The following is a 57,671-nucleotide window of genomic DNA, read 5'->3' as shown; positions in this document are numbered from 1 at the left end:
TACTAATTAGTTGTCCATAAAGGTGACATTCTAACCGCTCTTGTTTAATAGATTTACAACGATGAATTTGAAACCAAGATTTCCATATTTTAAATAACAGCTCAATTTGCCAACGCAGTGAATATAAATCATAGATTTTCTCTTTTGGTACCCATTCCGTAGGAATGTTTGTCATATATACCGTAATTCCTTGTAAAAGTTTCGTACGCTCTGTATATGTAATTCCTTTTTTCTTTTCGCGAATAGCTCGATCACGTAAGCGTTTTTGTTTTTGCTCCTCCGTACATCTGTAAACCACAATACGAGTAGGCAGTTTGTCTTTACTCCCTACATAGACATCATGTAACTCATACACTTGGCCAGGTTGTAATTGTTTCATGATGTCTTCCAAATGAATTTGTATATATACCGGCCTCGATTGAGAGGCTTTTGTTTTAAATACCACTGTTTCGAATTCTTTTCTATATATTTTAGTTGGTAATTTAAGACGTGATAAATAATATCCTTGTTTCTCTTGGATAGACTTAAAGTCTTGTAAACGAAAATATCCTAAGTCACGAATATATAGTTCATTCTTTTGTGTCAGGCTTGTTCGAGTCGCACCATACGCCTGATCACTTCGTTTTCCTGGTTCAATTTTCACATCAGAAAATTCTCCACTCAACAAGTCATACTCTAGTTGGATTTTACACCAGCTTTATGACTACATCCTCCGGCACCAGGATAAGTAGATGCGAATCGATCTGGAACTTGAAAGGTTGTAGAATCAAGGATGAGAATGCGCTCAAAGTAAGCAGAAAGAGAATGAGAAATCTTAGATAACCCTCCAATTTTAGTTTGTAGAAGTGTAGTAAATACAGTTCGAAAGAAAGCTACAGAGGCAGAGTTAAATCGTCGATTAAGTCCTTCAGTACTTAATAAAATTCCTGTTGAAGCTTCTAATTGACTACAAAGTTGAGTAAGAGAGGTAGTAGCGATTTGTTGATTTAGCCATACACATAAAGATAAAAAATGGTGCCCATGGCACTTACGTTTTCGTTTCATTCCGCCAGCTTCTATAGCTAATTGATTAAGTGTAGCAGGAGACATATATTGATATAACTCTTCGGCAAATAAAGATAACTCTTGTGTTGGATTCATATTCATAAAAAGCACGTCACCCTTTCTTATTAATATAAGAGAATAGTAACGCGCTTTTAATTAATAGTCTAAATATTCAAGTTGGGGGATGTGTGACGGGACGCCATTCAGCATTAAACGGATTGACCCCTTACCAATACTCAAAATCGATTGTGTAATCTAATTTGTGTTCTAGTTTTTCTTGACCAGGTCAAAATATGAAAACGATAGAGAGAGGAAATAAAATGAATATAGTGAACTTACGTCCTAAACAGCGTTCTAAGTATCGTATTATGCTAGGAACATGGTATTACTCTACAAAGAGGTACATCCAGTGGTTAGCAGACGGAAAAACATACGCAAAAACTTTACAACAAGAAAAGTTACCCTGTACAGCGATTCAGCACCGAACGATACTACTTCGTAAGCTCAAGGATGTAGATATGTGGTATCAACAGAATAAAGTTGTTAATTTAAAGATTGCCATTAAACAGCTAGATGGTATCGTCATTAGACCGGGAGAAACATTCTCTTACTGGCGTTTAATAGGTAAGCCTACTAGGAGAAAAGGGTATGTAGAAGGTATGATACTACACTATGGATCTTTTCAAGCAGGCATTGGAGGAGGGCTTTGTCAGCTTTCAAATTTAATATATTGGATGACCTTACATACACCACTGACAGTAACAGAGCGATATCGTCATAGCTTTGATGTCTTTCCTGATTCCAAGCGGACCCAGCCGTTTGGAAGCGGAGCGACTTGTTCCTATAACTATTTGGACTTACAAATTAAAAATGAAACGGACCAATCGTATCAACTTCACCTCTATATCACAGATAAACATTTAATTGGTGAATGGAGAACAGCCTATCCGCAGCTTTATCAATATGAAGTTTATGAAAAAGAACACTCAATCCAATCTGCATACTGGGGTGGTTATATACGACATAATGTTATTCAACGTAGAGTATATAGCCAACAGAAACAGTTTGTAGAAGATCAATATGTAACGGAGAATCACGCTATAATGATGTACGAACCATTATTAGCTTGTAATAACGAGGAAAGTGGAGATTAATATAGCACACCAGTAGTTTATCCGGTTCTGGTGCAAAAAATAATGTCATTGTGTACACTGAAATTATGCATAAAAAGTACGTCACTCTTTCTCGTTAATATAAAAAAATAGTAACGTACTTTTAACTTTAAAAATAGCCTAAATGCTTAAGTTGATGGCGATGGGGTCACCATATCAAAAAAGAAAATTGTGCTATAGACATATTTTTCGACCACTTCCTGTTCGTTAAGGGACTCGTTATTTTTTTACAGTTTTTTATTATGAAATTCTAAATAACTAATTATAATAGGTGAAAAAAACGATCAATAGCTGGGGTACGGAAAGGATTCGAATTTACATTCTTTCTCAATACATATTATGGATAAATAAAGTAAAATATGGGTTGGGGTTATGTCTCCTGTTGTGTTAATCCTAATAATAACTACGGGTACATAATATGCTTTCATACCTTTGACTAATTTTGTTATAGAAGGGATGGAGATTTAAATGGCTCAAATTGTTGGTATTGATAGATACCTTTGTACTGGGGCTTTAATCTATATGCGTGAGGGCCTTTCCCTAAGTCTTGTCAGGAAGTAAGGAACAGTAAGCAAACACTTATACAATATGAATAGAGGAGAGGAATGCCTTATGAAAATACGTAGTCAAATTACTTGTGCAAGTCTGGCCCTTTTAATAGCTGGAAGTTCCCTGTTATATACAACACCAACCTCAATTGTAAAAGCAGAGCCCACTCAAAATGTATCTAGTTCGTTACAAACAAATACTCAACGAGATCGTACTTCCGTCAAGCAAGCAATGCGGGATACATTGCAACTTGGATACCCGGGAATACTTGCTAAAACTTCTGAGGGTGGAAGAACGTGGGGTTATGCCGCTGGGATAGCGGATCTGAGAACCAAGAAACCAATGAAAACAGATTTTCGCTTTCGCATTGGCAGTGTGACGAAGACGTTCACCGCAACAGTTGTACTTCAATTAGCTGGAGAGAACCGCCTGCATCTAAACGACTCCATCGAAAAATGGTTGCCTGGTGTCATTCAAGGAAATGGATATGATGGTAACCAGATTACTATCCGGCAGATATTGAACCATACAAGTGGTATCGCTGAATACTCAAGGTCAAAAGACGCTGATTTTACGGATACAAAAAAATCGTATACGGCTGAAGAGTTAGTGAAGATGGGGATTTCTTTGCCCCCAGACTTTGACCCAGGAAAGGGCTGGTCTTATTCAAACACAGGATACGTATTACTGGGTATTCTTATTGAAAAAGTAACCAGAAACAGCTATGCGGAAGAGATTGAAAATCGTATTATTGAACCACTTGAATTGTCGAATACATTCCTACCTGGCAATTCAAGCGTTATTCCAGGCACCAACCATGCCCGTGGATATGACCAACCAGACGGAGCAAGTGAGCTAAAAGACGTTACTTATTATAACCCAAGTGCAGGTAGCTCTGCTGGAGATATGATTTCTACTGCTGACGACTTAAACAAATTCTTCTCTTACTTGCTCGGTGGCAAATTACTGAAAGAACAGCAACTAAAACAAATGCTTACTACAGTTCCTACAGGAAAAGAAGGAATCGATGGATATGGTCTTGGAATCTATGAAACTAAGCTTCCAAGCGGTGTCTCGATATGGGGACACACAGGTGGCATTCTAGGGTTTACTACTCTTGTTGGAGGTAAACTTGGAGGCAAGCATACGTTGGTCGTCAATTGGAATAGTTTGGGTAGAACTGACAGTCCTAATCCTTTTAAAAATATTTTACTTGCTGAATTTAGCAAGTAGGAAAAAAGGAAAAATTCATCGTAGTTTTCATAGTTAAAAACATACTTTTCTGGTTCAAAAGCCCCAACTTATTTTTAAGAAAAATTTGGGGCTTTTTTTGTTTTGGTGGCGTTTATTCTTCTTAAGTTGATAGCGATGGGGACGGCCCCTCTAACCCTTTAACTGAAAGAAAACTTGTTTAATATTGCCTCAGTACCAAGTATGACCGTGTTAAGCTCATTCCCTCGGCTATCTTGTCCCCTTCTGAAATAGAGACTGCGTAAAAAATTCTTGCTGTTCACGCGAGCAATCACCTGACTGCGACTTCTCGGCAAATTGCAGCATTGCGCTAAGCCGCTAATCCAATTAGCGATTTCTTGATGTGGAAGTAACTCTTTGTCAATCATCGTATCCACGATGTTTACCAACCGCTCATCATCCTCATCGCTAAAAATGTGTCTACCATTATGAAGCATGCCAGAAATAGCGACAAGAACCTCACGCAGCATTGCGACGCTGCTCTCCTCGCACTGCACCAGCTCAACAAAAACATCCGCACCATGAGACGCGCTGTGAGCCCAGCCTCCTACTGAAAGGTAACCTCGCAGATCCTTCTCCTCTTTATAATAACGGAGCATCACATGCATTAATTGCTCAATTTCCGCTTGATTAAAAAATGGATTCTGTCTGTGGCGTTGCACAATCAAAGCGATAGGTAAGGCAGAGAACGTCCTTGTAAAAACTGACTGATCATCCTCGCTACCAATACCATAGAACAAATGGTTCTCATCAGTCAGAACAGTTAAGAGGCTTCGTAACTCCTCTTCACTGAATCTATTCTCTTCCTTAATCCACATATAAAACATCGAATAAATCAGGTTATCCCGTAATTCTGGCTGAGGATCTCCAATATATTGAAGTAACAAAGGTAAGAAATCTTGATGCTGCTCACCTTCGTGTAACTGATACTCATCCTTCTCAATTCTTTGTAAATCCAGCATCAATTTAATCCTTGTATCGCTCATTTCCCCATCTCCTTCAACATTAACATAATCTCCTCTATAACAACTTCGGGCTCATCATGATGAATATAATGTCCACTTCGACTAGCAATCCGGTACTTGCTTGACGTTGATAGCCATTGGAATTCTGCTTGGAGTTTTTGCTCAATTTTCAATATTTCTTGAGATGGCCATCCCTCTTCAACATTGTCAGGTAAACCTCTTGTAATAATTGCAAGAGGGAGGTTACTTTGATTTGAATGATCAACGATTTGCTTATAACTTTGTATTTTATCAATCTTCTCACTATTCAACATAGGATTCTCGTAATATTCCCTATTTCTTGCAAGCAGATTTTCGGGTAGAACCTTTTCATAGGCAAGTTCTTTATATTCCGGTGCAGCGTCAACCAAAACCATACCACAGATGTTCAGTGGATAAAGGCTGGCAGAGTCCCTATACTTTCATGGTTTCCAAATTTAGATGGTGCCGAACCACAAAATTAGCACTATTCTTTAATAAAAAATCCTACTCATTTTTTAATGAGTAGGATTTTTTATTAAAGAGCTATTTCGTATTAATTTGTGCCATCATTTAATATGCTATTTTTAAATGATTTCCAAATTTGATAACTTATTATATAAATTTCTAAATTCTATACAGCACTATCAATTAAACAATTATTAAATATATCTTCTATCTAAAACATCGTATTATCATTAGCTGCTTCACTTGGAATCTCTTGAATTACATCCCAGTGTTCGACAATCTTTCCATCCTTGATACGAAATATATCCACTATAGCAACTCCCTTATCTTGAGAATTAGTACGAGAATGTACATGAAGAGCAACTGTATCCCCTTCAGCTACTACACGTTTAATCTCTGCAGAGGAATTAGGATTTTTAACAAAATCCTCCTTAAAGAAATCCATGAAGGCTTTTCGTCCATCAGCAACAAAAGGATTATGTTGCTTATAATCTTCGCTAACATATTTAGGGATAATATCGATATTATGTTTGTTAAAAACTTCATTATAGAAATCAACTACCATCTTTTTATTCTTGTCATTTTCTTTTACTTCTTTTGATACAGAAGCGACATTCTCGCTCTTGATTGATTTACCTTTGTTATTACCGGTGGAAGCTTGATATACCAAAGTCGAAACTACTCCTAAAATAAATATAGAAATAATTATTATGATTAAACTTTTCTCTAATTTCATATATACCTACCTCTTCTACTTAAATAAGTTCTCTTCTATAAAAAGCTTGAAGAAGGAGAAACCTTCCCCAAAATGTAATGTCAGGGGTAATGTTAGGAATTTCATTTATCCTAACATTACCCTATACAACGCATATTAGAAACGATTAACTCTAACTTAATACCTCATTAACAGTTGCACTGTCCACAATTTGAATAAACTTCTTAACTTTATCGTTCTCATCAAACTCATAAAGGTGACAAAAATCTGCTATGAACGATTTCCCTGTAGCTTTATATGTTCCACTATATTTTCCATACACGATAACAGTATTGTTATTAAAAGCATAAATTTCATCTTTAGCGCTATAGTCATCCCATTCCGTGCCAAGACGTTCATGTACGTTTTTCACTACTTCATCTGGACCTATATAAGTACCTGCATATGGAAACCCAGCAGCTTCTGTCCAAGATACATTTTCACTTAAATACGTTTTGAACGCATCCAATTTCCCTTCGCCAGTTAACACATACGTTTCATGTAATAGTTTTTGATATTTATTCATATCATTAACCCCAAGGCATTTCTTTTGTTACAACTTTTGCACTTAATTCTAATACACCTTTATTTGCATAGCCTGGATATGCTGCTTCAAGTTTTGCCACAAAATCTTTTGAAGTTCCACTTTCCTCAGAAGCTTGAACCGCAGTTCTTAGATAATCTATTGTCGCAGTAAGTGATTGATTATTTAAGGATTTTTCAATTGATCCATGGCTAGGTACAATTATGTCAGCATGTAATGCTTGTAACACTTTCAAGTTCTCAATCCATGCCTCCATAGCCGCTTTTGAGCTAGTATCCGCTAAGAATACATGTATTTCGTTAAAGACATCAATACCACCAATTAATACTTTTAGTTCTTTATTAAATAGGCTAGTTCTGTAATGATCTAAGCCTACTAGTTCAAATGTTAACCCCTGAAAATCAATTGTTTTTTCTTTAAACACTTGAGGTAATACTACGTTACTTGGTGCATTTTCTCCAAGGGCGTCTTTCCAAACTTTTAATTTCCCTAAGACAGAATGAACGATATGTTCAACAGTAGGCTCTGTTGCATACGCTATAGCTTCTGGGTAAACGGCTTTAATGCTCTCTAATCCAAAGTAGTAGTCTGGATCCCCATGAATAATAAAGATTTTATCTAAAGATAAGTTGTTTTTTTTCAGATACTCAACAATTTCTTTCGAATCAGATTGAGTAAATTTTGAGTTTATTAAAAATGCATGTCCTGCTTTCTCAACTAATGTTGCTGTGACCATAAAGCTTTTTTCGTCCGAACTAAACACCGTTAATTTCACATCTTTTTGATTTGTATCAATTGTTTTAAACATAGTATGTTATTCTCCTTTTGTTAAAGTTATTAACTAATTATCATATTTTTTATCTTGTTCCGATAAAATCTCCCACTCCCATTCATCTGAAAGTGTAATAGTACCGGCGAATATTCCGGAGATGAATGTCAGGTGCCCTAAGATAACATGTTTGCTACTATATCCTAAATTTTCTTAATATAAATTTTTAAAACGCGCTTCAATTTTATCCGGCGTCATTACGCCACCACCAATAGGAATAATTTGATTATCCTTTTGTAAAAGTAATGAAGGATAGCTATTAACACCAAGCTGTCGAACTTTATTGAAATCATTTTGGACATCTATTATTGTTTCTTGAGCGTTTAAACGTTCTAATACTTGTTCAGGGTTCAAACCATGCTCGATTGCAATTTTGCGATATGTTTCAGGATCACTCAGACTTTGGCCCTCATAATAAAACGCTTTTTGCATAGCCGAAGTGAATTCTAATAAACGGTCTGGCGCTAATGAGCGTAAAGCTGAAAAGCCAATTGCAGCATCTTTCGAATTCATTTTAAAAGTCCCTTCCTCCACCAATTTTTGATATGAAGGACCAAATTCAGCACCTGTAAGTTGATTAATTCTTTTATTTCCTTCTTCTATATATGAGAAGTTTTTCATTGGTAAATTATCTAAAAATAACCCTCCACATAAAACCGTTAATGGCACTTCAGTGTGGTTTTTGTAAAATCCTTTAATACTTTCTGAAAAACCATAGCACCATCCACAATATGCATCCCATACGTAAATAAGGTTATCTTGTTTCGTCTCCATTTAAATCTCCTACCTTTTTTTATTATCCAGCTCAACTAAATTTTTGGTTTATATAAGTACATCTTTTTATACCTTGTTCTTTTTTAGATACCTTACTATATTTCCCCAAAACTAATATTTCCAAAGAAAGATCCACCAAGGTTTTTAACAAAAGATAACGTTGCACCTTATTGCCCCGTAACAGAAAATACTAAAGCTTGGAATATGCATTGATTTAAATGTGTTAGTAACTTTCTACACCGGGTGGCAACGTATGGACCACCATCCTTAATTAAATATACAAATCATATTTTTAGCAGATATTAGTTGTAACTAAATCGATTACATCTTTATGTAACTATTTTAGTTACAACAGATATAGAAGTCAATTCTTTTTTTCGAAAACATTAAATTTCTACATTAATCTACAACCAATCCCACTCTTTAAAAAAATATATCAACGATTATTCGATTATATCGATCGTAACTCCGAATATATCAACGTTTCGACACAACATATCGATTTACCGACAAATTTCGTGAAAACTATCACCAAAACCACCAACCAATCCCACAACGGCATCCACGCTCCCTACAAAAGAAAGAAACACCTTCAATTTGTCGTTTACATCTACATACGACAAACTGGGCGTTCTATCCTTGTCTCACTTTATTGGGTCACTCCAAAGTATGCAAATTCAATCGGTGCATTCTTACTCATGATGATCGGTGCTACACTTCCATTAACGCAATTGTAAAAGCCGAACTCTTCCCAACTGAAATTCGCGCACTAGGCGTAGGTTTACCATATGCACTAACCGTTGCGATATTCGGCGGAACAGCTGAGTTCATCGCATTATGGCTAAAGAGTATCGGAATGGAATCACTATTCTACTTCTACGTAGCTGGATGTATCGCGATCAGCTTTATTACGTATTGGCGTATGGATGAGTCATCGAAGACTTCGCAGATTGAGGCGGAGCTTGGTGGTGGGGATACACTAGCTAATAATAAGTCTAGTTAAAATTATGTATTCTATGTTCTTCGTTTATCTGAACTCGATTTGCTTTATCTAAGGAGGCATAATTCATTAATATATAATTTAAAAACCTCTACTTATATGTAGAGGTTTTTTGAATTGTACAACGGAAAAAATAATCAAATTCACTTCTCTTCTATTCGATTATGACATGTATTATTTAGTTCATTAATCATCCGCGAAAGCGCATACACAAAGTTTAACATGTTTAATATATTAAAAAAAGTCTATATTTTTGTAAATAAAACAAATAATATAAGAATATACAGAAAAATACATTATTTACAATAGGATGGGGGAATCGTTATGAAACTAAAAAAGGCGTTTATTGGGGTAACATCTACACTTTGTACATTTTCTATGTTAGCAGTAGCACCTGCTAATTCTTATGCGGAAGAGTTAGAAAATGAATTAATTGAACAAGAGGTACAAATAATATCACCTAATATAACTCAATATACATGTTATCCTGCTATACAGTGTGGAAAACCAGGCACGACTTATACTAGACAAATAGCAGATATGACAAATGTATACTTAATGAATGGAGCATTAATTGGGCTTTCTGGATTTTTAGGAGGTAATCTTGTCGCGGCGGGTAGTTTTATTGCAGGAACATATTATTCAGTTGCTTCTGCATATTGGAAACCAATGTCTATGATAATTACATATAGCTCTGGGACTCCTGGTGGCGTCTCTAAAGTGGTAATGTATTCCCAAAAGAACTTTAAAGGCAAATCACAAACAAAATATCGTTAATCTCTAGTAAGGAGATGATCATCTATGAAAAACTTAATTTTAGGGGTTTCGTACTTTCTTTTACATTGTTTCATTGTTTTCCCAATTTATTATGCATACCCAAGCTATTTTAATACACCAAACAAACTCATATACTACTATATCCCTTTATCATTATTATGTTTTTTATTAACATTAGGTATAGGAAAATTATATGATAAGAAATTCAAATAAGATGACACCTCAAAGGTGTCATCTTATTTTTTACCCCTTTATTTTATTTTGATATACGAATAAAGATTACTTTACGCTATAATTCTAAATAAAATTTATTAGTATAAAAACGCCCCACCCCTTACTAACAAAACAAAAAAGCACCAGGTCCCCCCAATGCTTTCCCCCACTCTAAAACAAATGACAAGCCACCTGATGCCCTTTCGCAATCTCTACCATCTTCGGTACTTCCTGCGCGCATTTTTCAGTGGCGAATTTGCAGCGCGTTCTGAATTTGCAGCCGGACGGTGAGTTTAGTGGGCTCGGTACTTCTCCCTCTAGGATGATCCGTTCTTTGCCAGTGTTTGTTGGATCTGGTTCTGGCATAGATGAGAGTAGTGCTTGTGTGTATGGATGTGCCGGTTTTGTGTATAGGTCTTCACTGTCGGCAATTTCTACTATGTTTCCTAAGTACATGACTCCGATTCGGTCTGATATGTGTCTTACCATGGATAAGTCATGTGCGATGAATAAGTATGTGACTCCTGTTTCTTCTTGGATGTCTTGCAGCATGTTTACGACTTGCGCTTGGACGGAGACATCTAGTGCTGAGATTGGTTCGTCACATAGGATGAAATCTGGTTTTACAGATAGTGCGCGCGCGATGCTGATGCGCTGTCTTTGTCCTCCGCTAAATTCGTGCGGATAGCGATATAAGTGTTCTTCTTTTAAACCTACCTTTTTTAGAAGATCTAATATGATTTCTTTTTGTTCTTCTTTTTCGTAAGAGCCGTGAATGTTCATTGGTTCGCTAATAATTTGGAATACATTCATTGCCGGGTTTAATGATGCGTATGGATCTTGGAAAATGATTTGCATTCGTTTTCTATATTCTTTTAGTTCACTTTCCTTTAAACTTGCGATGTCTGTTCCGTCGAATAAAACGTTACCTGAAGTGACATCGTGTAAACGAATGATGCTTCTTCCTGTCGTTGATTTTCCGCAGCCCGATTCTCCTACTAACCCGAATGTTTCACCCTTTTTAATAGTAAAGCTTAAGTCATCGACTGCTTTTAATTGTTCCGTTTTTCTGCCGAATAGTCCCTTTTTAATAGGAAAGTATTTTTTTAAGTTCCGAACTTCAATTAAGTTGTCTTCATGCATGTGATTCACCTACTGTCTTATCGTTTAACCAGCACATGGAACGTCTTTCGTTTCCGATTTCAAAATATGGTGGACGTTCTTTTTCACAAATGTCCATCGCATGCGGGCAACGCTCTGCGAATGGGCAACCTTGTGGTGGGTTTAATAAGTTTGGTGTTACACCTTGAATAGGAGCGAGTCTTTCTTTTACGCCGTTCGCTATTTTTGGCAGAGAGTTTAATAGGCCTTTCGTATATGGATGATTCGGCGATTGGAAAATATCAAGTACAGGTCCTTCTTCCATAATAAGCCCGCCGTACATAACGATGACACGCGTACAGTTTTGCGCGACAATTCCTAAGTCATGCGTAATAAGAAGTAACGCCATATTCGTTTCGTTCTTTAAGTTTTTCATTAAATCTAGTATTTGTGCTTGTATCGTTACATCAAGCGCTGTCGTCGGTTCATCCGCAATGAGAAGGTCTGGGTTACAAGACATCGCCATTGCGATCATAACTCGCTGCTTCATACCGCCGCTTAGTTCATGCGGATATTGTTTTACCCTTTCTTCTGGTGAAGAAAGACCGACTTGTTTTAACAAGTTGACTGCGATTTTCTCTGCTTCTTTCTTTTTCACTTTTTGATGCCGTATAATTACTTCCGTCATTTGCTTTCCAATTTTCACGACCGGATTTAGCGCAGACATTGGATCTTGGGAGATAAGTGAAATTTGATTTCCTCTAATAGAGCGTAATTCTTTCTCGGATTTAGAAAGGATATTTTCATTATGAAAAAGGATCTCCCCTTCCTTCACTTTCCCTGGTGATGTAACGAGAGACATAACAGACTTCGCCATCACACTCTTTCCGCTTCCAGACTCCCCAACGATACCAACTACTTCTCCTTTATTTAAACGAAATGTAACGCCGCGAACTGCTTCTACTTCTCCGCTTTCTATGAAAAAAGAAGTCTTTAAATTATTCACTTCTAATAGTTTTTCAGACACGCTTCTCACTCCTTTCACTTAACATTTTAGTTTTCATTTCCAGCTCCTTTTGGCGCGAAAGCTTTCTTCAATACTTCACCAATTACGTTAAAACTAAGTACCGTTAAAAGGATAAGGAATCCTGGGAAGAGCGTTAAATACCAAGCTTCACCAATATATCCTTGCGCATTGTTTAGCATACTGCCCCAAGAAGAATCTGGTTCTCTAATACCTAAACCTAAAAAACTAAGTGATGATTCCATTAAAATCGATGTCGCAATTGTTAATGTCGCGGCGATAATAATGGTTGATAAAATGTTAGGAATGATATGTCTTACAATAATCATAAGTGATTTTTGTCCTGATACTTTTGCATATAAAACGTACTCACGCTCTTTTACGGATAACGTTTCTGCCCTTACAATACGAGCGGTGTCCATCCATGTTAGTAATCCAATAATAAGAACTAATGTCGTAATTCCTGGTTTTAAATAAGCATTTAATAGTAACATTAAGAAGAATGATGGAATTGACATAAGTACTTCCACAATTCGCATTAAGAAGTTGTCTAACTTTCCGCCAAAATATCCACTAATTGTTCCGACTGCGGTTCCGATTGTAATAGATACAACCATTGCAAGAAAACCGACCGCAAGCGAAACGCGTCCGCCATATAATGCCCTCGTTAAGTAATCCCTTCCGTAATCATCCGTGCCGAAAGGATGACTCATACTCGGTTCTTGTAAACGATCTGGAATCGACATTTTGCTAGGATCGTATGGCGATACGAATGCAAAAATGGATGCGATCGTTAAAACCGCAAGTATAATAACTCCCATTAGTACAAACTTATTTTTCGTAAAACTACTTTTTATCGTTTGAAATCTCCTATTATTCATTCCAAATCACCCCCTCATTCGAATGCGCGGATCTACTACGCCATATAAAATATCAGCAATTAAGTTACCGAGAATTAACATGAATGATGATAATAATGTAATTGCCATGATAATCGGATAATCAAATCTAAAAATAGCATTTACCCCGAGCGAACCAAGACCTGGCCATGAGAATACTGTTTCCGTAATAAACGCTCCGCCTACTAAACTTGGAATAGATAATCCGAAAATTGTAATGATCGGTATTAATACGTTTCGAAGTACGTGATTAAATAAAACGGTCTTCTTTGAAGCACCGTACGCATATTGAATTTGTACGTAATCTTCTTCTAATTGCTGGATTGTACTGGAGCGAATATATCTCATATAAACAGAGACGTTTTGGAACGCAAGCACCATACAAGGTAAAATGCCGTGCTGCACAATATCCAAGAAGGAATCTTGACCGACTGTACGCATACCCATACTCGGAAGAAGATTCAACTTTAAAGAGAATAAGTAGATTAATAATAACGCGAACCAAAAGACTGGCATTGAGATTCCCACATAAGAGATAAAGTTCACAATGCGATCAAAGATAGAATTCTTTTTCACACCTGTAAGTAGTCCAAGCGGGATTGCGATTACAAATGAGACGAGTAAAGACGATCCCATTAAGCCGATTGTCGCAGGTAACCTTTCTACAATAAGATCTAGAACAGGACGATGGTTTTGAAGTGAATAACCAAAGTTCCCTGTTAAAATATTTTTTAACCATAAAATATACTGCATATAAATTGGTTGATCTAGCCCTAAACTTGTGCGAATACGCTCAACATCAATTGGACTCATATTCGGCGTGACAAAGTTTCGAACAGGATCGCCCGGTGCTAGTTTTATTAATAGAAAAGAAATAATAGAAATAACAAATAAAAGCGGAATTGCATTTAAAAGCCTCTTCCCAATTACTTTATACACAAACTTCCCCCCTCAAGGTAAAGTGAAACTTTCATTAGCCTACATCAATTAGGCTTTAACTTGATAAAGAAGCTGATTTCCACCAGCTTCTTTACAGTTTCTTATTTCACTTCATAAATCTTAGATAAATCTTCAAACATTGTAACTGGAATTGCTTTTGCTTCTTTCAATCCATCAAACTTTTTATCTACTGCAATAACTGCTTTCGGATATGCGATTGGTAGATAAGGTAAGTCTTCTCTAGCTGTCTCTTGAATTTTATGGTATAGTTCTGCTCGTTTCGTTTTATCTGTTTCAACTGCAGCTTCTTCCCATAACTTATCGAAATCAGCGTTTTTATAACGTGCATAATTGTATTCAGCATTACTTAAGAATAAGCTCTTATATGAATCTGGCTCAGGCCCCATTATGTAACCACCGAATGTAATATCATATTCTTTATTCTCTTTATCTAAGCTTTTATCACTTGCTGCACTAGCATCTAATGCATTTAGTTCAACTTCTAAGCCAACTTCTTGTAATTTTTGTTGCGTATAAAGCGCTAAGCTTTCCATAATTTTATTATTCGTTACATACATAACGCGTACTTTTTCTTTATCTTTCACGCCAGCTTTCGCTAATAAATCTTTCGCTTCTTTTTTATCATACTTATACTCTTTAATGTCTTTTGCATAATACATAGCGTCTGGCGTTAAGATTGAATTTGCTGGTTCTGCAAATTGACTCGAAACGAATGCAGAGTTAATCATTTCTTTCTTATCTAACGCATACGCGATTGCTTGGCGCACTTCTTTTTTCTTCATTAGATCTGTATTTTGGTTATAAGATAAGTAGAATAATCTACCTTCAGGGAATGTCACCATTGAGAAGTTCCCAGTGCTATCTAATTTCTTAAAGTCTTGCGGCTCAATCATCTTCATGTTGATTTGACCATTTTGCAGTGAAACATTTGCTGTATTACGGTCTTTTACAACGCGGTATACGATAGAGTCTAATTTCGCTTTACCGCCGACATAATCATCGAATCGATCTAATGCAACGTACTCATCTGATTTATACTCTTTAAACTTAAATGGACCTGATCCTACAGGCTGTAAGTTTTTCTTACTCTTCGCTAAATCTGCTTCCCCTTCAAATACATGTTTCGGAATTGGGAAGAAATCATTCATCACACCTTCAAAAGATGCACTTACTTGTGGTAATACGAATTGAGTCGTTAGCTCATCCACTTTTTTCACCTCAAGCGGCTTTCCTTTAAAAATAAAGTTTTCACGGCTTGAACTATTTTGCTTCTCATCTAAAATAGATTGGAATGTAAATGCAATATCGTCTGATGTAATCTTCTTACCGTCATGCCATTTCAAATTATCCTTTAGTTTTAAAGTCCATGTTAATTGATCCTCTGAAGGCGTAAAGCTCTCAGCAAGAACAAATTTTTTCTTACCGTCTTCCATATGATACAGCGGTGCATATAAAGCTTGCTGCACAGTTAACGACACACGATCATTCGCATAAAGCGGATTCATCGTATCCGGGTTATCGCTAACACCAATCGTTAACGCTCCTCCATCTTTCGGAGTCCCTGATTTACTAGTTCCTGCTTGCTTCGAATCTTTTTCCCCTGAACAAGCAGCTAATGCAATAAATAATAGTAGGACAAATGGTAATACAAACAACTTCTTCTTCATATTTCGACCCCTCTCGACTATTTACACCTATAAGAAAACTCGGAATTAATACCGAGTTTTCTTATAGGTTTTAAATTACCACTACCCGTATGTATTGTCAAACTTTTTCGCAAATGTAGAAAGTTTGAAATCTATTCATGCATTCTTGCCATAAAATATATGTATAAGGATAATAAAATAAAAAAACCACGAATAGATTACCTCACAAAATGAGTTAAAAAACTATCAACTTACAGAAAATCCCTCTAAAATGATTGTTATATATGATCGAAAATGTAGAATGAAATTAAAGAAAAAAAACATATTTAGGAGGTTATCATGACATTTGATGAATTGAAAAAAAACAAACCAACAACCGCATGGGTTGAGTATGATGAAGACGGGGAATTTTTCACTGAAGAAAATATAAGTGCAACAAATACGGCTCTTGACACTTACATTAACAATTTACAGCAATTAGGTGAGAATCCAACCGAAGCTGAAGTCATGCAAGTTGTTAAAGAGGTAGTTATGAAATTAAATGAACTAAATATCGAACATGACCATTTTATCGAAACAATGGAAAGAGAAGATCTCTATGAATTTATCGATGCAGCTGCACGAATAGCTGGCTTAGAATCTGAGGAAGATATAACAGAAGAATGGCGGGAATGGTAAAAAGCTTCATTTACTCCTCCATAAAAATTTGTCCCTTATTCTCCAATTGGAAAATAAGGGACAAACAAAGACAATCTACTCAGCTCCCTTAAGGTTTTAATAGTTTAATATTTGATTTTCAAGTTTGCCTTCACAAATTCCTGTTAACACTGATAATAAGAAAAACAGGCCGTAAAACGGGCGATCAATTTGATCATATAGGTCATACGCTTCGCCAAGTGGAACATCCGAATCATGTGGTTGTTCACCCTGTAACAATTACTAACAGCGCGTAGAAAACCTTTGGGTAAATAATAAGCAAATCAATGATTAAAAGATTGTAACCCCTACTATAAGAAATACTATTATTACTAAAGGAAGAATGATAATCATAAAGGATATTATTATTGTTAATAATGCTTTCCATGCTGAAAATTGGTGTGCTTCTCCTAAACATTTTAAAGAAATAATGATTGTCCAAATTCCAATAACTATATCAATTATGGCAAAAATAAGAAACAAAATCGTTAAAGTTATGCTACTCTCCATTTTCGGTGTCTCACTCGTAAAGTTTTCTATCCCAAACAAGAAAAATGAAGGCAGCCAAACTAATATAAGAGAGTAAACGTAAGGGATATAAGAATAGGCAACTGCGTAACGTGTTTTTTCAAATGTACCTTGTCCACCAAGTTTTTTTGCCACCCAATTAAATAACGCTGGTAGCAAAAAATAATAAATTAAGAAAGCAACGAAGGTACCGAATATAACCATTGAGATTATTGAAACTGGACTACTTATTGAATCCCCCACATTTTTAGAAGATGCTCGATCTAAAGTCTGTACGAATGAGCCTAATAAAATGAGTAAAAACACATTCTTAGGTTTGGATATAAAAATTTCTTTCATTGTATCACGTGGTTTTGTCCAAATGGAGAACCAAGGATTAAGTGCACGTTTAAATTGATTTTCTGGAGTTTCCATATAAAAAACATTCCCCTTTCTTAAAACATATCAAATATAAATCCCTAATTATCCCAGTTATGTACATATAAATATTAAAGCATAAATAGTCGATTATTTAAATGTAAATATTCAATCATTTAATTTCATCTGAAACTTAGGGGGAGTGCTCCTTAACAATTCCCTCCATATTGCCTTGCATTTTTAACTATGGGCTGAGTAGTTACTTTCATTTTTGAGTACCTCGCATTCTTTAATACACGGGATAAACAGTTATAATCTTATCATTAATAAGAACAAACCTAATTTCCATTCCTTCAGATGTTTTACTAGAATATAATCTTCCACTTATACATCTTTTATTGCTATAAGTCTCGTGAATGGCTTCCATAAGAAGAATGCGATTATATACTTGAAATGCAACAAATCCTCTTTAAAAGCCTATACGTACTTTCCCTCCATCTTCTATATGCTTCCGTAAATAATAATACTTATGGAGTTCTATAATCATATAAAACAAACCAAACGAAAACACTGTGCATGCACACATAAATACAATTGCCCCCATCTGTTGTGTTGCGATGCTAAGAATTATATTAGCGATTAACTGCCCCAATCCCGCTGCAATAGCTGCTACTTTTACACCACCAGTTCCTTTCGATGATTTTGATTTTTTTCTTGGTTCCTGAAGTTTTTCAATATGATTTTTATAAAAATAATACAAAGCAAAACCATACAAACCAAATGAAAGAATAAAATAGATGGGAGTTTGTAATTGCAACACTTCATAGGCAAATTTTTGCGTTATAACCAATAATCCGACTGAACATATGGTGCCATATACTCCTCGAAATAGAGTGTATTGTAATTGTCGTTTCCGAGGATTGATAGCAATCCATATCGCCCACAAATTTAAAAAAATAACTGGAGGAGTTACTATATATACATAAAGTAATCGAAAAGGATTCGCAAAAGCAGGCAAAAGAACGAACACGTCTGCCCCCAAAAGGACAAGACCAATTACGTGGACCCTTATTTCATTTACAGGATAAAGAGCCATATAATGTGCAAAAGCTTTCTTATTAAAATCTATACTTTTTTTCATGTTAATTAGACCACCCTGCTATTGTTCCAATCGTTAAAAGTTTCATAGCTATTTATTCTCCTTTTTTCTAAATTTATCCATAATATTATGAGCAACTATATTCCATAGTAAAGAAAGTACGGTAACAAAAAATACAGCTAAAGAAAAATAAATCTTATCCTTCCATGTATCATGTACAATCATGCCCAGTATAATCATTATTAACGCACCAACACATATAACTATTTTTGAAAATTTTTGCATTCTATTATCTCGCTTCCTTCTCAAACTTAAATGAAACTCCTGCGGAATCTATAACCATACCCACCTATTATAATCTCACCTTTGACACTTCTATCATAATCACCTAATACAGGTATATAATCAGGTATCTTAATTTTAGTAATTTCCGCTTCATATGTTTGCAATACTATCAACGTTTCAGATGTCCTTTATACATTCCTTATCTAATTTTTAAAAACAAATCCAAACTATATATTTAAAAAAATAAAAGCGGACTCATAAATGCCAACTTTTACTTTTTATTTTTTAATATACATTATGAAAGATTTAAAACTAATTCTGCTAAACTATCACAAATAACTTCGAAGCTTCCGCTTTCATAATCTTCTAATTTCACTTGTCCATTTCCATTATCTACAACTACCAGGAGACCATTAAATTCCATACCAATAGGAATATTATTCAGTTGATTATCATGTGCGCCTTGGTATCCTTGTAAAGATACATAAAAATCATGCAGTTCAATTCCTGGTATAACGGGATTTAATTCAAAATCATAACCTAAATAATTACCTCCTAAGTCTAAAAACCAATAAGAATTATAATATTCTTTAATTGAATTATGTAATTGTATCCCCAAATCTTTTTCTATATCAGAAAAATCATGAATTATATTTTTCTCTAAAGGTTTCCAAAATACGTACCCCTCTGTATCTGGTTCTCCTTCATAGATAAAAGCCTCTGCTTCTTCTATCCATAAAGATTTTGGCAATGAATTATTACAGTCTTGCCACTCTCTAATTATTTTATCAAAACAATTTTCCATTTCATTTTTCATTTTTTTATTTACCTCCTAATGTATGATGTTCAATACATTTCTGAAGCATTTCTACATATTCTGCATCTTTTCCCCATGCTCCAATCGCTTTTTCTGCGTTATGAATCCCTCCAAAACCAGGATGTAGTCGCAGCGGAACACCAACAGCTTGACCACCACCAATATAGTGATAAACTAATTTAGTTCCACGTAATCCGGTAAAATCATATTATGGAAATTCCCCTCTAAAACCTTAATGATTTAGAGGGGAATTTCCATATCACATAAGTAATATCATTTCTTATCAAATTTACTGTGTATCAGTTCAAAGAATTTATTTGCACCAAGTGAAATTGCGCCAATAATAAGAACACCAATAATAAAATAAATCTTTTTAAATAAGTTGTAAGGAGATAAAATAGCAACTACAAGAAGTATTATAATTGCAACGAATGTGACTAATTTCCCAACTTTAAATGCTTGCATATCAGCTTTCCTCCTTCTAGATAAAAACAGCCAATATAGTCATACATCACAGGTTCTTTAACCATAAGTTTTTGTTTCCTTCCATAAATCACAATACTTAAAATTCAATAAACCTCTTTAAAAGGTTTCATGTGTTCTACCCCCATCTTCTATATGCTTCCTTAAATAATAATACCTATGGAGTTCCATAATGAAATGAAACAACATAAACGAAAGCATGGAATATACACACATTAATACAATTGCTACCATCTTTTGCGTTGCAAAACCAAGACTGATATTAGCAACGAGTTGACCCAATCCTATAAAAGCCACTACTCCGAAACCAGAGTTTTTTTTCGATGATTTTGATTTTTTGATTGGTTTCTGAAGTTTTTTAATATGATTTTTATAATAATAATTCAAAGCAAAAATATACAAACCAACTGAAAAAACAAAATAGATTGGAGTTTGTAATCCTAACATTCCATATGCAAACTTTTGGGTTATAACTAATAATCCTACTGAACATACGATGCCAAATACCCCACGAAATAGAGTGTATTGTAATTGCCGCTTCCTAGGATTTATAACAATCCATATTGCCCATACATTTAAAAAAGCAATTGGTGGAACTATTATGTACATATATATCGGTTGAACAGGATTCGCAAAAGCAGGCAAAAGCACAAATATATCTGCTATCCCAATCACAAGAGTAATTATAGTCGATCTTATATCATTTACAGCATAAAGAGCCATGTAATATTCAAAAACTTTTTTATTAAAATCTGTATTTCTTTTCATGTTAATTAAACCACCCTGCTATTGTTCCAATCATTAAAAGTTTCATAGCTATTCATTCTCCTTTTTTCTAAATTTATCCATAACATTATGAGCAACTATATTCCATAGTAAAGAAAGTACGGTAACAAAAAGTACAGCTAAAGAAAAATAAATCCTATCCTTCCATGTATCATGTACAATCATGCCCAGTATAATCATTATTAACGCACCAACACATATAACTATTTTTGAAAATTTTTGCATTCTATTATCTCGCTTCCTTCTCAAACTTAAATGAAACTCCTGCGGAATCTATAACCATACCCACCTATTATAATCTCACCTTTGACACTTCTATCATAATCACCTAATACAGGTATATAATCAGGTATCTTAATTTTAGTAATTTCCGCTTCATATGTTTGCAATACTATCAACGTTTCAAATGTCCTTTATACATTCCTTATTTAACCCCAAAATATTAAAATATGAATATTATAAAAATTAACTATCTACTTCCCATCAAAATTATGGTAATCCTATTAAACCTGGGGTTACCCCTTCTACCTTTGCCCATTCAAACGAGCACTCAACTAACATTTGATTCTTACACTTAATTTTTAATAAACCTTCTTCTTCTATCGTATTTATTTCAAAATAATCAATTATATTTTCTGTCCCTAAACCTTTTATTGTTAAATTATGAATAGTAAAGAAAGATATCTCTACATAAATTACATCCCACTTATTCCATCGCTTTGGCTTGTTTTCAACATTTTCCTTTGTCATCAATTGAATAACTAAAGTCGGACCATCTCTTTTAAGACGCACATCTAATAACTCTGATTCTTCCAACTTTGGTATTTTCCCAAAAATACTAATTAACGCTTGTGGATTTAAAAATTTAAATTGATCAATCATTTTTATACTCCCTATTTATTATTTCTCTTCTCAAAATAATAATGATCCTCCATACCATCTACCTGTCCTGTTCGTGTATTGTATTCAGGTCTTACATTATGATGCGGTGGATGATCTCCAACTCCACCTTCTCCAAACTTATGACCCTCTGAATGATCTTGATTGACCTTTTACTTCATATGTAAATTCTCGAGTCATAATAGGCTGTTTATTATCATTTAATATCCTTTTACCATTACTATCTGTTAATGGTACCATTTTTTGACTAATCGGGTGTTGAAATCTAGGTATATTTAATTGTCTTTTAATTTCTTTTAAACTAGCCCCCCTAGATTCATGAAAATTTTCCCCCTCAATCTTCTTAACTTGGGGATAATATTAAAAAGACTTATGCGTAATTCACATAAGTCTTACTTTTGTTACTCATAATTAATTATTCGTCCTCGTCTTCATAATCACGTAAGCTATTAAGCAATTCAGTCAAAGATGAACAAACAGGATAAATTGCTTTTTCTATCTCTTCTTCCTCATGTTCCCAAAATACAATAGTTGGTGATTGAGAATTATTCCGATAATTAAAGCATAAGTGATTTCCAAACGAATCTTTGCCAAAAGGATATACCTTATCTACTAATCTATCTTTTATATCTTCATATACTTGAATAATGGAATTTCTACTTTCTAAATCAAAAGTTAAAAGTTTACTAAACACATTTTCATCTTGATTAGGTATATCAAATATTTTAGGGCGTGGATAACCACCATCATATTTTTTCACACATTCAATAAAATCAATAGGAAATTTAACACCCAAATATTGTTCTACTTGTTGAATATGTTCATCTGTAATTTCTTTTTTATTTACCCCAATCCAAGTAACATTATTCATTTTAATACCCCCTATTAAAGAAGGAGAGTGCCTAGTATGTATGTCCATTATTCTATTGTTCTTTATAGGAACTCTCCTGAGAAAATATTGCAGATATAATTATAACAATAAATGGTTAAAGTATCCTCAAAAAAATGTATTTTACAACATATGTGTTTGTTATAGTTCTAAATAGGTAATGTAGTATAACGTAGAGGTAAAATACTAATGGGAAAGTAATAAATTGATGCTAATGATTTATATTATGCTGTATTGGCTGAAAAGGATGGTTGGTTAAATCTTAGTGGAGAACAATGGATTAAGAACGATCCATCTTATGTGCAGTTTAACAAGAAAAGTACAGTAGATTTCTCTATTGTAGGGAAGCGAGTTGTTTCGAAAGTTAACAATCTACGTTTTTATGATGCTCCTTCTTGGCAGGATAAAGATGTTGCTGGTACAGTTGACGCGTAGGATTTGGATTTACAATCGACGCAAAGGTAAATGTCAATGGGTATCCACAGTATCGTGTTTATAATTCGAAGGGGCATAAGTACTATATTACGGCTAGTGATTTTTATGTAAGTTGGCTTAGATAATGAAGAAAGCCGCCCATTTTTAGGGGGGCAGCTTGTCCGTTAATATTTTATTTCTCTTCTTTTTCTTTGTAGTTCAAAGCAATCTCTACTATTTCTTCTGGAGTTAAGTCTCTAAAATCCCAAAAAATCAAGTCACTCGGAGCTGGGTGAGGCACATTCGCCTTTAAGATATCAATATACTTACTACCCAACTCATCTGGTAATTTAGGATCACATATTTGTTCTACAAGTTTAATAAGCTCATCTTTAGTCATTTTACTGTTCATGTTATCTACCCCTTATAAATTTATAACCCTTTTTTTCCAAAATGATAAGCAGGGTCTAAGATGGTTTGGTGAGTCTTAGGAGATACAATAATTAAGTTATCAAGGTTATAGACATCGCCCCCTTGATGAATAGGTTGCTTGTGGTGTAAGACATACACTTTATGTGCTCCATACTGCTCTGATCCGGGAGTATAAGGTGCTTTACCTTCCAGCATCCTCATCCTGTTCATGCGATTAAATTCGTTTGCGTAGCTCGAATCAGCAACTGTTTTCCAAAACTCAGCTCTAAATTCATCGAATGATTTGAATTCCTTTCCAACCAACTTATTTCGAATTTCTTGCGGTCATCCGAATATGTAGGCTTTTTACTTTTACCATTTTTCCATCCTCTAAAGTTTGTCCCTAACAAATAATATGATTATAAATTTAAAAAAATAAATGTTATAGTCACCCAAAATAAAAAGCGTGAGCTATCTAGCCCACGCTTAAGAAGAGTCTTAATTTAAATGTTTTTATAAAAATTAATTTTTTAATTGTTATTTTTATACATTTTTTTGTGCTTCTCCCCATATCTCAATTAAATCTCTAAGTTCAGTTGTTTCTATTTTACATATATTGGGGTCATGGTTAGAATATAAATCGACTAGTAGAGTTTCTTCTTTTTTCACTTGAACCGCACATAAATTACCTTGGAATTCATTATATTCTTTTATGTTGTTTAATACTTCATCGATTTGTTGTAACCACCATTTAATGGGAATCCCTTGGATATCATCTTCTAAAAATGTGGCTACAATTTCTATTTCTTTAGGTAATTCTATTTTTAAAGAATCTACATCTTCATATTTTGTTATTTTATAATCATATTTCATTTTTGGTACCTCACCATCTTTAGTACTTTGGATAAACAGTTATAATTTTATCATTAATAAGAACAAATCTAATTTCCATTCCCTCAGAAGTCTTACCAGAATATACATTGCCATGTCGATGTCTTTTATTATTAAAAGCCTCATGAATGGCTTCCATTACTTGAGTTCTATCCCAATGTTTTGGGAAAAAGGTGGATGGTGATTCCTTTAGAACCCCACTAACTTCGATTTCAGCAGTATATACACCAAAACGATTAGGTGGTGACTCAGTTCCAGGTTTTATTTTTCCGCCTCCCATCATACTCTCATGATGGTACCCACCAGGTTCTCTATTTCTATTAAAGTTTCCATGAAAAAGATGTTCAACAGCTTTATTATTCAAGAAAACAGAATTAGGGTGTGATTTGAATTTATCGAAGAATAAAAAAGTATCTTTAGCTTGTGTAAAAGTATCGCCTGTAATATTAGATTTTAAAGTAGTTCCACCAGCAAAAGCAAATCTATCTTTCAATGGTATTTGATTCGAAACAGACGAGATACCTTCTGAGAATTTTGCTAGATTCGTACCTCCACCGAGTGTAGTTACTCTCCCTACTCTGCTTATCCCTTTATCCCCAATCCATCCTAACCCAAATCCCATAAAAATATTTGTTCCCCACTTTGTACCACTTTCTAAATCACCATGCCAAACATCATTCATAAATGAATCCGAAAAAGTATTACACATAGTATATGCCGTCTCTAAAGGGTGACCTATAGCATACTTAATATTTTCTTTTGTTACTGTATCATCTAATGAATCAAACCCTTCTACAATACCTCCAATAACTTCCCCGGAACCAACGTATATACCATCCCAAATTTTTCTAAGCATAGATTTTTCAGGGTTGGTATCATACATTGTACCTTCTTCGATATTATCATCTGATAAATTGTTATTTACAAAATTATCCGCTTCGCGTGCCTTAGCTTCTGTCATTTTTTGAATGGAAGTCGTCCAGTCCATATTCAATCCCTGTGTACTAAATGTACCACTTACGGTACTAAAACCTTTTCCACTTTGGACTTCCGCTAAACCCGTCGCAATGTTAGCGGCTAGTTGGAGTGCCGTATCATAATTACTACTAGAAGTATAATTGAATTCATATAAATGCTCTAGTTTTTCTTCAAGTTTTTTTCTCATCTCAACTAAAACAGCCACAAGTGCATCTATTCCAGGCATTGGTGTAACAGCATTCATCATTTCTATACTTGCAATCGATTGATTGATTTCCTGTATTTGTTCTCTTATTTCTTGTTCAATAACATCTGTAGAAGCGACTTGTGATTGAAATTGACTTGGAAAAGCATCATTCTGACGAATTAGTTCTTCACATAAGTAAATAATTCCTTGCGCTAGAGGCCGAAAAGTTTGTACAAAAAATGATTTTGCACTGCTATATGTTTGTCCTTGTAAAACAGTATCAACTGCAAAAGCGTCAATCGACTGAATGGCTTGTTCCATACCTTGAATGGTAGCGGTACATACAGCATTCATGCTTTGAGTTTGGCTTCGTACTTCTCCCAAATACATATTTAAACTCATGCATTGACCTCCCTTGCTAATTGTTGTTGTTGATAGGAAAGGGCGTTTTCTAAATCATTAAGGTCTCGTCTTTCTTTAAGCAACGTTTCTTTTTTGTTTTCCAATTCAAATGTGACTTTTCGTTCAATATGTTGTGCATCTTGATACGTATTCATAAAAAACTGAGACATTTCTCTATCACCATGCCAAGTTCCTAAAATTCGATCAAACAAAAGACGATTTCGACTTCTACATTCATAAAAATCTGCTTCCGCTTGTTCTTGAGCTTGAATCGCAGATTGATTTCGGTCCTGTTCTTCAAATACACTTCGTAACTTTTGATTTACTTGATTAATTTGTTTTTCAATATCTTGACTCATCATATTCCTCCTACTATTTTACTTTACGTAGGTTGTCACATTAGCGAAAAGTATTGTGAAGTTCGTTATCCATTCTCTCAAATTCATTAGATACCAAATGAATATTATTAACCGCTTGTTGAAAGGCGGCGGAAAATTGTTTCGTCAAGTCTAAAACTTGCTGATTTGCTTCTTGTGATTTGAAATTAACAGACAACGTTGTACGCGTCGCCTTTGTTATAGAACGACTGGTTGCACTTTGAATCCTATCAGAGGCTAATCCCATTTTCGTAGCAATTTGCGTTGCTTTTTGTAAATTACTTTGAAATTGTCCCATTCTTTCAAATCCTTTCTATAAATTTTCCAAATGCATTAAAGAAATCTCATTATATATATCCCTATCAATATCACTCGCTAGGCATGCAATCAAATGAGCCATACAATATAAGCTGTATGGCTCATTTGAAATGCTTGTTATATAGAATACAGCGTTTTTAATTCAAACCGAAATTACGTGATAATTCTTCATCATGAGAAGCAACAGCCTCTGCAGTTTTATTAAGCTGCATATTAATTTCTTGTAATAACTGTGCGAAGTTTTGTACTTTTGGCTTTAATTCATTGAACTGTTGGTCAAAACCTTCAAAAGCACGACCTTCCCATTCTCCTCTTAATTCATTTTGTGAGTTTTGTAGTTGACTTAAAATGTCCTCAATTTGATTTGCACCTTGTCCATATCGAGCGGCTTTCGATTTAAGCTCCTCTGGTGACATGCGAATTTGTCCAGCCATTTTCATTTCCCTTTTAATACATAATGAGCAAAATATAAATTGGTTAATTTTACTAAATATATTATAATATTTTATTATGAATTTTTAAATATTTAATCTTTCTATTGAATATTAGAATATTAATATTCAATTCTAATCATGAAATACTCTACTCTTTCTTGCTTTACAAGATTTTACGCAAAAAAAGACCACCAAAAGGCAGTCTCCCTCAAAACTCAATCCTATTCCCCACTCCGCGCTCCACCGCTTTCTCATACAAATACTTCGCAACGATAATATCCACTACTGCCAAACCAACCGATTTAAAAACAGTAATCTCTTCATCGTTCTCTCTACCAGCTCTTTCACCACTTATAATTTGACCAAGCTCGGCGTAAATGTTGCTTGCCTCAAATAGACCTTCTTGTATCGGAACTTGAAGGTCACCTGTTTCTTCTAATGCTGCTTCTTTTGATTCGACTACTACTTTGTTAGCACCCGCGATAGCGTGAGATGGTAATTCTTGCATGTTTGGCCTGAATGAGCCAACGGCGTTTACGTGGACGCCTTTTTGTAGTTTTTCTGAGAAGACTGGTGTGGATGCGTTCGTAGTTGTGATGATGATGTCTGCTTCGCTTATTGCTTCATTTGCATTTGTGTGAACATATGCAGGTTTATTGAATCTTTCTTGTATATATTGCGCAAATGCATACGCTTTTTCTTCTGTTCGATTGTATAAAATGACTTTGTCGATATCTCTTACCGCAAATACAGCTTCAGCAATTCCCTTCGCCTGTTCTCCGGTCCCGATTATGCATAAAGTTTTTGCGTTATGACGAGCTAAATGTTTTGTCGCTACTCCTGATAGAGCCCCTGTTCGAATCATCGTTAAGTAGGATCCTTCTAAAAGTGCAAGCGGTTCTCCCGTTTGAAAGTCTGATAGCATCACAATCCCGTTTATCGTTTTCTTTCCTATCTTTTTGTTCTCGGGGACTACTGTTACTACTTTTAAGCCAAGTGCCTCAAGTCCTTCCGCTACTGAAGGCATAATTAATGCAGTGTTTTGCTCGTTCGCAAATGGTAATGAGCTGCGAATTGGTGTAATCGTTCTTTCTGCGGAAAATTCTTTTAAAGCAAGCGCCGCGTATTTAATGACTTCATTCATATTTACTAAGTTTCGTTGTTCGTTCGCGCTTATGACTAGCATATCTTTCCACCTCCTCCTCTTATCCTAACAAAAATCCCCGATTCAAATCATCTCTCGGATCTATAACGAACTGATGAAACCCTGTAATAAATGCATGCCCCGTTACTTTCGGAACGACAGCTTCATATGTATCTACCGCTGTTACCGACAATACTTCCCCCTCGAATTTCCCGTCAGTAATGCATTCGTGGAAGAAAAGTTCTCCCTTTTGTAAAGCATCTTTTTCAAAAAGAGTTGCGATTCTTGCGGAAGTTCCTGTGCCACAAGGAGAACGATCTACTTGCCCATCAGCAAAAATCGTTACATTTCGTAAAGTTGCGTCTGCCCCTTTCGGTTCATCTGAGAAAATAACGCCGTATATTCCTTTTAACCCTTCTTCAAGTGGATGCTTTACTTCCATTTTGCTCTCGATATAGTGCTTAATTTTACCACCCCACGTTTGAATAGCAGCTAAGTCTTTGAAATCAACCTTCAAACCAAGTTCTTTACTATCTACTACCGCGTAGAATGCTCCACCAAACGCGATATCTACTTGAAATTCATAGTTATCTATTTTAATAGGAACATCTTTTTTGTATACAAATGAAGGGACATTTTCAAATGATACGGACTCTACTTCGCTCCCGTTATATTTTGCGTACGCAATCACTTCCCCAGCAGGGCTATCAATAATGAACTTTTGTTCCTCACCTGTCACTTCAAACATACCTGTTTCAATTCCGACTGTAATAACAGCGATAATGCCGTGCCCACACATCGTACTCCAGCCTTCATTATGCATAAATAATACACCAAAATCAGCGTGAGCACTTGCAGGTGGAGTAATGATACAACCGTACATACCGTGATGTCCTCTCGGTTCATACATAAGAACCTCGCGAAGATGGTCCAAATTCTCCATACAGTACGCGCGTCTTTCTAGCTGCGTTTCTCCTTTTATTTCTGGCACGCCGCCTGTAATAATTCGAAGCGGTTCCCCAGCTACGTGAGCATCAATTGTCGTGTACACTTTACTAACCTTCATTTCTATCTCTCCCCTATATGTTGATACTATTTTTATTGCAAATATCATGCCAACGCATAGGGTATAAATTTGTATACATTGTTAAAAAAAGCATACACTACTGTCTATTTTTTTATACATGGACCGGACGCTATGTTATGGAACACCTTGGTACAACCAGGCTTATTATTTTCAATGGAAAGTTACTTCCATCCCCAACATATACTGTTCAAAAGCAAAAAGGAAGTGATCCAATGTATTACGGAACAAAAGGCTGGTACGTAGCTGAATTAAAAAAATTAGGCGTGCGCTATCATGAAGGACGAAAACTAGAAAGTTACCGCGGACACGTTTTACGCAATTTATTACTTGTACAACAAGAGAAATTAAAAGAACAGTAATATACTAATGTAACGATATCAACGATTCTCGGAATATATCAGCGATTCAACACAATATATCGGCGATTTTTTAAATTTATCGACGATTCGCCATGGAATATCGACTTACCGACAAATTTCGCTAATTCATCTATCTAAACTACCAACCAATCACACATCAATATCAAACAAAAAAGGTCACCCGAACGGGTGACCTTTTTTTCTTATTCACAAACGAGAATTTGTCTAGTAAATGATCCTTTTCTTGTAATACAGCGGTCTGTAATTTCAAATCCTGCTTCATGGATCATGTCGTCCATTGTTTCCATCGTTACAACGACTACCTTTTTAGCGATGCGGCGCGCACTTGAAAGAATAGAGAACTGGTCTTCTGGTGTTGCATGCGTAAATAAGTCGTACGGCATATCGATAATGGCAACATCGTAGTTCTCAGTAATTTCCTCGATTGGACCTTTTGTTACTGTCCCTTCAAATCCGAAATGTGCAATGTTTTTTCTCGTTCCAAGCACTACAAGTGGATTTATATCTCTACCAACGATGTTAATTCCCATAGAAAGTGCTTCTACTACTACTGTTCCAATACCGCAGCACGGGTCAATTGCTCTTACTCCATCTGGATTTGGTACAGCGATATTGGCAACTGATCTCGCAACACGTGTACTAAGAGATGTCGAATAACTATGCGGTTTTTTTATGTGATGATACCAAACTGGCTCACTTTCTACATAGTGTCCGAAGTACCAACGTCCTCCAAGAGGAACAATTCCGAATACACGCTCTGGATTACGAACATCCGCTTCTCCTTCAATATGCATGCCCAGGTCTCGTTCAATGAGACGTCTTTCCCCATATTCAATTTTATTTTCTCCAACCAGGTCATTGATTTTAACGAAGATAACTTTAAACGACGCTCCCGCCAAATCAATTTGTTCCACTTGTTTTAAAATACTTTCTAAGTCGTCTCCTTCATACATAACCTCAACGCGCTCTTTAATAAATGCACTTCTACTCGGGTCAATTTTGACATCACTTTTCAAAATATTAACGTGAGACTCCATTCCAAAGAACGAGCGCATTTCCAAATAACATAAAGCACGCTCCTCCTCACGAAATGCATACGTATATATACATGCAGGTGTTGTACTATGATTACTCAATCTATTATCATCCTTTATCGTTTAAAATTATTATGATTACAATTATTCGAATATCTTTTTTACGTAAAATTAAATGATATCACATGCCGGAAATAAAGAGAAACGTTAATAAATAAAAGAGACTGCCTATTGGCAATCTCTTTTGATTTATTAACGGAAAGAAGATACGTTATTCCCCTTTGCTTCATAGTAATCTAAAATACCTTGATAAATTGCTTCTGCTGCAGCTTGTCTCTGTTTTGGTGTAGCAATTTTATCTGCATCACTTTTATTATCTACAAATGCTAATTCTGTTAATACAGCTGGCATTGTATTGTATTTTACTACGTACCAAATATCCTTTTTCACACCACGGTCATATGTCCCAAGTGCTGCTACAAGGCGTTTTTGAATTTTGTCTGCTAATAAGCGACTGTCTTCCGTATACGGGTTCGTTGATTTTGTCGGTGCTGCTGCATAATAGAATGTTTCTGTACCGTGTCCATCTTTACCTGTAGAACCGTTACCGTGAATACTTACGAAGATATCACCCTTATTTTCATTAGCAAATTCTACTCTTTTTCTTAAAGAATCGCCAGAATCTACTCCTGGGCGTGTATCGTTTGTACGTGTTAACTTAACAGTAAATGGTGTCTTTTTCTCAAATATTTTTTGTAATCGTAAAGATGTGTCTAATACGATTTTACTTTCTTCCTCATAATAACCAACATTACCCGAGTCAATTCCACCGTAACCTGGATCAATAATAATTGCTTTACCTTCTAAGAAGTTTTCTTATTTTACTGGGTTTAATTGATTTTTATCCAACCATTGGAAGCCACTATTTGTACGGATACGAATCCAGCTATCTTTTTCTTCAATAACTACTACTTTTGGCGCAAACGTATCACTTGTCATACCGCTAATTACATCTCGATCTACTAAATAGTAAATTGCGTCTTTTGCAAATGAGTCGTCTCGAACATCTGAAAACTTCTTCGTTTCTGCTAAACTACTAACTGGATAAGCTAGTAAACTTGCTGCTAACATACCAGCAGCTATTGCCTTGTACTTCATAAAAATAATATTAAAAATATTAACTGGTAAATAACTCCTATAATAGTTTATAACATTCAATCACTGTAGTAAATACGTTTCCTACCTATATTATTAAAAATAAATATATAAGGAATAATAAATATAAATACATTTCAAAAAGCGATTAATTCCCCACCAAATAAAAAACTGATTAAAAATAATATTTTTAATCAGCCCTCTCTATTTTCTATGAAATTATTCTTCAATTAAATGAGACATTACATATGCATATACTAACGCTTCTGTATGTGCAATCGAACTTTCATGTGTACGCTCAAATGCATGAGAAGAATCAATACCCGCTCCAATTAATGCATGTTTCACATCAAATCCAGCGTGAATCGCAGCTGATGCATCCGATCCATAGTATGGATAAATATCTACTTTATATTCAATATTGTTCGTTTTCGCAAGCTCTACTAAATGTTTACGCAGTGCATAATGATACGGACCGCTAGAGTCTTTTGCACAAATAGATACTGTATATTCGTCAGATGCTTGACCATCACCTAACGCTCCCATATCAACCGCTAAATACTCAACCGTTTCTTCTGGAATGTTAGAGTTACCACCGTATCCAATCTCTTCATTATTAGAAATTAAGAAATGCGTTGTATATGGTAATGTTACGTTTTCGTCTTGTAATCTCTTAATTAATTTTAATAAAATCGCAACACTTACTTTGTCATCTAAATGACGTGATTTTATGTATCCACTCTCTGTAATTTGAACGCGCGGATCGAATGAAACGAAGTCTCCTACTTCAATTCCTAATTCACGTACTTCATCAGCTGAAAAGACACGCTCATCAATACGAACCTCAATATTTTTCTCGTCGCGTTTCGCTTCACCTGCATCTTTATATACATGCACAGATGTTTGATGCATTAAAATCGTTCCTGTATAAGTCTTACCGCTTGATGTTTCAATTTCGCAATATTCCCCCTCTACAGAGTTCCAGCGAAATCCGCCAATCATAGAAAGACTTAGACGACCGTCAGGCTTAATTTCTTTCACCATTGCCCCTAACGTATCAACGTGTGCCGTTAATAAACGGTGCTGTGCATCATTTTTCCCTTTTACCGTTAAAATAAGAGCGCCTTTATTGTTACGCTTCGTTTCTACGTTCCACTCACTTACATAGTTTTCAATAAAACGAATGATTTTCTCTGTATTTCCAGACGGACTCGGAATAGAGACAAGCTCCTTAATAAGTTCCATCGTTTCTTTCGTATGATGTGCCATTGTCGTTTCCTCCTCATTTTCTCTACTATTCAGTATACCGAATTTACTATAAATCCTCTACTCATATAGCTTAATTTTCTAAATTGCATTAAAATTCTCTTTAACAAAAAAACATAGCGTTATTCATAAACACTATGCTTTCTATCAAACTATTCTTCTGAAACATCCAACAAATAAATGCCTCTTTCAAATCCACCGCGCTCTATTTCTTTTTGCTTACGAAGACGTTCTACATCTTCAATTGTTGCACCTTCTGCACGCGCTAATGAAATGATCACTTCCAGTGCATCCGCAAGAGAATCTAGCGCATGTTCACGTTCTTTCATAGAAGCAAATTCACGAATTTCTTCCGTTCCAATTTTCGCTAAAGCTTGTATGTATGCTTGTCCTGTTAATTTTTGTGCTGTATATGTTTTTCCAGACATTAAAATCTTCTCTGGAACACGATCTCTTACTAACTTGTTATATGCTGACATCATTCAACCTCCTATATTTAATAACATCCGAGCTCTGCTTTATAGAAAAACCATTTTTTCTTCACGCACGCACTAAGCATATCAATTCCTGATCCATGTGCCCTTACGTGCGGAAAGAAATAGTGCTCTGATTCTTCTTCCTTACTATATAAAGTTTGGTACTCAGCTGGAATTGCTTCTTTTTTCACATCTTTTTCTTTCGTCACCTCGCCAGAAAACGCAACGCTTGGATGTCCTTCAAAAAACAAAGCAGTTCGCACCGCCATAGATGGTGTACTATGTAAAGCATAATATGCTATTACAATCATGCCGATCACACCGATAATTTTCTTCATACATTACTCCTAAAAAAAAAGTGCTAACACAATTATACTAAAATGTGTTAGCACTTTCTCCCCTTTACCTTAAATTAACCGGCAGTAAAACTACCATTAATTCAAATTTCACTTTATTCCCCTTTAAATGCAGGCAAACGTTTTTCTAAAAATGCAGCAATGCCTTCTTTATGATCCGCTGTTTGTCTCATCGCATATTGGCCGCGCTTTTCAAGTTGCAATGTTTGTTCTAAATTAGAACGATTTACTTCACATAAAATTTGCTTCGTTTGAATCATCGCTTTAATCGGCTTTTGTGACCATTCGCTAATTTTTTGCTTCACAGCCGTTTGGAAATCCTCACCGATTACTTCATCAATTAAACCGATATCAAGCGCTTCTGTTGCTGATAATTTCTTTCCTTCCCAAATAATTTGCTTCGTCATATTTTCACCGACGCGCTTTTGAAGGAAGAAATGGCCGCCACCATCTGGAATTAAAGCGATTCCAATAAAGTTCATCGCAATAACGGATGATATATCTGCCATCACATAGTCAGCTGTTAACGCAATACTTAACCCAAGACCAGCAGTCGGTCCATGAATCGCACTAATCACAAGCTTCGGCATCGTATATAAAGTTACAACAACTTCAGAAATAGTATTCATAATACCATCAAACTTGCTTTCATCATTACTTGAAAGCATCGATTTAATATCTCCACCCGCAGAAAAACCGCGGCCGTTCCCGCATAGCACCACAATATGCGCTGAACTCTCCGCAACTTCTTTCAGTTTTTGTAATAGCTCTTTTAACGTTGGTTCATCTAATGCATTTAACACCTCTGGGCGATTGACCATAACCGTTGCAACGTGCCCTTCATATTTCACAATGACAGATTCTGTTTTACTTGTTACTTCCATTATATATACCCCTCTTTTCTACATAAAGATTATACTTATATAATTATAGAAAGCAGGTGAAAAACCCTTCTTTTTTCTTAATTTTCTGTCTAATAATCTCGTAATTTGTATATAGCCTCGTATAAAACATTCCATTCCGTTAAAAAATATAGCAATTAAAGTCGGTTTATCCATACTTTCCATCTATTTACCATTACAATGAAATGGTGTATTCTTAAGTTTGATATAAAAAATCAAATATAGAAATTCATTTTTCTTCCTATTATATATAGAAGTGCTGAAATAAAGGAATGAAGAAATGGAGGCATATATGGTTACTAAGTTAAAACAGATGGATAACTACTTCCCGCATTTCCTACTTCTATTCATTGTGTTTCAACCAATTTTAGATTTATTAACATCTTTTTCAATTTATGTATTACACATGAGCGCAATCGGCCTTGTGAATAATTTAATGGTCAAATCTCCAGTTTCATTTGGAGAAGAAGTGAAATTTATTTTGAAAAGTGTATATCCAATTGTACTACTGTTTGGATATATTATCGCACTAAAAGAATTAAAAAAGAACGAATATGTATTTCATAAAATCATTACGTATTTCTTAAATGCCTGCCAATATATCTCGATTACTTTCTTCCAAGATAAATTTGTCCTATAATTCGCATTTCCTCCCTACTCTCCTCCTTAGTTATATCACTTCTCTTATCTCAAAATTACTAACTCCTATAAAGCATTCAAATACCTTCTTTCCATTTTAATCCCCCTCTACATTCAACATAAAACAACACTTAATTGCCCTCTTTTTTTACGTATTGAATTAGAAACTATTCATATGGAATAATTATTTTAATCGAATTATTAACATGCTAAAATATTAAAGGCGCTATTATAAAAAAGAATATATAATAGATATGTCGTTTTTTTGTACGAAATGTATTTCGAAAAAGTGAGGAGAGTCCTTTGGTATTTAGTAGTTCGATTTTCTTATTTATCTTTTACCTCTCGTATTATTTTTCTATTTTATAGTGCATGCCGAGTTACGTAATTTCGTAGACAATTTAACACCTCCAAATGATGGTGAAATTAACTTCCTAGTTCTGCAAGCTGCAAGAAAAGAAAACGGTGTTTTACATGCAACGCTTCTTATTCGTAACGGTTGCAAAGACACGATTCAACTAGAGCAACTTCTTCTTCATATTGAAGATGCATCAGGTGCAGTTGTCGTTAAAGGTGCTTTCACATTACCGAACCTTGAAATTAAAGCGAACACTACAAAACCGTGGTCATTTGTCTTCCCTGCTTCATCTATATTAAAAGAAGATATGGATCTATCTTCTTGGAAAGCTTTCGTACCGCAAGACTAATAATAAAGAGAGGCTGCTTTGGAAGTAGCCTCTCTCATTCTTCATACAAAAATTCTGTTCAAAAAGATGGTCATCACACCTCTTTGGACAGGATTTTTCTTTATGTAAAATTTATTTCGTTACTAATAAACGTTCAATATAATATTCAGCTTCTAATTTGCACATGTCATCTACATGCTTCACTTTATTTCTCTTTAATTGCTCTACTTGCTCTTCGCTCGGTTTTTCATTCATACATTCTTTAATTTTTCCATTTACTTTCATTGCTAATGCTTGATGGAAATCTGGATGTCCTTTCAACTCATCATCTACTTTATTGATCCAAGTTGATTTTGTGTATAAATACTGTTTCCACTGTTCAACAAATTGTTACATATCAAACTTTTCTTCGTTCCATTCAATATCTTTCATATACTTCTCAAAAGAAACAACAATTGAGCGTACAATCCCAATTTTCACTCCGTGTGGTAACTGTTTGTACATCAATTATTCCCTCCAGCTTAAAGCTTTTCCTTCTGAAAAAAGGAATTCTCAAAATTCATATACATTTTTATAATATCACGTTCCTAATCTAGAATGTTACTATAATGCTAAGATTAACAAACTTCAATGACCACAAAACATTGTGATATAAAGATGTTGAATACAATAAAAAAACACTCTCATACGAGGGTGTTTTTTTATATAGCCTCAGCTTTTACAAACTGTAATTTATCTTTCTGCTCATTACTCGCCATCGTTACTAACGTATTTTCAATATGAGCAGGCACTTGTTCTAGCGTCACACTCGCACCTACTTTATCCGATTGCTCAACAAAGTTTAACAATGCCATCGCTCCTGATACATCCATATAGCGCACATCTTTCATACGTAAAACAACTGGAGACTTTACGTCTTGTAAAGTATGAAAAACACGATCCACTGTTAGGAAAGAAAGTGGACCTTTAATTTTATACGTCGCTTCCTTTTCTTTTACAATAGAAGCTTTACGTTCTTTACATTTCACCATGTATATCATGAACGAAAGAATAATACCGAATGCAACAGCGATCATTAAATCAAACTTCACTGTGACAACCATCGTTACAAACATAACAATGACATCACCTTTTGGTGCTACATGCATTTTCTTCATGCTTTCCCAATCAAACATGCCAATACCAGTTAAAATTAAAATACCTGATAATACAGCAAGCGGAATGTATTGTACGACCGATCCAAGTCCCATAATGAAAATAAATAATATAACACTATGCATACATGCCGAAAGCGCTGTTTTACCACCGCTTCTTATATTAACGATAGATCGTACAGTCGCCCCTGCCCCTGCTAATCCGCCAAACAACCCGCTCATCATATTACCGATACCTTGTCCGACCAGTTCTTTATTACTTTTATGACGTGTACCCGTCACATTATCCATTACGACCGATGTTAACAACGAGTCAATCGATCCTAATAAAGCAATACTAAGCGCTGGTAAAATAAGTTCTGCGATGCCTGTTCCACTTAAAGATGGAATATGAAGCGTCGGCATCGCTTCTGGAATCGTCCCAATCTTCTCAATCATCTTATTTAATGATAAGTTTCCGATAATCGGCAACTTCACTGTAAGCCCTTCTAACGCAGAAGAAAATAAAGGAAGCAAAGCCGTCACACCAACTAATGCAACTAAACTAGATGGAATGGCTTTAATCCATTTTCCAGAAAAAATCATTACAATAATCGTTAATACTACGAGTAGAAAACTATTTTGCACATGCTTTATTTCACCTAAAATAATAATTAATGCGATACCGTTCATAAATCCTGAAACGACAGGATACGGAATATATCGCACGTAAGAGCCAAGCTTACATACACCGAATAAAATTTGAAACAGTCCCGCCATCATAAAGGCTATAAAACTCGCCTCTAACCCGTGCGTCGCAATTACCCCTGTCGCAATTACCGTAATCGGTCCAGTTGGCCCGGTAACCTGCCCCGGTGTCCCGCCAAATAAAGCCGCAAATAAACCTGCAAAAATCGCACCATACAATCCGACTAGTGCTCCCTCAGACGTTCCTGTTGCAGCAATACCAAATGCAATGGCAAGTGGCAACGCAACAATCGCAACAGTAAAACCCGCTAAACATTCCTTTGCTATTTTTTGAAACATATAATAACCACCTTCATATAAAGTGAAACTTTAATCAGTGGGTGTGTTCCTCCCCCACTGATTATTAGTTGAACCAATCGGGCTTTTACGGGCAGTTGATCTCCCACCTAACTTCCTCGCATTCGTCGAAATTTAAGGTGGGAATCTTACTGCCCGTTAATGCGGGATTAAGTCCACGTTCCATTGTACACCTAAAAGAATATATTCGTTAGCCCACTTTTTACAGTATCGTGACGTAAACGCATTCAATTATAAGCCTCTCCTTACCTTTGGAAACTATTATAACTATGTTATAATGAACAAATTAAATCTTTTATTATATATTTGGAGGCACTATGCTAACTTTTGAAGAAAAATTATCGATTATTGAATCTTTCCCTGAATTAGAAAGAAAAAACGTATCATTAAAACGCGTGAACTTTCACTTTGAAGAAAGTCGTTTAGATAAAAAGAACGTTGTTTATCACTTACATCCAAATGGAAACGGCTTTGTATATGCAAACTTCATTAAAGGTTATAAAACAGATGATAAAGGCATGATTAACATCCGTGAGTTTTCAGAAGAAGAACTGCGTTCATTAATTGAAAAAGTAATTGAACGTCTATCACAGGAGCCAGAAGAAATTGTTACACCAATGGAACCTGCTGCAGAAGAAGAATGGAAGAACGAAGACGGTCACATCCTAACTCTTATTCAAGAGGATGATATGTGGAACGTGTACGCTGGTGTAAACTTAGACGGTACATTCAACTCTTATCCAGAAGCTGCGGAATACCTTGATGAAGAAGGATTTTCACGTAAGTAATACGATTTAAGGAGGCCGTCCCATTTTTTAGGGATGGTCTCTCTTATTAATAATTAGACTTTTTGGATCGTCCCCCTAAATTTATAGCATCAAAACTTCTTATTCTCACTATCCCCTATCAAAATTTGAATTTGACAACTATACGTCTCCGCATTAAAAATATCACTAACTAACTCCACTTCAATAAAACTCTCTACTTCTATATTATTTTCTTTTATGTATTTAATTATGGTATTTCGACGTTCTTCCTCATTTTCTTTACTATACGCTAACGTTATATATTTTCCGCTCGGTAATACTTTTATATTTTGTATTTCTTCCATATGTACATCATCTCGTACTTTATTAAAAACATACTTCGGTTCTACATCCCAATTTGCATTTACGTTGTAGAGAATCCCCATCTCCATTTCCATCTTCTCTTCATAATCTTGCACGATTTTCTCTAAATCGGAATAATACAGTAACTCCTGTAAACTCCCTACTTCTTTACAAGGCGCAACAACGACATAACGCTGTTCAAAAAATTCAATAGATATTTCATCATTCTTTAATATTTCCTGTGAACTCACTACTTTCGCATGTAAGTCATCAATCGTTTCCATTACCTCTTTCATTTTCTTTATATGCTCTTCCGCTTCTTCTCTCTTCAATTGTAAAAATCGTAGCAATTTATCCGTATTACATTCCTTAAAAATCTCTTGGAGCTCTACTATGCTGGTGTTCAACTCTCTACAGCTTTTTATAATATCAATGTGAATAAATTGATCTATAGAATAATATCTATACCCCGTTGATTCATCAACATGTTTTGGAATAAGAATCCCCATCTTATGATAGTATCTTAGCGCTTTTATCGTAATATCCTTTATTTTTGCAACTTCTCCAATAGAAAATAATTTTTTCATTTGCATCTCTTCCCTTATATTTTTTTCGTATGCAACTATTGACTCTCCCCTAAGAGGAGACCTTACTATTTATAATAAGTCATTTACATTGATAAAGGGAGTATACAATTATGAACACAGTAAACTATAGAAATCTTGTTAAAGAAGACTATGAGCCTATAAAACATTTAATTGGTGAAGCATTTGGGTTTAACAAATTCATTGCCGATAAAAAATTTTTAAACTCAATATTAAACTTTTATCTACACAGTTGTATTTTAGAAAGTTCCTTCAGTAAAGTAGCTGAAAAAGATAATAAAGTGATCGGTGTCATTTTAGGCGATTCTGAAAAAGATAAAAACCGTTTAAAGAGCTTCCATAACACTGTTAGCTTTGCCATTAACACGCTAAAGCTATTCATAACGAATAAAGAGAATAGAGAATTTTTAAAAGCATTTATACAAGTACAAAAAACCTATAAAGAACTCATTCAAGGAAAAGAAGATCAATTTCAAGGCTGTATACAATTATTTATCGTATCCGAAGAATCGAGAGGTCTTGGAGTTGGGAAGTCTTTACTAAGTCATTTATTCCAATACATGAAAAAAGAAGATGTAACATCTTTATATTTATATACAGATAATGAATGCAACTATGAATTTTATGACAGACAAAACTTCCAGCGCATACAAGAAAAAGCAGTTAATTTTGGACCAAAGGAAGAAGATTTAAACGTATTTTTGTACCGCTATAACTTTAACTAATTAATATGTACACTTGATGCTTACAAAAATAATAAAAAGCGGAGATACATACTCTCCGCTTTTTACATATACACTATTTCCTTATTAAGAAAGATAATCTTATTTGTATAAATCGGTTTCTATTGTTTTGCGCCTTTCAACGACTCTCTCAGGACAAATTTTTGTAATTTTCCACTCGCATTACGAGGAAGTTCATCCACAAATAAATAATGACGCGGACGTTTATAATCTGCTAATTCATCACTTTCTTTACAATACGTTTCTAAATCAGCTTCTGAAATATTTTCATCTTTCTTTACAACGACGGCCACAACACGTTCTCCCCATAATTCATCTGGCTCACCAAGCACCGCAACATCTAATACACCAGGATGACTATGAAGGAAATCTTCAATCTCACGTGGATAAATATTAACGCCTCCGCTAATTACCATATCATCCACACGATCTGCGACGAATAAATAGCCATCTTTATCGAAGTAACCTAAATCACCAGAGTGATACCATCCTTTATACATCGATTTGGCATTTGCTTCTTCTCGGTTATGATAACCAGCCATCATAGTTGGGCCGCGCAAAATAATCTCCCCAACTTCATAAGGAGGCAATACATCATCTGGCTCTGCTGGTGCATCATCGCTTGGTTTTACAATGCGAATTTCATGACTAAAGCACGGTGTTCCCGCTGAACCTGCTTTCGTAATTTGATCTTCTTCTACGAGAAATGCAACAACTGGTCCCATTTCTGTCATTCCGTAAATTTGTACAAGATCAATATAAAGACGTTCTTTACATTCCTTCACTAATGCTGGCGCCATCGCCGCTCCGCCATATATACCAATCTTCATCGATGTTAAATCGTACTGTGTTAAATCTTTTTGCAGTAACATATTCCACATCGTCGGTGCTGCAAAAAACGTCGTAATCTTCTCTTCTTGAATCGTATGTAATACTCTATCCGTATCAAAATGATGCAAAATAACATTCTTTCCGCCAACTTGAATGCGCGGAATGATTCCAGCATTTAACTCACCGCAATGATATAAAGGTGCTACAACAAGTCCGGCACTATCTCTATTATATTTTAAGAAATACGTACAAATCATACTATGCTCAGTCATTTCACGATGACGATGCAATACGCCTTTCGGATGGCCTGTCGTACCGCTCGTATATAACATAGAACAATAATCCATTTCATCAATTTCGATATCTACTTTGTCAGAAGATGCCGCATTAACTTTTTCATGGTAAGAACTAGCATAGGAAGGTGTATCGTCTTCTACATACCAAAAAGACGAATTTGGAAAATCTCGTTCAATGATAGCAACAGTTGGTTCAACCGCTTTTTCAAAGACTACTACTTTCGAGGCTGCATCTTGAAGGATATACGATAATTCTTTTGCTTTTAAACGGAAGTTAATCGGGTTAAAGATCGCCCCAATTTTCGCACAAGCTAAGTAAACGTTTACAAACTCACGGCAATTATATAAGTAAACAGATACAGTATCTCCCTTTCTTACCCCTTCTTTCAACAGAGCTTGCGCCGTTTTATTTATTTGCTCATCCCACTGTTTATATGTCCAGCGAATATTTTTTTCCGGCTCTACTAACGCCTCTTTATTCGGATACTTACCAACCGCTAAATCAAATATTCTCCCTATCGTCATGTACATGCCAACAATTTCCCCCTTTTCTCTTTCATAAATCTATCATTTCGTCCATAAGTAGACATTGTCCTCTAATGATTTGACTAATTTTTCTGATTATTATCGACATAGTTTTACAATCAGTGCCGCTTAGCGGTAAGTGAAATTATATCGGCGGTTTTCCGAATATATCGACCACAACTTGAAATATATCAGCGATTTTTAAAATATATCGACCGCAACTCAATTTATATCAGCGATTTTTCGAATATATCAACTTACCGACAAAAACTGACAAAATAAAAAAGAGGCTATTCCAACTCGGAACAACCTCTTTCTTCTTATACGAATAGCTCTTCTAAAATTTTCAGTTTGTCTTCTGTATATTTTACGAAGCCATCGTTATATGATTTTGGATCTTTCGGATTTGCGAAGTGCGTAATTGCGCCTGTCTTTGGATGAACAAATTTACTTGATGCACCACAGCCAAGTCCGATAATCGATTGAACTTCTTCCATAATAACAATGTTATAAATACTTTCTTGTGTCGGCATTGCATAACCAACGTTCTCTAAGTTACCTAAAATATTCTTTTGACGATATAGGTAATATGGTACGTAATTATGCTTTTGCGTCCACTCTTCTGCTTCGTGCATCATCGCTGTAATTTCTTCGCGACCAGCTACTTTATATTTACGTTTGTTTTGCGTCATTTCAGAAGCACGTTTGAATGATAACGTATGAACTGTTAACGATTCTGGCATTAACTTTTCTGTTTCATCTAACGTGTGCTTGAAGATATCTAGCCCTTCGCCAGGAAGACCAATAATTAAGTCCATATTAATATTGTTCATTCCCATTTCACGAGCTAAGTGATACTTCTCAATTGTTTCTTCTACAGTATGATGACGCCCAATTGCTTTTAATGTCTCTTGATGGTATGACTGCGGATTAATACTAATACGGTCAATATTCCATTTATTTAACACTTCTAGCTTAGCTGGCGTAATTGTATCGGGGCGACCTGCCTCAACTGTTACTTCACGCACATTTTTCACATCTGGGAACGCTTCATACATTTCTTCATACAGCATATCCATCTCTTCTGCTGTAATACTTGTCGGTGTACCGCCGCCGTAATAAATCGTCGTAACTGTTACACCTTTTTCTTTTAAAAACTTACCAATTTCACGAACTTCATAATGTAAACCACCTAAGAATGAATCAACAGAGCCTTGGCGTCCGTTAATTGCATACGCCGGGAATGTACAATATGCACATTTTGTTGGGCAGAATGGAATACCGATATAAATACTTACTTCCTCTTTCAAACGGTATAAATCCGGAACTACCGCTAATTGGCAATCCACAATACGCTGAAGAAGTTCAATTTTCTCTTCATGAATTAAATAGCTTTCACGAAGTTCTTGGTGTGCTTCTTCTTTTGACATACCACTTTGAAGCATTTTATGAAGAAGTTTCGTCGGACGAACTCCTGTTAAAATGCCCCAACTTTGTTCAAGACCAGTTAACTGCTGAAGAACAGAAAGATATACATAAGAAACAACGTGCTTCACTTGCTTCATACGCTCTTTTTCATCCGTGAAAGCAGATAAATCTTTTGCGAATGTTTCTTCATACACATTTCCAGTAGCAACATCTGTTAAACGAGCAGATGCTTTCACATTCTCTTCAATGTGTATATCAACAATAAGATTTGCTTCCTCTTGTTCAAATCCAATCGTACTATCTTCAAAAAATAAGCCGCCAATATTTTGCAGCGGACGTAAAAAACGATCATCTTGTAGCGTTTTAATTGAAATTAACAACATTATCACCTTTTCATTTGCAAACTCTCTTTAGTTTACTTGAAGGGCGTTTGCAGGTCAATACAGAAGGTTTTACCTTATTTCTTCTATTTAAAAACTTAAAGGCAGAAGAGATGACATTTCTCTTCTGCCTTTTATAAATCTATTAGCTATTTTTAGTCATAAATCTTAAACGCATTCCTAATAACACAAGAATTACACCTATAAATGGAAGGTAATTTGTATTATGCCCTGTAGCTGGAAGTTTTTGATCATTGGAACTGCCTTGCTCTTTTTCTGGTAAGTTAGGCTTTCCTACTTCTTCACCCGGCTTCTCTGTTTCTTCGCCTGGTTTTTCTGTCTCTTCGCCCGGCTTTTCTGTTTCTTCGCCTGGTTTTTCTGTTTCTTCACCTGGTGTTCCTGTTTCTTCACCTGGTTTTTCTATTTCTTCGCCTGGTTTTTCTGTTTCTTCGCCTGGCTTTTCTGTTTCTTCGCCTGGTTTTTCTGTTTCTTCGCCTGGTTTTTCTGGACCTTTTTCTTGTTCTTTTTCATTTGTAATTTCAAGATTTTTAACTTCTACTTTTTCATTAGAAATCTTAAATTTAATTTCCTTATCAGATAATTTATATCCTTCTGGTGCATGAACTTCTTTTAAAATGTAATCTCCAAGTTCTAACTTCTTAGAAATTGCTTTACCATTCTTATTTGTTGTTAATGTGTCTATTTTTGTTCCATCTTTCCAAATTTCAAACACTGCGCCAGCTAATGTTTTACCTGTATCATTAGCATCTACTTTTGTAATTTCTAATTGACCTGTAATTTCTTCTTTCACTTTTTCATTCAATACTTCTCGTTTCGCTACTTCATTTGCTACAACGTTTACTTCTACTGTAACTTCTATCGCTTTGTAGCCTTCTGGCGCTTTCGTTTCTTCTAACGTATACTTACCTGGCACTAAGTTTTCGAATTTCACAATGCCGTCTTTATTCGTTGTTTTCGCCTCTCCAACTACTTGACCAGTTTCATTCTTCAGCTTAAATTCTGCACCTTCTAGAACTTTTCCACTCTCTGCATCCTTTTTGATTACTTGTAAGCTTCCTAGTTCTTTTGCGTTTTCTACTTGTACTTGTACTACTTGGTTTGCTTCCACAACGACTTCAATTTCTTCTTTTAATAATGTATATCCTTGTGGTGCTTTCGTTTCTTTTAATGTGTATGTTCCTGGCTCTAATTTCTTAGAGGTTACTTTACCTGTTTTATCTGTTCTTAACGTCTCTACTTTTTTACCATCTTTGTACACTTCAAATTCTGCATCTGATAATACTTTCGCTTTATCTTCTGCATCCACTTTTACGATTTCAAATTGACCTGTAGCTTTTTCAACAATTTTTTTATTCAACACATCTACAGTCACTGTTTTATTAGCAGCTACATCAACATGAACTAAACTAGATGTTAGTTCGTAACCTTTTGGTGCTTCAACTTCTTTTAATGTATATGTTCCAACTGGAAGTTGTTTTGATAAAGCTTCACCTTTACCATCTGTAATAATTGTTTCGATAACGTTCCCATCTTTATCTATAACATCAAATTTTGCACCTGGTAAAAGTTGACCAGATTCACTATCTTTTTTCAATAATTTAAATTGACCATTCTCTACTTTTTTCGTATTCTTCATAACAAATTCAATTATGTTTGTATTATCAATTGTTACTTTTACTGGTGTATCAACTTTTATATATCCTTCTGGTGCACTAATTTCTTTTACAAAATAATCACCAAATGGTAAATCTTTAACTTCCGCAATACCCTTTTCGTTTGTTGTAACAGTAGCCACAACATTATTATCTTTGTCTATAACATCAAATTTCGCATCTTTTAAAACAATGTTTTCATCGTTTTCATCAACTTTTTTAATTTGTAAATTTCCTTTTTCAGCAGCCGGCTTATTCCACTTTGGCCAGTTAAATTTAAAATTATGAACCTCAAATCCATCTCTTTGGTGTAATCCACCAACAAAGGCTTGTCCGTTAATAGAGCCACCCTTTGTCTCTACAACTGCATTAGGCGCAAATACACTCCCTACTACACCATAGCCTTTAGTTGTTATCTTTTTAGCATTAGGGAATACCCAAATGACTTTACTAGCTAACTCAGTAAAAGATGAATTAGGGTCGTATGCTTGAGATGTATTAATTAAGTCTGTTGCCATCCCAGTGTTTTTTGTATCATACAAAATTGCACCACTAGCAAAATTAACTGTTTCCGCATCTGAATAAATAACAATAAAATCTTTATTGTCTACATTCGGAAGAAAAACGTCTTTTACATCAAATGTTTTCTTTCCATTTTGTCCTGAAGAAACGTAAATATTAGGATTATTTACATCTTCACCGATCCCAAAGGTCATACCCGATTTTGGTTTATCAGTATGTAATTGGCCCGCATCCTCAATTACGCTATCAACGTCTTTTCTAAACTCTTTAAATTTAGCATCAATCTCCGCTTGCTCTTTATAAGAAATACGGTCATATGATGATTTCATTGCGTCTTCTGGGTCACCATCTTTTGTCATTGCCACTGTTCCATCTTGGATAATCACTTGTCCTGTTCCCGCTTTCGTGAATTGACCGCCTAGTAATAATGATGGATACCCTTCCTCTACCCATGTTGCTCCAGCTAAGTTATGCGCTCCTGTTGCAGCCGCTAAGACTGTATAACTTGATGCATTCATATTTTTTTGAACGGCCATCGCACCCTCAATATCCGCACTCGTTGCACTATGATCTCCAAAAATGACGGCGTTGTAATAAGATACATCACCTAAACCTTTTAATTCTGTTGTAGCTGCCTCTGCTTTATTTGGTAAATGGATTAAAAAATTCATACATACTAATAACACGACTATAAAACTACTACTTAATTTTTTTATTTTTTGATTATATGATTTCGTCAAAAAATTCATTCCCCCTTTTAAACTTCCTAAAACCAAACAAAAAAGCACCTTTCATATGTACCAAGGCTTACTCACAATAACTTAAAATCATCCATTTAAATAAAAACAAGAAACTCTACAACTGATCAATAAAATTACTACAATTCATTTTTGAGATAATACGTGAACGAAACTATCATGCGGAAATATTTTTGCATATGGAGCTCAATAAAATTAATTTGGAGAATATTTCATGTGGTGTAACTATTTTGGCAACATCACCCACTTTACAACAATTTTCTAAATGATTCAAGTGAATTGTATAGACTTCAGACACAATTCACCTTTATAGAGCGCTTTTATTTCTAAAATAGAACCAATAAAAAAACGTAGCAAAAAGCTACGTTTTTCTTTTATCATTTCGGTGTATTTTTATGATTTTTCAAAAACGGAAGCGGGAATTGCTTGCGGAAATGTTCTTTAATCATATACTCTACACCGTTCTCACTATTTGAACGTGTAATCCAGTCTGCTGCTTGTTTTAACTCTACAGGCGAGTTCCCCATCGCTACCCCGAGCCCTACATTTTCAATTACTTCTAGATCTTCTAAACTATCCCCAATCGCAACCATTTCGTTTAGCGAAATATTTAAATGCTCTCCAAGCAATTGTAATCCACGTAATTTTGATACATTTTGCGGCAAAATTTCTATTCGTTTTGAATCACAATCAATATACTCTATATCTTGGAATGCTTTTCGTAATGTATTTAGCCCTCGTTCTTTTTCACCTTTACTTTGGAAAATAACATCAATTTTTGGTGCCGCTACTGGATGATCACGGAGCGCATCACCTAACGAGTCTACAAACTGAACTGGATAAAATAACGGATCTGCGCTTGATAATACAGTACGCGCAATTAAGTTTGGTGTATTTCTCTCACGATTTCCGATTGAAAACCGTTCATGAGAAATGCGGACGTTACAATCGAAGTGCTCTAACACCTGCACAATGTTAAACGTCTTCTCTTCCGATAATCTTCTTTGAACGTACGGCTTATCTAACGTTGCTGAAATGAAAGCACCACCGTGTGTCACTAAGATAGAATCTAATTTCAACGCCTTTGCAACTTTATGAGCGGACTGAAAATTACGGCTCGTAAACAATGTAACGTATACATCTTTTCTTTTCACAAATTCAATTGTTTCTCGTAATCCTTTTGCAATTTTTCCGTTGTTATATAGTAGTGTCCCATCTATATTAAGAGCTAGTAAGCGATAAATCATGTCGCACTCCCCCTCTTCGCTGTTGTACTCTATCCATAATTTATGAAATAAATGTAGCAAATAGAACGAGTTAGAATTACTACTGAAAATTTGGTTTACTATATACATATACACTCAGTAAAGGAGATAGTACAATGCAAGCACCACCTTCCTTTTATGAAGGCGATACGTTAGAAATCGCAAAGAAATTACTCGGACAAAAACTTGTACATATTGTAGACGGGGTAAAACGAAGCGGAATCATTGTAGAAGTAGAAGCATACAAAGGTCCCGATGATAAAGCCGCACATAGTTACGGCGGCAGACGAACGGACCGCACAGAAGTCATGTTTGGCGCACCGGGACATGCTTACGTATATTTAATTTACGGTATGTATCATTGTTTTAACGTCATTACAGCGCCAGTTGGCACCCCACAAGGCGTTCTCATTCGAGCCCTTGAACCGGTAGATGGAATAGAAGAAATAAAACTAGCGCGCTACAACAAAACCGACATTACAAAAGCGCAGTATAAAAATTTAACGAATGGCCCTGGCAAACTATGCCGTGCCCTCGGAATTACGTTAGAAGAACGAGGCGTATCCTTACAAAGTGACACATTGCATATTGAACTCGTCCCAGAAGAAGAAGAACACATATCATCACAATATAAAATAACAGCAGGACCTCGTATTAACATCGACTATGCAGAAGAAGCTGTACATTATCCGTGGCGTTTTTATTACGAGGGGAATCCGTTTGTTTCAAAAAAATAACGATATCAACGATTTTTCAAATATATCTACCATAACTCAAAATATATCAACGATTCGACAAGGAATATCGACTTACCGACAAATAATGACATTATAAATAAAAGAAGACTGTTCCATAATGGAACAGTCTCTCCTTTTTACTCCGCGCCTTCCGCAGTCGCAATATTATCCTCTAAGTTTTCTCTAGATAATTCAGCCGCCATAAAATCAGCTGTTTCTGGAAGTGCTAAATGCATATGAGCTTTTTGACAAATTTGGATTGTACAGTTTTCTACAACATAATCGAAAACATGTCCGCCTCCGCTTCTTGCATCGTCAATGTAATGTAAGTGGAAACCAGCTACACCAATACCTTGCGCGTAATCTGGTGTCCAAAATCCAGCTAGCGTACCTTCTGTATTTTTAAATGAGAAGATTGGCTGTGATTTCGTCACTTCAACGAGCGGTGTATACGGTTTTTCTTGTCTTGGAACAGTTCTCGTTCTTACTTCACGGAACGTACCATCCATTCGAATACCGTAAAATAAGTTTTTACTCGGCATTAATTCATGTAATAAAGCTTCCACTTCTTCACGATTCATTGGATGCTCTACTGTATAACTCATTTCTTTTTCAAAAAACGTTACAGTCGCAAATGGCGTTGTTTCTTCTGGTTCTACTTTTTCTGCTGAACCGTCTGAACGTAAATGATAAAATTCATTATCGAATGCAATCATTTCACCATCTAGTTGATCAAATGTGCCGATGCCGAAATCACCACGTTCTTTTAGTTCCTCAAAACTAATCACACCATCATATATACCATCTAATAGCGCAAGCATTGTAGATGTTTGATATACTTCGTTATTCGTTTTCGTTCTTTTTGCATCAATATCAATTAATTGCGCAACAGTCATCTCAACCATGCCTCCATTAGTTTAATTGGTTTGGTAATAATTTTTCGCTTAATTTAATGTTGTCACGGTAATCGATTGGAATATCAATAATGACAGGGCCGTCTGCTTCTAACGCTTCTCTCAATACAACTTCTAATTCGTCTGGTGTATTGACACGAAGACCTAACGCCCCGAAACTTTCCGCATATTTCACAAGATCAACATCGCCAAACTCTGTAGCTGATGTTCTACCGTATTTCATCATTTGTTGGAACGCAACCATATCATACGTACCGTCTCTCCATACAAGATGTACGATCGGAGAATTTAAACGTACTGCTGTTTCTAATTCCATCGAAGAGAATAAGAAACCACCATCACCTGACACGGAAACAACTTTCTTGCCCGGTTCAACTAAAGTAGCGGCAATTGCCCAAGGAAGTGCAACACCTAACGTTTGCATACCGTTACTAAATAATAATCTACGTGGTTCATAAGAACGGAAACATCTTGCCATCCAAATAGAATGTGAACCGATGTCACATGTAACAGTTGTATCGTCACTAATTAAAGAACGAAGTGTACGAATCACTTGAAGCGGATGCGTAACACCTTCTGAAGCACGGTTTGGAACTTCTGCTTGCTCTGATAATTTCGCGCGTAATCGTTCTAACACTGCTTCTGATTTCGTACTTAATACAAGTTTCGGTAATTTCTCCGCGATGCTATTTACTGTTAAAGCAATATCACCAATTAATTCGCGCTCTGGTTGGTAATCATGGTCGATATCTGCTTGATGGTCATCAAGATGGATAATCGTTCTGTCTCCAAGTTTATTCCAGAATTTCGGATCATACTCAATTGGGTCATAACCGATCGAAATAACAAGGTCTGCTTCTTCTAGTAAAATATCACCTGGTTGGTTACGGAATAAGCCAACACGGCCGAAGAAATGATCTTCTAACTCACGCGAAATTGCACCAGCTGCTTGATATGTTTCAACGACAGGAAGTTCTGTATCCGCAATTAATTCACGAACGGCTTTCGTCACTTCATTTGTGCTCGCTCTCATACCGAGTAAAATAACTGGTAATTTCGCCGATTTTATTTTTTCTACTACATATGTAATTTCATGTGTAGGAGCGATTCCAAGCTGTGGCTTAGAAAGCGCACCGATAGACTCTACAGTCGTTTCCGCTGTCATAACGTCTTGCGGAAGACTTACTAAAGTAGCTCCTGGATTTGTGGAAGTCGCACTTCGGAATGCATTACTTAATGCTTCTGGTACATTATCAGGATGCTCTACTTCTACGCTATATTTTGTGATTGGTTCGAATAGTGCAGCATTATCCATAGATTGATGCGTACGTTTTAATCGATCCGTACGTGGAACTGCACCAGCTAAAGCAACAACGGGATCACTCTCCGCATTCGCAGTAACAAGACCTGTCGCTAAATTCGATGTCCCTGGTCCTGAAGTTACAAGACATACGCCCGGTTTCCCTGTTAATCTACCAATCGCAGCTGCCATAAATGCTGCGTTTTGTTCATGACGACAAACAATTAACTCTGGTCCTCTTTCTTGCAGTACATCAAATACAGAGTCAATCTTCGCCCCTGGAATACCGAAAACATGTGTAACACCTTGTTTAATTAAACAATCAACAACAAGATCTGCTCCTTTTGTTTTTGTCTTCACGTCGTTTGCTTTTACACCTGTACTCAAACTAATCACCCTTTATTTCATAATGTGTGTAATAAAGATTTTTAATTTCACCTAGTTAATTAACGTGGTGAAGTATTGTTTATCATTATATTACAAATGCATTATTTTTCCAACAATATGAATTTGACATTATTTTGACAAATAATAAGGAATACGCTTACAATCCTTTATTTATCCTAAAATAATATTTTTATAACTTCTCTAAAAATGTAAAAAAAACTTCCATCTTGTCACAGTATTAAAAAGATAACAGTACCTTGCAAAGAACACTACTAAATGATATATTTGTAAATATTGGAATACCCAGCAATTGGAATGTGCTTTGTAATTCATCATTTTATAAAGGAAAGTGATTGTTATGAACAAAAATGAATTTTTAGAACAGCTTATTTCTTCCCTGCAGAATATGCCTAATTCAGAAAAGGAGGATATTATCTCAGAGTACGAAACTCATTTTATCAGTGGTAAACAAGATGGGAAATGTGAAGAAGAAATTGCTAGAAAACTAGGAAACCCTAAAACAATCGCGAAAGAGCTTACTGTTTCCTATGCAATACATAACGCTGACAATAAACGAAGCTTTAAAAATATAATAACCGCACTATTTTCTGTTATGAGTTTAAGTGTTTTAAACTTTACCTTTATCATTATCGCCTTTTTCGTACTACTCTTTTTATTACCGATTCTTCTAGCACTTATCATTGCTACTCCACTATTAATCATCTCACCTATTTTATTAATAGGATTAGGATTTTTTACAGGGTTTCATCAAATCAGTTATTCCGATGTTTACAATGTGTTCATCGCTTTTTGCAGCGGTTTACTCATATCCGTCATATCTTACCAAATGGTAAAACATCTATACGCAACTTTAGTAAAGTATTTGAAATGGAATATAGCTATTTTACAGAGATAATAATGAATATAAAAGGAGATTAAAATGAAGAAGTATACTTTATATCTACTCATGTTACTTACAATTTTATTGCTACCAGCTTGTTCCAACAGTGCGCAACCTAAGGAAGAAAACGATGTGCAATCTATTAAAGATGTAACAATAAAAATTCCAGAAACGATATTCACTTCCTCAAAAAAGAATGAAACGATTAACGAAGACGAAATGAAACAAAATATAAAAACTTATTTAGATTATAGCGGAGAGTTAGACGAAAACATCGTTCCACTTTCATCATCTATGTCTGACGAGAATGTCACCGAATCCGACCGAGAGAAATTAAAACAACTAGTAGATTTAGCGCAACAAAATGATGCGAATTTCCATGATTTTATTAGTAACAATACGATCCCTGATGATTACAAACAGCCTTCGAAGGAAATTCATGATTTTATTTCAGAATCTACGGCACTTTCAGTAGAACTAGAGCGAGAATTAGACAAACTCACTCAAGATGGTAACTTATTTAAGACTGATTTTTCTTTTACAAAACGATTTGAGAAAGTTAATGGTAGGAAGCAAAAAGAAATTGAAACATTTTTGAAGGAAAAGAATATTAAGACGGAGTATTTCCACAAATAACAAACAAAAAAGACGCCCCTATACAGGGGCGCCTTCCACTATTACGCTTGTTGTTGCGCGTTATATAAATCTTCAAGTGGCTTCATGATAATTTTGTTAACGTCAGTGATAACGATGTTTAAACGTTGTTCAGTTTCCATTAACTTTGTGATTTTAGCATCTTGTTGAATACGAGCTACAACTTCTTGTGCTTTTTGGTTATCTTCTTCAGTGATTTCTTGACCTTGCATCATTTTTTGTTGTAGGCCAAGTTGCATTGTGCGGAACTCATCGAATAAGTTCTTTGAATTTGCATCACCTTGTACTGCTGCGTAGCTTGCTTTTAATGTTTGGAAATCTTCGTTTTCAGCGATTGCTTTTTGTAATTCATATGCAACATCATGAATGTTTTTTGTCATTTTATTTTTCCTCCTTTAGAAGGCTAGCGCTTTTCGCTCACACTGCCTTTTAAGTGCATTTACATACGCACCTCTTCTTACCATATCAAACTATGCAAGAGATGTGAAGAAATTTCACTTTTATTTCTATGTACTTATCTTTACTACATAAGGAACAACAGTAATAGCCCTTGCACGAGTCCAATCATCCCGCCTAATAGTGCTCCTAAATACGTAATCATTTTTAATTCATTTTTGGTAATGGATAGAACTAAATCTTCTAGTCTCTCTGTTGAAAATGTAGATACTTCTTGCTGGACAATTTCCGCAAGATGTAGATTGTTTAATATACTTTCTACGTTTTCTGTCCCCCACTTCAAGCCTTTCGTTACTGCACTTGGGACTACCTTTTCAATAATTGTTTCTCGAACTGGCTCACATACTTGCTGCACAGATTGATTTAAAAACTTACTCACTGTTTCTTCAACTTTAACTGCTGACAATATGGAGCTTACAATTATTTCTTTTTCTACAAACGTTTCTACTTCTTTTACATCTCTTCCTTTTAACTTTTCCCACTCTTTTTGCAGTACATCAGTTAAAAGTTGCTTTGTGCCATCTTGCCCTAAAAACTTAATAACTTCTGGCTGCACACGATCCACTACACTTACATTCCCTAAAAACATTCCGACTAAGTTAAGTAGCGTTCCCCTAGAAGCAAAGAAATCATCAATCATTTTTGAAAGACGTGCTTTCTCTTCTTCACTTTCAAAAAAATGAATTCCTCGATTTAAAATAAACGCCGAGACATTTGGGATTGTATTCTCTATTTTTTCATGAACAGAATGAGGTAAAGCCTGTTCCCATGTATATGTATAATACTCTGCTAAAAATGCCTCTATTTTTTCTGTAATTACATGCTCAATTTTCTCGGTCGCCTCTTTTTCTACATGTACTAAATTCCATTTTTCTAACATATGTCGTAACGACTGTTCATTCGTAATTACTTTATCCACTTCTACTTGTGTCCATTGAATTAAACCTTTTTGAAACTCTTCATTTGTTAATTTCTTTCCGATTCCTTCTGGCGTTAACAAATGTTCGACAACCATTTTCCCTAATTGAACAGCAAGTTCATCGCGGCGCTTCGGAATTAACCCTGGTGTGAATGGAACTTGAAACTTTCCAATATAAATAGGGCGATGAGGACGAAATAACATTTTTATCGCTAAATGATTTGTGAATCCTCCAATAATCGCTCCGAGCCCTGTCGTCGTTAACATACTTAACCATATATTCATTACAATCAACCTTTCGCTTCTCCAAAACTATAGCATATCATCATACGGACAAAAGTATAATGGTATAAAAACGTATTTGCAATATATAGCTATGCCTATTATGCCAACATTTTGTTAGTAAAGGAGTGATTTCGTTGGTTCTCGGTATTTTAACTTCTCACCCTCATTATGAGCAAATGTATTACACCGAAATCGCTAAACGCGCTCGGTTTTATCATAATGTCGTTGCCCAGTTTACGCCATTTGGTATTGATCCTAAAACAGATCTTGTCTCTGGTCTGATTTATGATACAGATACAGGAAAATGGAAAGAGCAAATATTCCCTATTCCTTCTTATATTTACGATCGTTCTTCTTTTAACGAGGAAACAGACTTCGACAAAGCAAAATCAATTATTCATTCATTACACAACCGTGCTTCCACTACCTTTTTAAATAACACACTCATTGACTTGAGCGAACTACATGATTTATTTCTCACGAATAAAAAATTATCTCCTTATATACCAAAATTCGAAATAGCAACGATACAAAACATTTTCAAACTGTTATTAAAAACAAAAGATATTATTATACGGCCTACTAACACACATTCCAATGAAAGTCTGTACCGGATCACTTATAAAAACAAAACGTTTCATATCGATACGATAAATGATGACTATCATACTTCTACTCCAATCAAACGGACAGATGAATTTATATCTTGGTACAAATCTAACATACGATCAGCACGTTACATCATCCATACAATGCTGCAACCACCAAATCAATTAACATACCCGCTCCATATTCGAACCATTTTGCAAAAAAATAAAGAACAAAAGTGGAATGCTATCGGCCAATTTATACAAAAAAGCTCATTTCCGAATCAACTTTTACTTTCGGCAACGGATGATTCCTCGTTGCATTCATTTTCAAAAATTAAATACGTATTATCTAGTACAGGTGTACAATTATTACAGGACGCTTTACATGACATTATAAATGAATTGTTCCAAACATTAGACGAATCTTATTCTTCGTTATTCGAGCTAGAGCTTTCCACCATTATGGATCAAAAAGGGGCAATTTGGCTTATGTATGTCAACACGATCCCCCCGTACGAACATTACATTCGTCATAGTGATGCATTAGCCGAAAAAATATATCACGGACCACTAAAGTTTAGTCGCTTCACACCATAATGAAAGGAGGTAACACCATTTTGAAAGAGCACATATATACATTAAACATTTCAGATGAGCATCCAAATAGTATTACTTTACCTTACATTTTTTCCATTACACCACCAATTTCATCCCTTTCCTTCGGCGTACGCCATGTTGCAAGTGAAGAGGTGAAAATTCATTATTCCTTTACTCGCGAAATCATTATCGGAAAACAAATTGCAGAGAAACTTTTACTTCCTCATTCCACTACTATCCATGCATTCACGCAAAATGAAACCATTATTTTCGGACCATTAATCGGGATTTTCACAACTGGTTTTAACGATGACTCTTCTAATCCTTTAGGAAACCGTTCAACTTCTCTCAGCGAGTTACTAACGCCGCCATTCACCTTGCGACCATTTGTATTTGTTTTTGGTGTGCAACATATAAACTGGGAAGACGAAACAATTGAAGGGTATTTCTTTCAAGAGGAACAGTGGATTAAGAAAAAAGTACCTTTACCGAATGTCATTTATGATCGATTACCAAATCGGAAGGCCGAAAATTATAAACCGATCGTAAGAGCAAAAAGAAAATTAGAGCACGACTATGCTATTCCATGGTTTAATCCAGGATTTTTTAATAAATGGGAAGTGCATCAACTTCTTATGAAAGATGAATCCATTATTCCCTTATTACCAAACACGGAAGCATTTCAACATTTCGAACAAGTAGAACGATTTCTTGGCACGTATAAATCTGTTTACATGAAACCGATACACGGTAGCTTCGGGAGAAACATTCATCAAATATTTTACTCTCAAACAGAGAATTGCTACTACTGTCGTTATCGCGAAAATGAAGAAAATAAACTAAGAAAGTACCAATCATTAGAAACGCTTCTGAACCATGTGTTAAAAGGACATGATTTAAAAAAGTTTATCGTACAACAAGGTATTTCCTTACTTCGCTTCGATGGGCAACCTGTTGATTTTCGCATTCATACAAATAAAAATCATTTCGGCCAATGGATGGTCAGTGCAATCGTTGCAAAAATTGCTGGCAAAGGTAGCTTAACAACGCATGTAAATAGCGGTGGCGATACAAAATTACTGCAAGAACTTTTTCCAGATTCAACGAAACAAATTCAAATTGAAAATAAATTAAAACATACGGCCTTACAAATCAGTTACGCGCTCGATGAACAAGTAACCGGAAATATTGGAGAAATCGGTTTTGATATCGGTTTAGACACACAGGAAAACC

At 35.3% G+C, this 57,671-nt stretch carries 54 protein-coding genes and 11 pseudogenes (2 of these 65 cut by a window edge); 16 read left to right on the top strand and 49 right to left on the bottom strand.

The window, feature by feature from the left end; translation table 11 throughout:
• Positions 1-1,146: pseudogene (locus JDS82_RS18370) on the bottom strand (IS4 family transposase) (it extends 284 nt beyond the left edge of the window).
• Positions 1,147-1,364: 218 nt separating this feature from the next.
• On the opposite strand from JDS82_RS18370, the gene JDS82_RS18365 reads away from it, so the two are divergent.
• Together JDS82_RS18365 and JDS82_RS18360 are read left to right on the top strand one after the other, a co-directional pair.
• Positions 1,365-2,198 (top strand): VanW family protein, encoded by an 834-nt coding sequence (locus JDS82_RS18365; protein WP_001028460.1) that lies wholly within the window; start codon positions 1,365-1,367, stop codon positions 2,196-2,198.
• A 630-nt stretch (positions 2,199-2,828) separates the two neighbouring features.
• Positions 2,829-3,998, top strand: a complete 1,170-nt coding sequence (locus JDS82_RS18360) for a serine hydrolase domain-containing protein (protein WP_199713680.1) — start codon at positions 2,829-2,831, stop codon at positions 3,996-3,998.
• A gap of 158 nt (positions 3,999-4,156) precedes the next feature.
• On the opposite strand, the gene JDS82_RS18355 is transcribed toward JDS82_RS18360, so the two are convergent.
• From JDS82_RS18355 to JDS82_RS18330, 6 genes and pseudogenes are all read right to left on the bottom strand, one after another.
• Complete coding sequence (locus JDS82_RS18355) at positions 4,157-5,002, bottom strand: DUF2785 domain-containing protein (protein WP_063223209.1); 846 nt, start codon at positions 5,000-5,002, stop codon at positions 4,157-4,159.
• Positions 4,999-5,427: pseudogene (locus JDS82_RS18350) on the bottom strand (alpha/beta fold hydrolase); the annotation flags it as partial. The pseudogene JDS82_RS18350 and the gene JDS82_RS18355, both read right to left, overlap by 4 nt.
• Before the next feature lie 251 nt (positions 5,428-5,678).
• Positions 5,679-6,203: a nuclear transport factor 2 family protein gene (locus tag JDS82_RS18345; RefSeq protein ID WP_000764202.1), complete on the bottom strand. Its 525-nt coding sequence runs from the start codon at positions 6,201-6,203 to the stop codon at positions 5,679-5,681.
• A gap of 151 nt (positions 6,204-6,354) precedes the next feature.
• Positions 6,355-6,747 (bottom strand): nuclear transport factor 2 family protein, encoded by a 393-nt coding sequence (locus JDS82_RS18340; protein ID WP_001046358.1) that lies wholly within the window; start codon positions 6,745-6,747, stop codon positions 6,355-6,357.
• Between the two features lie 4 nt (positions 6,748-6,751).
• Positions 6,752-7,573, bottom strand: coding sequence for an MBL fold metallo-hydrolase (locus JDS82_RS18335; protein WP_048566945.1), 822 nt, complete (start codon positions 7,571-7,573; stop codon positions 6,752-6,754).
• A 174-nt stretch (positions 7,574-7,747) separates the two neighbouring features.
• Complete coding sequence (locus JDS82_RS18330; RefSeq protein ID WP_000448626.1) at positions 7,748-8,368, bottom strand: DsbA family protein; 621 nt, start codon at positions 8,366-8,368, stop codon at positions 7,748-7,750.
• A gap of 680 nt (positions 8,369-9,048) precedes the next feature.
• Between JDS82_RS18330 and JDS82_RS18325 the strand changes: the two are divergent.
• Both JDS82_RS18325 and JDS82_RS18320 read left to right on the top strand, forming a co-directional pair.
• Positions 9,049-9,371: pseudogene (locus JDS82_RS18325) on the top strand (alpha-ketoglutarate transporter); the annotation flags it as partial.
• A 321-nt stretch (positions 9,372-9,692) separates the two neighbouring features.
• Positions 9,693-10,145 (top strand): hypothetical protein, encoded by a 453-nt coding sequence (locus JDS82_RS18320; protein ID WP_064057020.1) that lies wholly within the window; start codon positions 9,693-9,695, stop codon positions 10,143-10,145.
• A 384-nt stretch (positions 10,146-10,529) separates the two neighbouring features.
• Here the strand turns inward: JDS82_RS18320 and JDS82_RS18315 are convergent, their stop codons facing one another.
• The 5 genes from JDS82_RS18315 to JDS82_RS18295 all read right to left on the bottom strand — a co-directional run bounded on the left by JDS82_RS18315 (position 10,530) and on the right by JDS82_RS18295 (position 16,009).
• Positions 10,530-11,501, bottom strand: coding sequence for an ABC transporter ATP-binding protein (locus JDS82_RS18315; protein WP_000544054.1), 972 nt, complete (start codon positions 11,499-11,501; stop codon positions 10,530-10,532).
• Positions 11,494-12,486: an ABC transporter ATP-binding protein gene (locus JDS82_RS18310; protein ID WP_048566941.1), complete on the bottom strand. Its 993-nt coding sequence runs from the start codon at positions 12,484-12,486 to the stop codon at positions 11,494-11,496. The genes JDS82_RS18315 and JDS82_RS18310 overlap by 8 nt, the downstream gene beginning before the upstream one ends.
• 26 nt (positions 12,487-12,512) lie before the next feature.
• Positions 12,513-13,364 carry an ABC transporter permease gene (locus JDS82_RS18305; RefSeq protein ID WP_001065305.1) on the bottom strand — a complete coding sequence of 284 codons (852 nt, stop codon included), beginning with the start codon at positions 13,362-13,364 and terminating at the stop codon, positions 12,513-12,515.
• Positions 13,365-13,370: 6 nt separating this feature from the next.
• A complete protein-coding gene (locus JDS82_RS18300) occupies positions 13,371-14,321 on the bottom strand; it encodes an ABC transporter permease (protein ID WP_048566940.1) in 951 nt (316 codons plus the stop codon).
• 101 nt (positions 14,322-14,422) lie between these two features.
• Positions 14,423-16,009, bottom strand: coding sequence for an ABC transporter substrate-binding protein (locus JDS82_RS18295; RefSeq protein WP_000727698.1), 1,587 nt, complete (start codon positions 16,007-16,009; stop codon positions 14,423-14,425).
• Between the two features lie 318 nt (positions 16,010-16,327).
• On the opposite strand from JDS82_RS18295, the gene JDS82_RS18290 reads away from it, so the two are divergent.
• Positions 16,328-16,666, top strand: coding sequence for a hypothetical protein (locus JDS82_RS18290; RefSeq protein ID WP_000141760.1), 339 nt, complete (start codon positions 16,328-16,330; stop codon positions 16,664-16,666).
• 96 nt (positions 16,667-16,762) lie between these two features.
• Here the strand turns inward: JDS82_RS18290 and JDS82_RS18285 are convergent, their stop codons facing one another.
• The 11 genes and pseudogenes from JDS82_RS18285 to JDS82_RS18240 all read right to left on the bottom strand — a co-directional run bounded on the left by JDS82_RS18285 (position 16,763) and on the right by JDS82_RS18240 (position 22,810).
• Positions 16,763-16,924: a hypothetical protein gene (locus JDS82_RS18285; protein ID WP_003304587.1), complete on the bottom strand. Its 162-nt coding sequence runs from the start codon at positions 16,922-16,924 to the stop codon at positions 16,763-16,765.
• Positions 16,925-16,975: 51 nt separating this feature from the next.
• On the bottom strand, positions 16,976-17,626 hold the full coding sequence (locus JDS82_RS18280) for a Yip1 family protein (RefSeq protein ID WP_000449732.1): 651 nt from the start codon (positions 17,624-17,626) through the stop codon (positions 16,976-16,978).
• Between the two features lie 412 nt (positions 17,627-18,038).
• Positions 18,039-18,710 carry a hypothetical protein gene (locus JDS82_RS18275; RefSeq protein ID WP_199713679.1) on the bottom strand — a complete coding sequence of 224 codons (672 nt, stop codon included), beginning with the start codon at positions 18,708-18,710 and terminating at the stop codon, positions 18,039-18,041.
• Positions 18,711-19,248: 538 nt separating this feature from the next.
• The gene (locus JDS82_RS18270; protein ID WP_064057345.1) at positions 19,249-19,770 is read right to left on the bottom strand and encodes a SecY-interacting protein Syd; all 522 of its coding nucleotides are present in this window, start codon (positions 19,768-19,770) and stop codon (positions 19,249-19,251) included.
• Between the two features lie 4 nt (positions 19,771-19,774).
• Entirely contained in the window at positions 19,775-19,933 is a 159-nt protein-coding gene (locus JDS82_RS30190) for a hypothetical protein (RefSeq protein WP_345956203.1), read from the bottom strand.
• A 110-nt stretch (positions 19,934-20,043) separates the two neighbouring features.
• Positions 20,044-20,235 carry a hypothetical protein gene (locus JDS82_RS18265; RefSeq protein ID WP_001147551.1) on the bottom strand — a complete coding sequence of 64 codons (192 nt, stop codon included), beginning with the start codon at positions 20,233-20,235 and terminating at the stop codon, positions 20,044-20,046.
• Positions 20,236-20,246: 11 nt separating this feature from the next.
• A pseudogene (locus JDS82_RS18260) lies at positions 20,247-20,339 on the bottom strand (DUF4176 domain-containing protein); the annotation flags it as partial.
• Positions 20,340-20,352: 13 nt separating this feature from the next.
• Entirely contained in the window at positions 20,353-21,021 is a 669-nt protein-coding gene (locus tag JDS82_RS18255) for a hypothetical protein (RefSeq protein ID WP_098412897.1), read from the bottom strand.
• A gap of 507 nt (positions 21,022-21,528) precedes the next feature.
• Complete coding sequence (locus tag JDS82_RS18250; RefSeq protein WP_000566923.1) at positions 21,529-21,921, bottom strand: immunity 50 family protein; 393 nt, start codon at positions 21,919-21,921, stop codon at positions 21,529-21,531.
• Between the two features lie 11 nt (positions 21,922-21,932).
• A pseudogene (locus tag JDS82_RS29770) lies at positions 21,933-22,022 on the bottom strand (HNH/endonuclease VII fold putative polymorphic toxin); the annotation flags it as partial.
• 332 nt (positions 22,023-22,354) lie between these two features.
• Entirely contained in the window at positions 22,355-22,810 is a 456-nt protein-coding gene (locus tag JDS82_RS18240) for an SMI1/KNR4 family protein (protein WP_064057388.1), read from the bottom strand.
• Between the two features lie 243 nt (positions 22,811-23,053).
• On the opposite strand from JDS82_RS18240, the pseudogene JDS82_RS18235 reads away from it, so the two are divergent.
• Positions 23,054-23,388 (top strand): annotated as a pseudogene (locus tag JDS82_RS18235) (thioredoxin domain-containing protein); the annotation flags it as partial.
• Between the two features lie 47 nt (positions 23,389-23,435).
• On the opposite strand, the gene JDS82_RS18230 reads toward JDS82_RS18235, so the two are convergent.
• The 9 genes and pseudogenes from JDS82_RS18230 to JDS82_RS18195 form a co-directional block, all read right to left on the bottom strand.
• A complete protein-coding gene (locus tag JDS82_RS18230; RefSeq protein WP_003193833.1) occupies positions 23,436-23,654 on the bottom strand; it encodes a bacteriocin immunity protein in 219 nt (72 codons plus the stop codon).
• 20 nt (positions 23,655-23,674) lie between these two features.
• Positions 23,675-23,998: pseudogene (locus JDS82_RS29765) on the bottom strand (hypothetical protein); the annotation flags it as partial.
• Between the two features lie 198 nt (positions 23,999-24,196).
• Positions 24,197-24,526 (bottom strand): hypothetical protein, encoded by a 330-nt coding sequence (locus JDS82_RS18225; protein WP_000872945.1) that lies wholly within the window; start codon positions 24,524-24,526, stop codon positions 24,197-24,199.
• Between the two features lie 19 nt (positions 24,527-24,545).
• Entirely contained in the window at positions 24,546-26,111 is a 1,566-nt protein-coding gene (locus tag JDS82_RS18220; RefSeq protein ID WP_064057338.1) for an EndoU domain-containing protein, read from the bottom strand.
• Complete coding sequence (locus JDS82_RS18215; protein ID WP_064057339.1) at positions 26,108-26,470, bottom strand: DUF3958 family protein; 363 nt, start codon at positions 26,468-26,470, stop codon at positions 26,108-26,110. The genes JDS82_RS18220 and JDS82_RS18215 overlap by 4 nt, the downstream gene beginning before the upstream one ends.
• Before the next feature lie 40 nt (positions 26,471-26,510).
• Entirely contained in the window at positions 26,511-26,786 is a 276-nt protein-coding gene (locus JDS82_RS18210) for a TIGR04197 family type VII secretion effector (protein ID WP_199713678.1), read from the bottom strand.
• 157 nt (positions 26,787-26,943) lie between these two features.
• Positions 26,944-27,240, bottom strand: coding sequence for a WXG100 family type VII secretion target (locus tag JDS82_RS18205; RefSeq protein ID WP_064056147.1), 297 nt, complete (start codon positions 27,238-27,240; stop codon positions 26,944-26,946).
• A gap of 208 nt (positions 27,241-27,448) precedes the next feature.
• Complete coding sequence (locus tag JDS82_RS18200; RefSeq protein WP_064056148.1) at positions 27,449-28,426, bottom strand: ornithine cyclodeaminase family protein; 978 nt, start codon at positions 28,424-28,426, stop codon at positions 27,449-27,451.
• Between the two features lie 19 nt (positions 28,427-28,445).
• A complete protein-coding gene (locus tag JDS82_RS18195) occupies positions 28,446-29,498 on the bottom strand; it encodes a proline racemase family protein (RefSeq protein WP_141669260.1) in 1,053 nt (350 codons plus the stop codon).
• A gap of 89 nt (positions 29,499-29,587) precedes the next feature.
• On the opposite strand from JDS82_RS18195, the gene JDS82_RS18190 reads away from it, so the two are divergent.
• Positions 29,588-29,830 carry a YflJ family protein gene (locus tag JDS82_RS18190; protein WP_139057171.1) on the top strand — a complete coding sequence of 81 codons (243 nt, stop codon included), beginning with the start codon at positions 29,588-29,590 and terminating at the stop codon, positions 29,828-29,830.
• Positions 29,831-30,033: 203 nt separating this feature from the next.
• On the opposite strand, the gene JDS82_RS18185 is transcribed toward JDS82_RS18190, so the two are convergent.
• The 6 genes and pseudogenes from JDS82_RS18185 to JDS82_RS18160 all read right to left on the bottom strand — a co-directional run bounded on the left by JDS82_RS18185 (position 30,034) and on the right by JDS82_RS18160 (position 35,022).
• The gene (locus JDS82_RS18185; protein WP_048545605.1) at positions 30,034-30,987 is read right to left on the bottom strand and encodes a TRM11 family SAM-dependent methyltransferase; all 954 of its coding nucleotides are present in this window, start codon (positions 30,985-30,987) and stop codon (positions 30,034-30,036) included.
• Between the two features lie 150 nt (positions 30,988-31,137).
• Positions 31,138-32,016: pseudogene (locus JDS82_RS18180) on the bottom strand (N-acetylmuramoyl-L-alanine amidase).
• A 243-nt stretch (positions 32,017-32,259) separates the two neighbouring features.
• Positions 32,260-33,309: a M42 family metallopeptidase gene (locus JDS82_RS18175; RefSeq protein ID WP_048545609.1), complete on the bottom strand. Its 1,050-nt coding sequence runs from the start codon at positions 33,307-33,309 to the stop codon at positions 32,260-32,262.
• A 149-nt stretch (positions 33,310-33,458) separates the two neighbouring features.
• Complete coding sequence (locus JDS82_RS18170; protein WP_001277353.1) at positions 33,459-33,785, bottom strand: nucleoside triphosphate pyrophosphohydrolase; 327 nt, start codon at positions 33,783-33,785, stop codon at positions 33,459-33,461.
• A gap of 17 nt (positions 33,786-33,802) precedes the next feature.
• Entirely contained in the window at positions 33,803-34,120 is a 318-nt protein-coding gene (locus tag JDS82_RS18165) for a hypothetical protein (RefSeq protein WP_000720146.1), read from the bottom strand.
• A gap of 113 nt (positions 34,121-34,233) precedes the next feature.
• A complete protein-coding gene (locus tag JDS82_RS18160) occupies positions 34,234-35,022 on the bottom strand; it encodes an enoyl-CoA hydratase (protein ID WP_000454176.1) in 789 nt (262 codons plus the stop codon).
• A 310-nt stretch (positions 35,023-35,332) separates the two neighbouring features.
• Here JDS82_RS18160 and JDS82_RS18155 point away from each other — a divergent pair.
• Both JDS82_RS18155 and JDS82_RS18150 read left to right on the top strand, forming a co-directional pair.
• Positions 35,333-35,653 (top strand): annotated as a pseudogene (locus tag JDS82_RS18155) (O-antigen ligase family protein); the annotation flags it as partial.
• Between the two features lie 406 nt (positions 35,654-36,059).
• Positions 36,060-36,386: pseudogene (locus tag JDS82_RS18150) on the top strand (SLAP domain-containing protein); the annotation flags it as partial.
• 111 nt (positions 36,387-36,497) lie between these two features.
• Here JDS82_RS18150 and JDS82_RS18145 read toward each other — a convergent pair.
• Positions 36,498-36,869: pseudogene (locus tag JDS82_RS18145) on the bottom strand (hypothetical protein).
• A gap of 197 nt (positions 36,870-37,066) precedes the next feature.
• On the bottom strand, positions 37,067-38,545 hold the full coding sequence (locus JDS82_RS18140) for a SulP family inorganic anion transporter (RefSeq protein ID WP_199713677.1): 1,479 nt from the start codon (positions 38,543-38,545) through the stop codon (positions 37,067-37,069).
• A 335-nt stretch (positions 38,546-38,880) separates the two neighbouring features.
• On the opposite strand from JDS82_RS18140, the gene JDS82_RS18135 reads away from it, so the two are divergent.
• Positions 38,881-39,351 carry a hypothetical protein gene (locus tag JDS82_RS18135; protein WP_000955002.1) on the top strand — a complete coding sequence of 157 codons (471 nt, stop codon included), beginning with the start codon at positions 38,881-38,883 and terminating at the stop codon, positions 39,349-39,351.
• 89 nt (positions 39,352-39,440) lie between these two features.
• On the opposite strand, the gene JDS82_RS18130 is transcribed toward JDS82_RS18135, so the two are convergent.
• Positions 39,441-40,259 carry a MerR family transcriptional regulator gene (locus JDS82_RS18130; RefSeq protein WP_000732823.1) on the bottom strand — a complete coding sequence of 273 codons (819 nt, stop codon included), beginning with the start codon at positions 40,257-40,259 and terminating at the stop codon, positions 39,441-39,443.
• 110 nt (positions 40,260-40,369) lie between these two features.
• Between JDS82_RS18130 and JDS82_RS18125 the strand changes: the two genes are divergently transcribed.
• Positions 40,370-41,002, top strand: coding sequence for a GNAT family N-acetyltransferase (locus tag JDS82_RS18125; RefSeq protein WP_199713676.1), 633 nt, complete (start codon positions 40,370-40,372; stop codon positions 41,000-41,002).
• Positions 41,003-41,121: 119 nt separating this feature from the next.
• On the opposite strand, the gene JDS82_RS18120 is transcribed toward JDS82_RS18125, so the two are convergent.
• The 4 genes from JDS82_RS18120 to JDS82_RS18105 all read right to left on the bottom strand — a co-directional run bounded on the left by JDS82_RS18120 (position 41,122) and on the right by JDS82_RS18105 (position 48,680).
• Positions 41,122-42,678 carry a fatty acid--CoA ligase gene (locus JDS82_RS18120; protein ID WP_064056154.1) on the bottom strand — a complete coding sequence of 519 codons (1,557 nt, stop codon included), beginning with the start codon at positions 42,676-42,678 and terminating at the stop codon, positions 41,122-41,124.
• Positions 42,679-42,992: 314 nt separating this feature from the next.
• Positions 42,993-44,483, bottom strand: a complete 1,491-nt coding sequence (locus JDS82_RS18115; protein WP_002007015.1) for a coproporphyrinogen III oxidase — start codon at positions 44,481-44,483, stop codon at positions 42,993-42,995.
• 142 nt (positions 44,484-44,625) lie between these two features.
• Positions 44,626-47,415 (bottom strand): SpaA isopeptide-forming pilin-related protein, encoded by a 2,790-nt coding sequence (locus JDS82_RS18110; RefSeq protein ID WP_199713675.1) that lies wholly within the window; start codon positions 47,413-47,415, stop codon positions 44,626-44,628.
• 395 nt (positions 47,416-47,810) lie between these two features.
• Positions 47,811-48,680 (bottom strand): Cof-type HAD-IIB family hydrolase, encoded by an 870-nt coding sequence (locus tag JDS82_RS18105; protein WP_199713674.1) that lies wholly within the window; start codon positions 48,678-48,680, stop codon positions 47,811-47,813.
• Positions 48,681-48,814: 134 nt separating this feature from the next.
• Between JDS82_RS18105 and JDS82_RS18100 the strand changes: the two genes are divergently transcribed.
• The gene (locus JDS82_RS18100; RefSeq protein WP_001148770.1) at positions 48,815-49,435 is read left to right on the top strand and encodes a DNA-3-methyladenine glycosylase; all 621 of its coding nucleotides are present in this window, start codon (positions 48,815-48,817) and stop codon (positions 49,433-49,435) included.
• Between the two features lie 137 nt (positions 49,436-49,572).
• Here JDS82_RS18100 and alsD read toward each other — a convergent pair whose 3' ends face one another.
• Both alsD and alsS read right to left on the bottom strand, forming a co-directional pair.
• Entirely contained in the window at positions 49,573-50,331 is a 759-nt protein-coding gene (gene alsD / locus JDS82_RS18095; RefSeq protein ID WP_076535788.1) for an alpha-acetolactate decarboxylase, read from the bottom strand.
• A 16-nt stretch (positions 50,332-50,347) separates the two neighbouring features.
• On the bottom strand, positions 50,348-52,036 hold the full coding sequence (gene alsS / locus JDS82_RS18090; RefSeq protein WP_199713673.1) for an acetolactate synthase AlsS: 1,689 nt from the start codon (positions 52,034-52,036) through the stop codon (positions 50,348-50,350).
• Between the two features lie 358 nt (positions 52,037-52,394).
• Between alsS and JDS82_RS18085 the strand changes: the two genes are divergently transcribed.
• The gene (locus tag JDS82_RS18085) at positions 52,395-52,952 is read left to right on the top strand and encodes an HAAS signaling domain-containing protein (RefSeq protein WP_088321232.1); all 558 of its coding nucleotides are present in this window, start codon (positions 52,395-52,397) and stop codon (positions 52,950-52,952) included.
• A gap of 24 nt (positions 52,953-52,976) precedes the next feature.
• The gene (locus tag JDS82_RS18080) at positions 52,977-53,573 is read left to right on the top strand and encodes an NDxxF motif lipoprotein (RefSeq protein ID WP_199713672.1); all 597 of its coding nucleotides are present in this window, start codon (positions 52,977-52,979) and stop codon (positions 53,571-53,573) included.
• A gap of 41 nt (positions 53,574-53,614) precedes the next feature.
• Here JDS82_RS18080 and JDS82_RS18075 read toward each other — a convergent pair whose 3' ends face one another.
• Together JDS82_RS18075 and JDS82_RS18070 are read right to left on the bottom strand one after the other, a co-directional pair.
• Positions 53,615-53,971, bottom strand: coding sequence for a YlbF/YmcA family competence regulator (locus tag JDS82_RS18075; RefSeq protein WP_048562441.1), 357 nt, complete (start codon positions 53,969-53,971; stop codon positions 53,615-53,617).
• A gap of 143 nt (positions 53,972-54,114) precedes the next feature.
• A complete protein-coding gene (locus JDS82_RS18070) occupies positions 54,115-55,251 on the bottom strand; it encodes a DUF445 domain-containing protein (RefSeq protein WP_199713671.1) in 1,137 nt (378 codons plus the stop codon).
• 134 nt (positions 55,252-55,385) lie between these two features.
• Between JDS82_RS18070 and JDS82_RS18065 the strand changes: the two genes are divergently transcribed.
• Complete coding sequence (locus JDS82_RS18065; protein WP_199713670.1) at positions 55,386-56,438, top strand: YheC/YheD family protein; 1,053 nt, start codon at positions 55,386-55,388, stop codon at positions 56,436-56,438.
• A 20-nt stretch (positions 56,439-56,458) separates the two neighbouring features.
• Positions 56,459-57,671: the 5' portion of a YheC/YheD family endospore coat-associated protein gene (locus tag JDS82_RS18060; protein WP_199713669.1), read on the top strand. 248 nt of this gene lie beyond the right edge of the window; 1,213 of the gene's 1,461 nt are visible here — the first part of the coding sequence; the start codon lies at positions 56,459-56,461; its stop codon lies beyond the right edge, outside the window.

This window comes from Bacillus cereus group sp. N14 (assembly GCF_016483555.1).
In the GTDB taxonomy this organism is placed as follows: Bacteria; Bacillota; Bacilli; order Bacillales; family Bacillaceae_G; genus Bacillus_A; species Bacillus_A wiedmannii.
This window is presented reverse-complemented; position numbering and strand designations above follow the sequence as displayed.

What these genes read in the sequence shown, in the direction of transcription:
- JDS82_RS18365 (WP_001028460.1), top strand. Translation starts at nt 1,365, where the DNA reads ATGAATATAGTGAACTTACGTCCTAAACAGCGTTCTAAGTATCGTATT.
- JDS82_RS18360 (WP_199713680.1), top strand. Translation starts at nt 2,829, where the DNA reads ATGAAAATACGTAGTCAAATTACTTGTGCAAGTCTGGCCCTTTTAATA.
- JDS82_RS18355 (WP_063223209.1), bottom strand. Translation starts at nt 5,002, where the DNA reads ATGAGCGATACAAGGATTAAATTGATGCTGGATTTACAAAGAATTGAG.
- JDS82_RS18345 (WP_000764202.1), bottom strand. Translation starts at nt 6,203, where the DNA reads ATGAAATTAGAGAAAAGTTTAATCATAATAATTATTTCTATATTTATT.
- JDS82_RS18340 (WP_001046358.1), bottom strand. Translation starts at nt 6,747, where the DNA reads ATGAATAAATATCAAAAACTATTACATGAAACGTATGTGTTAACTGGC.
- JDS82_RS18335 (WP_048566945.1), bottom strand. Translation starts at nt 7,573, where the DNA reads ATGTTTAAAACAATTGATACAAATCAAAAAGATGTGAAATTAACGGTG.
- JDS82_RS18330 (WP_000448626.1), bottom strand. Translation starts at nt 8,368, where the DNA reads ATGGAGACGAAACAAGATAACCTTATTTACGTATGGGATGCATATTGT.
- JDS82_RS18320 (WP_064057020.1), top strand. Translation starts at nt 9,693, where the DNA reads ATGAAACTAAAAAAGGCGTTTATTGGGGTAACATCTACACTTTGTACA.
- JDS82_RS18315 (WP_000544054.1), bottom strand. Translation starts at nt 11,501, where the DNA reads ATGCATGAAGACAACTTAATTGAAGTTCGGAACTTAAAAAAATACTTT.
- JDS82_RS18305 (WP_001065305.1), bottom strand. Translation starts at nt 13,364, where the DNA reads ATGAATAATAGGAGATTTCAAACGATAAAAAGTAGTTTTACGAAAAAT.
- JDS82_RS18295 (WP_000727698.1), bottom strand. Translation starts at nt 16,009, where the DNA reads ATGAAGAAGAAGTTGTTTGTATTACCATTTGTCCTACTATTATTTATT.
- JDS82_RS18290 (WP_000141760.1), top strand. Translation starts at nt 16,328, where the DNA reads ATGACATTTGATGAATTGAAAAAAAACAAACCAACAACCGCATGGGTT.
- JDS82_RS18280 (WP_000449732.1), bottom strand. Translation starts at nt 17,626, where the DNA reads ATGGAAACTCCAGAAAATCAATTTAAACGTGCACTTAATCCTTGGTTC.
- JDS82_RS18275 (WP_199713679.1), bottom strand. Translation starts at nt 18,710, where the DNA reads ATGAAAAAAAGTATAGATTTTAATAAGAAAGCTTTTGCACATTATATG.
- JDS82_RS18270 (WP_064057345.1), bottom strand. Translation starts at nt 19,770, where the DNA reads ATGAAAAATGAAATGGAAAATTGTTTTGATAAAATAATTAGAGAGTGG.
- JDS82_RS18265 (WP_001147551.1), bottom strand. Translation starts at nt 20,235, where the DNA reads ATGCAAGCATTTAAAGTTGGGAAATTAGTCACATTCGTTGCAATTATA.
- JDS82_RS18255 (WP_098412897.1), bottom strand. Translation starts at nt 21,021, where the DNA reads ATGAAAAGAAATACAGATTTTAATAAAAAAGTTTTTGAATATTACATG.
- JDS82_RS18250 (WP_000566923.1), bottom strand. Translation starts at nt 21,921, where the DNA reads ATGATTGATCAATTTAAATTTTTAAATCCACAAGCGTTAATTAGTATT.
- JDS82_RS18240 (WP_064057388.1), bottom strand. Translation starts at nt 22,810, where the DNA reads ATGAATAATGTTACTTGGATTGGGGTAAATAAAAAAGAAATTACAGAT.
- JDS82_RS18230 (WP_003193833.1), bottom strand. Translation starts at nt 23,654, where the DNA reads ATGAACAGTAAAATGACTAAAGATGAGCTTATTAAACTTGTAGAACAA.
- JDS82_RS18225 (WP_000872945.1), bottom strand. Translation starts at nt 24,526, where the DNA reads ATGAAATATGATTATAAAATAACAAAATATGAAGATGTAGATTCTTTA.
- JDS82_RS18220 (WP_064057338.1), bottom strand. Translation starts at nt 26,111, where the DNA reads ATGAGTTTAAATATGTATTTGGGAGAAGTACGAAGCCAAACTCAAAGC.
- JDS82_RS18215 (WP_064057339.1), bottom strand. Translation starts at nt 26,470, where the DNA reads ATGAGTCAAGATATTGAAAAACAAATTAATCAAGTAAATCAAAAGTTA.
- JDS82_RS18210 (WP_199713678.1), bottom strand. Translation starts at nt 26,786, where the DNA reads ATGGGACAATTTCAAAGTAATTTACAAAAAGCAACGCAAATTGCTACG.
- JDS82_RS18205 (WP_064056147.1), bottom strand. Translation starts at nt 27,240, where the DNA reads ATGGCTGGACAAATTCGCATGTCACCAGAGGAGCTTAAATCGAAAGCC.
- JDS82_RS18200 (WP_064056148.1), bottom strand. Translation starts at nt 28,426, where the DNA reads ATGCTAGTCATAAGCGCGAACGAACAACGAAACTTAGTAAATATGAAT.
- JDS82_RS18195 (WP_141669260.1), bottom strand. Translation starts at nt 29,498, where the DNA reads ATGATATTTGCAATAAAAATAGTATCAACATATAGGGGAGAGATAGAA.
- JDS82_RS18190 (WP_139057171.1), top strand. Translation starts at nt 29,588, where the DNA reads ATGGAACACCTTGGTACAACCAGGCTTATTATTTTCAATGGAAAGTTA.
- JDS82_RS18175 (WP_048545609.1), bottom strand. Translation starts at nt 33,309, where the DNA reads ATGGCACATCATACGAAAGAAACGATGGAACTTATTAAGGAGCTTGTC.
- JDS82_RS18170 (WP_001277353.1), bottom strand. Translation starts at nt 33,785, where the DNA reads ATGTCAGCATATAACAAGTTAGTAAGAGATCGTGTTCCAGAGAAGATT.
- JDS82_RS18165 (WP_000720146.1), bottom strand. Translation starts at nt 34,120, where the DNA reads ATGAAGAAAATTATCGGTGTGATCGGCATGATTGTAATAGCATATTAT.
- JDS82_RS18160 (WP_000454176.1), bottom strand. Translation starts at nt 35,022, where the DNA reads ATGGAAGTAACAAGTAAAACAGAATCTGTCATTGTGAAATATGAAGGG.
- JDS82_RS18140 (WP_199713677.1), bottom strand. Translation starts at nt 38,545, where the DNA reads ATGTTTCAAAAAATAGCAAAGGAATGTTTAGCGGGTTTTACTGTTGCG.
- JDS82_RS18135 (WP_000955002.1), top strand. Translation starts at nt 38,881, where the DNA reads ATGCTAACTTTTGAAGAAAAATTATCGATTATTGAATCTTTCCCTGAA.
- JDS82_RS18130 (WP_000732823.1), bottom strand. Translation starts at nt 40,259, where the DNA reads ATGAAAAAATTATTTTCTATTGGAGAAGTTGCAAAAATAAAGGATATT.
- JDS82_RS18125 (WP_199713676.1), top strand. Translation starts at nt 40,370, where the DNA reads ATGAACACAGTAAACTATAGAAATCTTGTTAAAGAAGACTATGAGCCT.
- JDS82_RS18120 (WP_064056154.1), bottom strand. Translation starts at nt 42,678, where the DNA reads ATGTACATGACGATAGGGAGAATATTTGATTTAGCGGTTGGTAAGTAT.
- JDS82_RS18115 (WP_002007015.1), bottom strand. Translation starts at nt 44,483, where the DNA reads ATGTTGTTAATTTCAATTAAAACGCTACAAGATGATCGTTTTTTACGT.
- JDS82_RS18105 (WP_199713674.1), bottom strand. Translation starts at nt 48,680, where the DNA reads ATGATTTATCGCTTACTAGCTCTTAATATAGATGGGACACTACTATAT.
- JDS82_RS18100 (WP_001148770.1), top strand. Translation starts at nt 48,815, where the DNA reads ATGCAAGCACCACCTTCCTTTTATGAAGGCGATACGTTAGAAATCGCA.
- alsD (WP_076535788.1), bottom strand. Translation starts at nt 50,331, where the DNA reads ATGACTGTTGCGCAATTAATTGATATTGATGCAAAAAGAACGAAAACG.
- JDS82_RS18085 (WP_088321232.1), top strand. Translation starts at nt 52,395, where the DNA reads ATGAACAAAAATGAATTTTTAGAACAGCTTATTTCTTCCCTGCAGAAT.
- JDS82_RS18080 (WP_199713672.1), top strand. Translation starts at nt 52,977, where the DNA reads ATGAAGAAGTATACTTTATATCTACTCATGTTACTTACAATTTTATTG.
- JDS82_RS18075 (WP_048562441.1), bottom strand. Translation starts at nt 53,971, where the DNA reads ATGACAAAAAACATTCATGATGTTGCATATGAATTACAAAAAGCAATC.
- JDS82_RS18070 (WP_199713671.1), bottom strand. Translation starts at nt 55,251, where the DNA reads ATGAATATATGGTTAAGTATGTTAACGACGACAGGGCTCGGAGCGATT.